47 protein-coding genes (1 of these 47 running past the window's edge) are annotated in these 57,671 nt (G+C 64.9%); 24 read left to right on the top strand and 23 right to left on the bottom strand.

What is annotated here, in order from left to right; genetic code table 11:
* A protein-coding gene (locus Q0071_RS04435; RefSeq protein WP_298165741.1) for a class I SAM-dependent methyltransferase crosses the window boundary here: on the top strand, positions 1 to 51 show its 3' portion. It extends 711 nt beyond the left edge of the window; 51 of the gene's 762 nt are visible here — the last part of the coding sequence; its start codon lies beyond the left edge, outside the window; the stop codon is at positions 49 to 51.
* A 131-nt stretch (positions 52 to 182) separates the two neighbouring features.
* Here the strand turns inward: Q0071_RS04435 and Q0071_RS04430 are convergent, their stop codons facing one another.
* The 5 genes from Q0071_RS04430 to Q0071_RS04410 form a co-directional block, all read right to left on the bottom strand.
* Positions 183 to 707 carry a DUF1254 domain-containing protein gene (locus Q0071_RS04430; protein WP_298166058.1) on the bottom strand — a complete coding sequence of 175 codons (525 nt, stop codon included), beginning with the start codon at positions 705 to 707 and terminating at the stop codon, positions 183 to 185.
* Positions 704 to 1,282, bottom strand: coding sequence for a DUF1214 domain-containing protein (locus tag Q0071_RS04425; protein WP_298165740.1), 579 nt, complete (start codon positions 1,280 to 1,282; stop codon positions 704 to 706). Before Q0071_RS04425 ends, Q0071_RS04430 begins: the two co-directional genes overlap by 4 nt.
* 14 nt (positions 1,283 to 1,296) lie before the next feature.
* Positions 1,297 to 2,607: an acetyl-CoA hydrolase/transferase C-terminal domain-containing protein gene (locus Q0071_RS04420; protein ID WP_298165738.1), complete on the bottom strand. Its 1,311-nt coding sequence runs from the start codon at positions 2,605 to 2,607 to the stop codon at positions 1,297 to 1,299.
* Position 2,608: 1 nt separating this feature from the next.
* The gene (locus Q0071_RS04415) at positions 2,609 to 3,991 is read right to left on the bottom strand and encodes an amino acid permease (RefSeq protein WP_298165736.1); all 1,383 of its coding nucleotides are present in this window, start codon (positions 3,989 to 3,991) and stop codon (positions 2,609 to 2,611) included.
* A 263-nt stretch (positions 3,992 to 4,254) separates the two neighbouring features.
* A complete protein-coding gene (locus Q0071_RS04410) occupies positions 4,255 to 4,728 on the bottom strand; it encodes an Lrp/AsnC ligand binding domain-containing protein (RefSeq protein WP_298165734.1) in 474 nt (157 codons plus the stop codon).
* Positions 4,729 to 4,871: 143 nt separating this feature from the next.
* On the opposite strand from Q0071_RS04410, the gene Q0071_RS04405 reads away from it, so the two are divergent.
* Positions 4,872 to 5,891, top strand: a complete 1,020-nt coding sequence (locus Q0071_RS04405; protein ID WP_298165732.1) for a 1-aminocyclopropane-1-carboxylate deaminase — start codon at positions 4,872 to 4,874, stop codon at positions 5,889 to 5,891.
* A 202-nt stretch (positions 5,892 to 6,093) separates the two neighbouring features.
* Here the strand turns inward: Q0071_RS04405 and Q0071_RS04400 are convergent, their stop codons facing one another.
* The 4 genes from Q0071_RS04400 to Q0071_RS04385 form a co-directional block, all read right to left on the bottom strand.
* The gene (locus tag Q0071_RS04400; protein ID WP_298165729.1) at positions 6,094 to 7,878 is read right to left on the bottom strand and encodes a hypothetical protein; all 1,785 of its coding nucleotides are present in this window, start codon (positions 7,876 to 7,878) and stop codon (positions 6,094 to 6,096) included.
* 79 nt (positions 7,879 to 7,957) lie between these two features.
* Positions 7,958 to 9,190 carry an aromatic ring-hydroxylating dioxygenase subunit alpha gene (locus Q0071_RS04395; RefSeq protein WP_298165727.1) on the bottom strand — a complete coding sequence of 411 codons (1,233 nt, stop codon included), beginning with the start codon at positions 9,188 to 9,190 and terminating at the stop codon, positions 7,958 to 7,960.
* A gap of 92 nt (positions 9,191 to 9,282) precedes the next feature.
* Complete coding sequence (locus Q0071_RS04390; protein WP_298165725.1) at positions 9,283 to 10,821, bottom strand: aromatic ring-hydroxylating dioxygenase subunit alpha; 1,539 nt, start codon at positions 10,819 to 10,821, stop codon at positions 9,283 to 9,285.
* A 21-nt stretch (positions 10,822 to 10,842) separates the two neighbouring features.
* Positions 10,843 to 12,111: a cytochrome P450 gene (locus Q0071_RS04385; RefSeq protein WP_298165723.1), complete on the bottom strand. Its 1,269-nt coding sequence runs from the start codon at positions 12,109 to 12,111 to the stop codon at positions 10,843 to 10,845.
* A 179-nt stretch (positions 12,112 to 12,290) separates the two neighbouring features.
* Here Q0071_RS04385 and Q0071_RS04380 point away from each other — a divergent pair, with 179 nt between their 5' ends.
* The 3 genes from Q0071_RS04380 (at position 12,291) to Q0071_RS04370 (ending at position 15,637) form a co-directional block, all read left to right on the top strand.
* Positions 12,291 to 13,901 (top strand): carboxylesterase family protein, encoded by a 1,611-nt coding sequence (locus tag Q0071_RS04380; protein WP_298165721.1) that lies wholly within the window; start codon positions 12,291 to 12,293, stop codon positions 13,899 to 13,901.
* Positions 13,898 to 14,656 (top strand): SDR family oxidoreductase, encoded by a 759-nt coding sequence (locus Q0071_RS04375; protein WP_298165719.1) that lies wholly within the window; start codon positions 13,898 to 13,900, stop codon positions 14,654 to 14,656. The genes Q0071_RS04380 and Q0071_RS04375 overlap by 4 nt, the downstream gene beginning before the upstream one ends.
* Positions 14,657 to 15,049: 393 nt before the next feature.
* The gene (locus tag Q0071_RS04370; RefSeq protein WP_298165717.1) at positions 15,050 to 15,637 is read left to right on the top strand and encodes a hypothetical protein; all 588 of its coding nucleotides are present in this window, start codon (positions 15,050 to 15,052) and stop codon (positions 15,635 to 15,637) included.
* Positions 15,638 to 15,669: 32 nt separating this feature from the next.
* Here Q0071_RS04370 and Q0071_RS04365 read toward each other — a convergent pair whose 3' ends face one another.
* Positions 15,670 to 16,251 carry a hypothetical protein gene (locus Q0071_RS04365; protein WP_298165715.1) on the bottom strand — a complete coding sequence of 194 codons (582 nt, stop codon included), beginning with the start codon at positions 16,249 to 16,251 and terminating at the stop codon, positions 15,670 to 15,672.
* Between the two features lie 608 nt (positions 16,252 to 16,859).
* Here Q0071_RS04365 and Q0071_RS04360 point away from each other — a divergent pair.
* The 12 genes from Q0071_RS04360 to speD all read left to right on the top strand — a co-directional run bounded on the left by Q0071_RS04360 (position 16,860) and on the right by speD (position 27,629).
* The gene (locus Q0071_RS04360; RefSeq protein WP_298165713.1) at positions 16,860 to 17,387 is read left to right on the top strand and encodes a carboxymuconolactone decarboxylase family protein; all 528 of its coding nucleotides are present in this window, start codon (positions 16,860 to 16,862) and stop codon (positions 17,385 to 17,387) included.
* Positions 17,387 to 17,905 carry a DUF3237 domain-containing protein gene (locus tag Q0071_RS04355; protein WP_298165712.1) on the top strand — a complete coding sequence of 173 codons (519 nt, stop codon included), beginning with the start codon at positions 17,387 to 17,389 and terminating at the stop codon, positions 17,903 to 17,905. Before Q0071_RS04360 ends, Q0071_RS04355 begins: the two co-directional genes overlap by 1 nt.
* Before the next feature lie 71 nt (positions 17,906 to 17,976).
* The gene (locus tag Q0071_RS04350) at positions 17,977 to 19,284 is read left to right on the top strand and encodes an aspartate aminotransferase family protein (protein WP_298165710.1); all 1,308 of its coding nucleotides are present in this window, start codon (positions 17,977 to 17,979) and stop codon (positions 19,282 to 19,284) included.
* Positions 19,281 to 20,627: a M24 family metallopeptidase gene (locus Q0071_RS04345; RefSeq protein ID WP_298165707.1), complete on the top strand. Its 1,347-nt coding sequence runs from the start codon at positions 19,281 to 19,283 to the stop codon at positions 20,625 to 20,627. Before Q0071_RS04350 ends, Q0071_RS04345 begins: the two co-directional genes overlap by 4 nt.
* 85 nt (positions 20,628 to 20,712) lie before the next feature.
* Positions 20,713 to 21,720 carry an SPFH domain-containing protein gene (locus Q0071_RS04340; protein ID WP_298165705.1) on the top strand — a complete coding sequence of 336 codons (1,008 nt, stop codon included), beginning with the start codon at positions 20,713 to 20,715 and terminating at the stop codon, positions 21,718 to 21,720.
* Between the two features lie 19 nt (positions 21,721 to 21,739).
* Positions 21,740 to 22,408 (top strand): DUF4178 domain-containing protein, encoded by a 669-nt coding sequence (locus Q0071_RS04335; RefSeq protein ID WP_298165703.1) that lies wholly within the window; start codon positions 21,740 to 21,742, stop codon positions 22,406 to 22,408.
* Complete coding sequence (locus Q0071_RS04330) at positions 22,405 to 23,673, top strand: DUF4178 domain-containing protein (RefSeq protein ID WP_298165701.1); 1,269 nt, start codon at positions 22,405 to 22,407, stop codon at positions 23,671 to 23,673. Before Q0071_RS04335 ends, Q0071_RS04330 begins: the two co-directional genes overlap by 4 nt.
* Before the next feature lies 1 nt (position 23,674).
* The gene (locus Q0071_RS04325) at positions 23,675 to 23,818 is read left to right on the top strand and encodes a hypothetical protein (protein ID WP_298165699.1); all 144 of its coding nucleotides are present in this window, start codon (positions 23,675 to 23,677) and stop codon (positions 23,816 to 23,818) included.
* 62 nt (positions 23,819 to 23,880) lie between these two features.
* Positions 23,881 to 24,090: a DUF350 domain-containing protein gene (locus Q0071_RS04320; protein ID WP_298165697.1), complete on the top strand. Its 210-nt coding sequence runs from the start codon at positions 23,881 to 23,883 to the stop codon at positions 24,088 to 24,090.
* Positions 24,083 to 25,642: a polyamine aminopropyltransferase gene (locus Q0071_RS04315; RefSeq protein WP_298165695.1), complete on the top strand. Its 1,560-nt coding sequence runs from the start codon at positions 24,083 to 24,085 to the stop codon at positions 25,640 to 25,642. Before Q0071_RS04320 ends, Q0071_RS04315 begins: the two co-directional genes overlap by 8 nt.
* Positions 25,635 to 27,251, top strand: a complete 1,617-nt coding sequence (locus Q0071_RS04310) for an NAD(P)-binding protein (protein ID WP_298165693.1) — start codon at positions 25,635 to 25,637, stop codon at positions 27,249 to 27,251. The genes Q0071_RS04315 and Q0071_RS04310 overlap by 8 nt, the downstream gene beginning before the upstream one ends.
* On the top strand, positions 27,252 to 27,629 hold the full coding sequence (gene speD, locus Q0071_RS04305) for an adenosylmethionine decarboxylase (RefSeq protein ID WP_298165691.1): 378 nt from the start codon (positions 27,252 to 27,254) through the stop codon (positions 27,627 to 27,629).
* A gap of 123 nt (positions 27,630 to 27,752) precedes the next feature.
* Here speD and Q0071_RS04300 read toward each other — a convergent pair whose 3' ends face one another.
* From Q0071_RS04300 to Q0071_RS04285, 4 genes are all read right to left on the bottom strand, one after another.
* On the bottom strand, positions 27,753 to 28,376 hold the full coding sequence (locus Q0071_RS04300) for a gluconate 2-dehydrogenase subunit 3 family protein (RefSeq protein WP_298165689.1): 624 nt from the start codon (positions 28,374 to 28,376) through the stop codon (positions 27,753 to 27,755).
* Positions 28,373 to 30,079, bottom strand: a complete 1,707-nt coding sequence (locus Q0071_RS04295) for a GMC family oxidoreductase (protein WP_298165687.1) — start codon at positions 30,077 to 30,079, stop codon at positions 28,373 to 28,375. The genes Q0071_RS04300 and Q0071_RS04295 overlap by 4 nt, the downstream gene beginning before the upstream one ends.
* Positions 30,076 to 30,927 carry a DUF1080 domain-containing protein gene (locus Q0071_RS04290; RefSeq protein WP_298165684.1) on the bottom strand — a complete coding sequence of 284 codons (852 nt, stop codon included), beginning with the start codon at positions 30,925 to 30,927 and terminating at the stop codon, positions 30,076 to 30,078. Before Q0071_RS04290 ends, Q0071_RS04295 begins: the two co-directional genes overlap by 4 nt.
* 82 nt (positions 30,928 to 31,009) lie before the next feature.
* The gene (locus Q0071_RS04285) at positions 31,010 to 33,022 is read right to left on the bottom strand and encodes a TonB-dependent receptor (protein WP_298165682.1); all 2,013 of its coding nucleotides are present in this window, start codon (positions 33,020 to 33,022) and stop codon (positions 31,010 to 31,012) included.
* Positions 33,023 to 33,425: 403 nt separating this feature from the next.
* Between Q0071_RS04285 and Q0071_RS04280 the strand changes: the two genes are divergently transcribed.
* Positions 33,426 to 33,770 (top strand): EthD domain-containing protein, encoded by a 345-nt coding sequence (locus tag Q0071_RS04280; RefSeq protein ID WP_298165680.1) that lies wholly within the window; start codon positions 33,426 to 33,428, stop codon positions 33,768 to 33,770.
* Between the two features lie 20 nt (positions 33,771 to 33,790).
* Here the strand turns inward: Q0071_RS04280 and Q0071_RS04275 are convergent, their stop codons facing one another.
* The gene (locus Q0071_RS04275) at positions 33,791 to 35,149 is read right to left on the bottom strand and encodes an MFS transporter (protein ID WP_298165678.1); all 1,359 of its coding nucleotides are present in this window, start codon (positions 35,147 to 35,149) and stop codon (positions 33,791 to 33,793) included.
* Positions 35,146 to 36,333 (bottom strand): amidohydrolase, encoded by a 1,188-nt coding sequence (locus Q0071_RS04270; protein ID WP_298165676.1) that lies wholly within the window; start codon positions 36,331 to 36,333, stop codon positions 35,146 to 35,148. Before Q0071_RS04270 ends, Q0071_RS04275 begins: the two co-directional genes overlap by 4 nt.
* A gap of 232 nt (positions 36,334 to 36,565) precedes the next feature.
* On the opposite strand from Q0071_RS04270, the gene Q0071_RS04265 reads away from it, so the two are divergent.
* Genes Q0071_RS04265 through Q0071_RS04255 form a run of 3 tightly spaced genes read left to right on the top strand, consistent with a single transcriptional unit; the run spans position 36,566 to position 42,100 of the window.
* Positions 36,566 to 38,686 (top strand): S9 family peptidase, encoded by a 2,121-nt coding sequence (locus tag Q0071_RS04265; RefSeq protein ID WP_298165674.1) that lies wholly within the window; start codon positions 36,566 to 36,568, stop codon positions 38,684 to 38,686.
* 41 nt (positions 38,687 to 38,727) lie between these two features.
* Positions 38,728 to 40,398 (top strand): gamma-glutamyltransferase, encoded by a 1,671-nt coding sequence (locus tag Q0071_RS04260; protein ID WP_298165671.1) that lies wholly within the window; start codon positions 38,728 to 38,730, stop codon positions 40,396 to 40,398.
* Positions 40,391 to 42,100 (top strand): DUF885 family protein, encoded by a 1,710-nt coding sequence (locus Q0071_RS04255; RefSeq protein ID WP_298165669.1) that lies wholly within the window; start codon positions 40,391 to 40,393, stop codon positions 42,098 to 42,100. Before Q0071_RS04260 ends, Q0071_RS04255 begins: the two co-directional genes overlap by 8 nt.
* 10 nt (positions 42,101 to 42,110) lie before the next feature.
* Here Q0071_RS04255 and Q0071_RS04250 read toward each other — a convergent pair whose 3' ends face one another.
* The 3 genes from Q0071_RS04250 to Q0071_RS04240 form a co-directional block, all read right to left on the bottom strand.
* Positions 42,111 to 43,829, bottom strand: a complete 1,719-nt coding sequence (locus tag Q0071_RS04250; RefSeq protein ID WP_298165667.1) for an FAD-dependent oxidoreductase — start codon at positions 43,827 to 43,829, stop codon at positions 42,111 to 42,113.
* Positions 43,830 to 44,007: 178 nt separating this feature from the next.
* The gene (locus tag Q0071_RS04245; RefSeq protein WP_298165665.1) at positions 44,008 to 44,766 is read right to left on the bottom strand and encodes a GntR family transcriptional regulator; all 759 of its coding nucleotides are present in this window, start codon (positions 44,764 to 44,766) and stop codon (positions 44,008 to 44,010) included.
* Positions 44,767 to 44,892: 126 nt separating this feature from the next.
* Positions 44,893 to 45,669, bottom strand: coding sequence for an SDR family NAD(P)-dependent oxidoreductase (locus Q0071_RS04240; RefSeq protein ID WP_298165663.1), 777 nt, complete (start codon positions 45,667 to 45,669; stop codon positions 44,893 to 44,895).
* Between the two features lie 1,195 nt (positions 45,670 to 46,864).
* Between Q0071_RS04240 and Q0071_RS04235 the strand changes: the two genes are divergently transcribed.
* On the top strand, positions 46,865 to 47,170 hold the full coding sequence (locus tag Q0071_RS04235) for a hypothetical protein (protein ID WP_298165661.1): 306 nt from the start codon (positions 46,865 to 46,867) through the stop codon (positions 47,168 to 47,170).
* Between the two features lie 220 nt (positions 47,171 to 47,390).
* Here the strand turns inward: Q0071_RS04235 and Q0071_RS04230 are convergent, their stop codons facing one another.
* Positions 47,391 to 49,772 carry a TonB-dependent receptor gene (locus tag Q0071_RS04230; RefSeq protein ID WP_298165660.1) on the bottom strand — a complete coding sequence of 794 codons (2,382 nt, stop codon included), beginning with the start codon at positions 49,770 to 49,772 and terminating at the stop codon, positions 47,391 to 47,393.
* A gap of 212 nt (positions 49,773 to 49,984) precedes the next feature.
* On the opposite strand from Q0071_RS04230, the gene Q0071_RS04225 reads away from it, so the two are divergent.
* Positions 49,985 to 51,208 carry a BtaA family protein gene (locus Q0071_RS04225; RefSeq protein ID WP_298165658.1) on the top strand — a complete coding sequence of 408 codons (1,224 nt, stop codon included), beginning with the start codon at positions 49,985 to 49,987 and terminating at the stop codon, positions 51,206 to 51,208.
* The gene (locus Q0071_RS04220; protein WP_298165656.1) at positions 51,205 to 51,918 is read left to right on the top strand and encodes a class I SAM-dependent methyltransferase; all 714 of its coding nucleotides are present in this window, start codon (positions 51,205 to 51,207) and stop codon (positions 51,916 to 51,918) included. Before Q0071_RS04225 ends, Q0071_RS04220 begins: the two co-directional genes overlap by 4 nt.
* A 433-nt stretch (positions 51,919 to 52,351) precedes the next feature.
* On the opposite strand, the gene Q0071_RS04215 is transcribed toward Q0071_RS04220, so the two are convergent.
* From Q0071_RS04215 to Q0071_RS04205, 3 genes are all read right to left on the bottom strand, one after another.
* Positions 52,352 to 53,713 carry an efflux transporter outer membrane subunit gene (locus tag Q0071_RS04215; RefSeq protein WP_298165653.1) on the bottom strand — a complete coding sequence of 454 codons (1,362 nt, stop codon included), beginning with the start codon at positions 53,711 to 53,713 and terminating at the stop codon, positions 52,352 to 52,354.
* Entirely contained in the window at positions 53,710 to 56,778 is a 3,069-nt protein-coding gene (locus tag Q0071_RS04210; protein ID WP_298165651.1) for an efflux RND transporter permease subunit, read from the bottom strand. Before Q0071_RS04210 ends, Q0071_RS04215 begins: the two co-directional genes overlap by 4 nt.
* Positions 56,778 to 57,671 (bottom strand): efflux RND transporter periplasmic adaptor subunit (locus Q0071_RS04205; protein WP_298165649.1); only part of this gene is annotated, 894 nt, incomplete at its 5' end. The genes Q0071_RS04205 and Q0071_RS04210, both read right to left, overlap by 1 nt.

The raw sequence follows: 57,671 nt of genomic DNA, 5'->3' as shown, positions 1-57,671 counted from the left end.
CGCTCTCCCTTCCGGACGGTGTTCTACAAGGCGCGCAAGCCCGCTTGCTGAACTGCGCAGGACTTTGCGGGTTCCCGCGCGCTCCGACGTGATGAAATCCCCGGCATCATGAGGATCTCCGCCGCGCCGCGATCACCGCCAAGGCCGCCGGCCCGGGTCGGGGCCAGCACCAGCGCGCGGTTCTACCCGGTCAGCGTCCGGCACCGCGCTTTGCTGCGGATCGGATCGATCGCGGCCGCCTCGGATGGATCGGCCAGCAGGACGCGCTGCAGCACGATCCCCGTCGCATAGCGTACCCGCACGGTGTCGATCCCTGCCGGCGTCTGCTGCCCCTCCAGCGCCAACACCACCCGCATCGGCTCACCGCCCATCTGCTCGTCGTTGCGAACGAAGGCGACATCGGTTCGCGCATCGAACACGCTGATCGAGCTGTAACGCCCGGGTACCGGCACTGCGGTCACTTCCAGCGGCCCCGCAGTCAGGTCGTAAGGACATACGGAATAGAGCAGGTCCGGGCTGGGGCGCACGACGAACTGCCGCTCGGCGCGTACGGGCGGCGTGTGGGTGAAGTGGTTGACGGGCCCGGATTTCGCCAGCTTCGCTTCGGCAAGCCACATCAGGCCGTAGGGCGCCGTCGCCAGCGTCCCGTAGTAGCTGCCGAGGGCTGCCGCGACGACCACGGCGAGGGAGGCGAGGCGGCGGATCATGGGCGGCACTCCCCTCTTGTGATTGTCGGCAGGCTGATTCGCGCGGGATCGCGCGCCAGTGTCCCATGCGGACGATAGGTGCGAAGCGTGAGCTCGAACGCACCGTCCGTGCCGGTCGGTATCCACAGACCGGGCTGCTCCTCCGGGCCGATCAGCACTGTCCAGCCGCCCGCCCTACCCACCGGAATGCGCCCGCTGCCGATCGAATGCCGGTTCCACCGATTGGGGATCAGCCAGCCGCCCGGATCATACAGGGTCACGCTCCACCAACGCGCCTCTATCATGCCGCCGGTCAAGGCATAGCGGCATTTGCCTGAAAGCGGCGCACCGGCGCTATCTGTCGCTGCGGTGAAATAGCGGGCCTCCTGCGCCGGCAGCGCCAGCAAGCCGCGCAGCGCGACAACCGCGCGCGTCTTCATGTCCGCATGGGCGGTGCCGATGTCGCGGCCGGTGGTCCATGGCCCCACGCGCACATCGTTGCCGAGGCCGCTGTTCCTGATCTGCCAGACGGCAAGCGCGATCCCCAGCACAAGGCCGAGCACCAACAGGCCGGTCCATTTGAACACCGCTTTCACGCGTAGCCTCACACTCAGAAATAATGCTTCGGAATCAGTCCGTTTGCATAGGCTTCGCGCTCCAGCTCCTCGCGGAAATCGGGGTGCGCGATGGAGATCATCGCTTTGGCCCGCTCTGCCACCGGCAGACCCTTGAGGCAGACCATCCCGTACTCGGTCGCCACATGCATCACGTCGGTGCGCGGCACCGTCACGGTTGTCCCCGGCGCCAGCCCCGCAACCACACGGCTCTTGCGCACCCCGTGCTTCTCATAGGTCGATGGCATGCACAGGAAGCCGCGCCCGCCTTCCGATTCATAGGCCGCCCGCACGAAACCCAGTTGGCCGCCTGTGCCGCTGAAATGCCGGTAGCCGTCGGCTTCGGATGCCGCCTGCCCCTGCAGGTCCATCTGCCCGGTGCTGTTGACCGAGAACACGTTGTCGTTGCGCGCCACGAATTTCGGCAGGTTGGTATAGTCCACCTGCCGTGCCTCGAACGCCGGATTGCGGTCGAGCGCCGCGTAGATATCCGCCGTGCCGATGGCGAAAGCATAGACCGCCTTGCCCGGATCGATCTGCTTGCGTGCGCCCGTTGCCGCGCCTGATTTCACCAGTTCGACGAGGCCCTCGACCATCATCTCGGTGTGGACGCCAAGGTCCTTCACCCCGGCACCGGCAATTGCGCGCCCCACTGCATTGGGCAGTCCGCCGATGCCCAGCTGCAGGCAGTCCCCGTCGCGGATTTCCGCCGCCACCAGCTGCGCGATGGCAAGGTCCACCTCGTTCGAAATCGCGCTCGGCAGTTCGGGAGCGGGGAGGGCAGGCACATCGATCACGAAGTCCACTTCGCTCTCGTGCACCGCGTTATCCGGCCCGAAGCAGTATGGCAGCGCCGGATTGACCTCGACGATCACCACATCCGCGCGTTCCACCAGTGAACGCAAATAGGAGGCAGAAATCGAGAAGTTGTAATTGCCGTCCGCATCCTTCGGGCAGACCTGGAACACCGCGATATCCACGCGTTCCACAAAGCGGCGATAGAGATCGGGCCACTCGCCCAGATTGAGCGGGATATAAGTGCAGCGCCCCGCATCGAACTGCCGCCGGTCGTATCCGCTGAAGTGCCAGCTCGCCGAAAGCATGTGCGCGCCTTCGGGATCGGCCTCCTGAAACGCGCGCGGCCGCGTCGTCAGGCAACTGCGCACTTTCACGCCCGATAGCTCGTGCACCCGCCCAGCCAGCGCCTTGTCGAACGCCTCGGTCTGCGTCGCGCCAAATCCGTAATCGAGCCACATGCCGGACTTGACCAGCCTGGCGGCTTCCTCTGCCGTAATCAGTTGCGGCATATCAGGCGCGCTTTCCCGTCCGCAGCAGCCAGAAGGCCACCGCAAACAAGCCCGCCACCAGCAGGCTCATCCACAGCTGCGAGGCAAGGTCCGGCTGCAGCGCCATGAACACCAGCACAGCCAGCATCGCCGCCAGCGCCACCAGCGTGCCATAGGGGTGGAACCACATCTTCAGCGTCAGCTTCTCCGGGGCCTCGCGCTCCGCCCGGTTGCGCTCCCTCAGCTGCGCGATGCCGACCAGCATGTAGAGCAGGATCATCGTCACGCCCGAGGAATTGACGAGGAAGCTGAACACCGTCCCCGGCGAAAGCCACTGCGCCGCCAGCGCGCCATAGGCGAAGAGGCTCGCGGCAATGATCGCCCGCGCCGGCACCCCGCGTCCGTTCACATGCACCAGCCAGTCCGGCGCATCGCCAAACCGCGCGAGGCCGAACAGCGCACGGCTCGTCACGTAGAGGCCGCTGTTGAGGCACGAGAGCACCGCCACCAGCACCACCGCGCTCATGATCGTCTCGCCGCCCGGAATATGCATGGCCGCCAGCGTCGTGGCGAAGGGCGAATGCCCCGGCACGATTTGCGTCCACGGCACCACCGCCACGATCAGCCCGATGGCGAGCACGTAGAAAATCACGATGCGCAGTGCGACCGAAACGGTCATCCGCGCGATCACTTTGGCCGGATCAGGCGATTCCGCCGCCGCAATCGTCGCGATTTCCGCCCCGCAGAGCGAGAAGATGGTCGAGGCGACGCCCGCCAGCACTGGCCCCCAGCCATGCGGCGCAAACCCGCCATGCGCGGTCAGGTTGCCGATGGAGAAACCCTGCGGCGCCGTGATGCCAAACACCCACAGCCCGCAGATCAGGCTGAACACGAGGATCGCGGCCACCTTGATCGAGGAAAACCAGAACTCGAATTCGCCGTAGCTGCGCGTCGATAGCAGGTTCACCCCGGTCATCAGCGCCGTCAGCGCCCCGCCGATGGCCCACTCCGGCACGCCCGGCAGCCAGCCGCCGATGATCTTGGCTCCGGCAATCGCCTCCACCGCAACCACCACGACCCAGAAATACCAGTAGAGCCAGCCCGAAAGGAATCCGGCCAGATGCCCCAGCCCTGCGCGCGCAAAGTCCGGAAAGCTTGAAACGCCTTCCAGCACGATGGCCATTTCGGCGATCATCCGCATGACGAGCAGGATCAGCAGCCCCGCAATAAGATAGGAAATCACCGCCGCCGGCCCGGTCAGCGAAATCGTCGTCGAAGAACCGACAAACAGCCCCGCGCCGATGATGCCCCCGATCGCGATCATCGAAACATGGCGCGGCAGCAGCGTCCGGCTCAGCTCCACGCCGCCCGCCTGTCCTGCTTCTGCGATCCCCACTGCGCCCACGCCATTCCCCTTTGCTTGACCCCGCGTAGGGATAAGCGGCAGCGCGGGCGTGTCAAATGCCGCGTTGGCAGCTCACTGCGCCCAACCGCCGCCAAACATCGTCATTGCGAGCGTAGCGAAGCAATCCAGAGCGCCTTGCACCAACGCTCTGGATTGCTTCGCTACGCTCGCAAGGACGAGCAGAGGACAGGTTACTCCTCGTTCCCGTTCCTACCTTCGTCATTCCCGCGAAGGCGGGAATCCCGAGCAGCTAGGCACCCCCTTCAAAACCCCAGCGGTGCGTTCTCCTTCACTTCCTTCATCACGAAGAACGTCCGCGTCTGCCGCACCCCCGGCAAAGTCAGCAGCCGCTGGCCGTGGAGCGCGTTGAAATCGGCAATGTCGCGCACGCGGATCTTCAGCAGGTAATCGAAGTCCCCCGCGACCAGATTGCAATCGAGCACTTCCTTCATCCCCACCACCGCGCCCTCGAACGCGGCGAAGCTTTCGGGCGTGGACCGATCCAGCACCACGCCCACCATCACTAGCGTGCCGAGCCCCACCACGCCCGGATCGACCGCCCCCCGAAACCCGGTGATCGCGCCCAGCTCCACCAGTCGCGCCACGCGCCTGTGGCAAGTCGCCGGGCTCACGTTCGCGGCCTCGGCCAGTTCCTGGTTGGACCGCCGCCCGTCCGCCTGCAGCAGACGCAGCAGATTGCGGTCGATGCGGTCAAGCTCGATGGAAGGTTCTTTCATAGAACATCGATCTACCGGATGATAAATGAAACTGAAAGGCATTCAGTACCGATCAAAGTCAGGCAGGCCCCCAAGATTGCAAACACCTTCCACACAGTTTGCATTAGCCTCCGCAGCGAATCACACCCGAAGCCGGAGCCCGCATGTCCCTCCTCACCCCGTTCGAACGCTACCCGCTCACCTATGGCCCCACCCCAATCGAGCATCTCCCCCGCCTCAGCGAGGCGCTGGGCGGCAAGGTCGAGATCTGGGCCAAGCGCGATGATTGCAACTCGGGCCTCGCGTTCGGCGGCAACAAGCTGCGCAAGCTCGAATACATCGTCCCCGATGCGATCGCCTCGGGCGCGGATACGCTGGTTTCCATCGGCGGGGTGCAGTCCAACCACACCCGCATGGTCGCCGCCACCGCCGCCAAGCTCGGCATGAAGTGCGTCGTCGTGCAGGAAAAGTGGGTGCCGCATTATGACGCCGTGTATGACCGCGTCGGCAACATCCTGCTCACCCGCCTGATGGGCGCAGACAGCCGCCTCGTGGAAGACGGCTTCGACATCGGCATCCGCCAGAGCTGGGAAGACGCGATCGAGAGCGTCAAGGCGGCGGGCGGCAAGCCCTATCCGATCCCCGCCGGCGCCTCGGTCCACAAGTTCGGCGCGCTGGGCTACGTCGGTTTCGCGGAAGAAGTCGCGCAGCAGGAAGAGCAACTCGGCTTCAAGTTCGATTACATCGTCGTCTGCGTCGTCACCGGCTCCACGCAGGGCGGCATGATCGTCGGCTTCGCCGCGCAGGACCGCGCCCACACCGTGATCGGCATCGATGCTTCCGGCACGCTCGATCAGACCCGCGATCAGGTGCGCATGATCGTCGACAACACCGCCGAACTCGTCGGCCTCGGCCGCAAGATCCGCGAGGACGAGATCGTCATCAACCCGGACTACGCCTACCCAGCCTATGGCGTGCCCTCCGAGGAAACCAACGAAGCCATCCGCCTCGCCGCCCGCACCGAGGCGATGATCACCGATCCGGTCTATGAGGGCAAATCGATGCAGGGCATGATCGATCTCACCCGCAAGGGCTTCTTCCCCGAAGGCGCCCGCGTCCTCTACGCCCACCTCGGCGGCGCGCCCGCGATCAACGGCTACAGCTACTACTACAAGGACGGTTAGGCCCAAGCGCCCCGGCAAAACCCCATAAACTTCGTCATTCCCGCGCAGGCGGGAATCCAGAGCGCCAAAAGGCGGCGCCCACGCCTGTCCGCTCTGGACCCCCGCCTTCGCGGGGGTGACGAAAATTTGGTGTGATCAGGCCCTCCCCATTTTGGCGAAGCCCAAATGGGGAGGTGGCCCGCCGCAGGCGGGTCGGAGGGGCTTACAACCGCTCCAGCGTCAACAACCGCCGATCCCCCAGCCAGGCCCGCCCAAGCGCCGCCTCTGCCGCGCGCGCTTCCAGCTTGTGTCCTAGCGCGGCCTCGCTCTGCGCCAGCCCCCACAGCGCCCAGCCATTGCCCGGCGCCACCAGCAGCGCCTGATGAAACGCATCGCGCGCCTCCGCCGCCTTGCCGCCTGCCAGCAGCGCCGCGCCCAGCGATTGGCCCACCGGGTAGTACCAATAGGGCGGCTCCTGATAAGGGATCGTCCCCTCGATCGCCTGCGCCTTGCGATAGGCCTCTGCCGCCGCCGTAAAGTCCCCACGCACAAAGGCCATCCGCCCGCGCATCACGTGCTGCGCGAGATGGATGAGGTCCGTCCCCGGCACGCCCGTGCCCTCCAGCACCTTGATCCCCGGATCGGCGGTCAGCTGGTCCATCGCCTTCAACTCAGCTTCCAATGCGGCGGGCCGGTTGATCCGCGCAAAGGCCACCCCGCGCGCATAGTGCCACATCGCCAGCACATAGGGCAGCCGCGCCGTCGGCTTCGGCAGGGCCAGGATCTGCGCCGGTGTTCCCCCTTGCGCAAAAGCGAACGAAGGCGCGGCGACCACGGCCTGAATCCAGCCCAGCTCCACCGCCTTGTCCTCGGGGATGATCCGCATCAGCTTGCGCGCCTGCGCCACTGCCAGCCCCAGATCGCCCGCCTGCTGCGCCGATGTCACGATGAAGTGGACGTTGTGCGGATAGTATCCGTAGCGATACATCCCGTCGTCCGGCACGCGCGCCAGATAGGCCTCGTCCGATTTCGCCGCGGCCACATTGGCCCGGATCGAATCCTTGTAGCGCCCGATGCGGTAATAGATGTGCCCCGGCATGTGGACGAGATGCCCCGCCTCGGGCAGCGCGCTCAGCGCCAGCGCATCCGCCGCCTTTTCCGCGCGCTCCGGGCTGACGTAGTTTTCCATCAGGTGGATATAGAGATGCGCTGCTTGCTGGTGACCGGGATGCCGCGCCAGCACGTCTTCGACCAGCGCCACCGCCTTGTCGATCCGCGCGCGCGGTTCGCTGCGGCCCGGTTGCCAGTAGTTCCACGGGCTCGTGTCCATCGCGGCCTCGGCGGCCAGCACGGCCAGCTCGTCATTGCCCGGATGCGCCGCCGCCAGCCCCAGCATCGCATCGGCATAAGCCGCATCCATCGCCGCCCTGTCCGCCGTGGGATCAGCCGAATAGCGCGCCGCCAGCGCCCCGATCAGCGCCCGGTCGAGCGGGGGCGCATTCCCCGCCAAAGCCTGCGCCTTCTCCAGCGCGGTCAAAGTCGGCGCCAGCGCCTTCGCTTCCATCGGCGCGTTGATATTGGGCCCCTGCACCAAGGCCTCACCCCAGAAGCATAGCGCACATCCCGGCGCAAGCGCCTGCGCCTTGCGGAACGAGGCGACCGCTGCCGCATGGTTGAAGTTGTAGGCCATCTCGATGCCCTGATCGAACCAGGGCCGCGCCTCTGCGGTCAGCCCGCCCGGCTCCAGCGCCGAACGCGGCACGCCGCCATAAAGCGGGAACTTGCCCGGCACCACCGGCCCCATCAGCGCCGCAGCCTGAGCCAAGCGCCGCAGCAGGATCGGCGTGCTGGTACGCGCCTTCTCCGCACAGGCCGCCGCCGCCAGCCGCGAGGGATCGAGCATGGCCAGCGCCGCCACATCGGATGAAGGCGCGCGGTGCAGCGTGGTCGCCGCCGTCGCGGCTCCGCCTGCCAGCAACGCCAGCCCCAGCACTCGATAGATGCGCATGATGTCCCCCCTCGTCCGCCGAGGAGGGGCAGCCTATGCCTGCATCGGCTGCGGCGCAATCACGCCGCAGCCGTCAGGATCATTCCGCTGCTTCGCGCTGCGCCTCGCGGGCGAACATCTCGACCAGTTCGTCGTCGGTGGCTTCGAGAAGCTTGGCCGCCCAGGTGTGGAAGACCTGTCCGCCGCGCTCGTTGCGGCCAAACAGCACGTCCTTCATCAGTCCGCTCTGCAGCGCCACGTGCTGGCGCTTGCCGGTCTTGTAGTCCTCGTCGCGCACCACGATCTCGAGGAAGTCGAACTGCTCGTGCGCGGCCTTGATCGCCACTTCGTCCGAGGGCTTCTTCTCCATCACGTAGAACTGGGTGGTATAGCTTTCGCCCACCTTGTCGCCGGGGAAAAGCTGGCTGATCATCGCCCCGCGCAGGCCGCCGCCGTAGAAGCTGGCGATCGAGATGTGCGGGAAGATCGTCCACACGCCCTGCACCAGCACGTCGTCGGAAATCTCGTCGTCGTTCAGCTGACTGAGGTCGATCTGGCGGTCATCGCCCGAGGAAACCTTGATCGCAAACTTCGAAGGCGTGGACAGGCGCTGGTGCGGCCCGAACTCGAAGTAGTTGGCGCGGTTGTAGAAATCCGAACCGAAGGTGTTCGCGTGGAGCACCGGCAGGTGGTAGAAATCGAGGTAGCCGTCATAGGCCGTCTTCCAGTTCGGCCCCGAAAGCGTGCGCTGGCTGAAGAGATACCAGTCCTTGAACCCGAAGGCCTCCAGCAGGCTGTCATAGCCGCACAGGTAATCCGCGATCGAAAGCTTGGAATTGGGGTCCAGCGTCGCCCAGATCAGCCCGGCGCTTTCATAGACCGGGAAGCGCGTCAGGCAGAGTGCGGCCTTGTCCACCGCGCCGAAATCCTGCGGGCTCGCCACGCCGATCAGGTCGCCGTCGTTCTTGAAGGTCCAGCCGTGATAGCCGCAAGTAAACCGGCTGGCATTGCCGCTGCCGGAGGCGACCGGGTTGCCGCGGTGCGTGCACATGTTGAGGAACGCGCCGACCGAGCCATCGCGCTGGCGGGTGAGCAGCAGCGGCACGCCGGCAATGTCCATCGCCTTGTAATCGCCCGGCTGCGGAATCTCGCACGAAGGCGCAACCATCAGCGGCAGGCGGCGGAAGATCTGCTTCTTCTCGCGCTCGAACAGCGCCTCGTCGGTATAGGTCGAGGCGGGAATGCGCACGACTTCGTCCGCGAGTTCCATCGTCCCGGCATCGCCATGGGCGATAAGCGAACGGGTCATTTCGATCAGCTGTTCACGTGACATGGTTGTATCCTCGGTTCCCGGTGCAGGGCTTTTCCGGCCAACAGTGATCCCCGGCAGCCCTGCCTGCAATTGTCATTTTTGCTTGGTGCGGCCTAACGCGACAATTGCGCGTTGAGCAGCATATGGAAATGCCGGATCTTCGTCTCGCCATAGTTGGCGAACACGATCTCCTTCGATTTGATCGATTTCATGCCCTTCTGCACGTGCGGCAGGTTCACCACGTCCTGGTTGAACACCTTGGCCAGCATGCCCAGCTCCTCGGCGTCGCAGTAGTCGTCGTCGAAATCGAGCCAGTGGACCTTGGCCGGGGCAGGGCGCTGCTCACCTTTCCGCACCGGCATCATGAACATCGTCTCGTGGATGCACTCCTCCGGATTGTCGCCCAGCGGGCGGAACCGGTAGAAGATCGGGTTGAGGCACCCCCACGGGCTGATGTTGGGGAAGAGGTTGTAGTAGATCGTGTCGACGAATTCGGCGTCGGACATGCCGTCTACCTCGTCGCCCAGCACCTTGCGCCAGCGCTCGCGCGCCTCGTTCGCCATGGCCTTGCGGCGGTCCTGCACCGGGCCGGTGGAGGTGTGGTCTTCCTCCAGCTCCCATCCTTCGGGTAGCCGCCCGCCAACCCAGTCGCACAGCTGCACATCGGCATGATCGAGCGCGCCCTCGATATGGTGCGCCTGGTGATCGAAGATCCCCGTCTGCCCATCGCGCGCGGTCACTTTCACGCGGTCCTCGCCCAGACGCTCATAGACATTGCCCGAAAGCGCGTGGCGCACTTTGGCATAAGTCTTCGCGCCTTCCAGCGGCTCGGCCACAAACGCCGGGTTCACATGCGGACTGAGCAGCCCATTTGGCGAAATCGCGCGCGACATGTTGCCGAACACGTCATACTTCGAATTGGCATCGCCCATCACATCGAGCAGCGTGGGGTGCGTCGCCACCACGTGATAGGCCTCCATGAAGGCTTCCTGCGCCACCTTCCAGTTGCAGCGCAGCTTCTTCGCCACATGCACCGCCTTGTAGCGCCGCTCGAACGGGATCGGCTGGAAGTGCCGGTCGATATCGCCGAGGAAGTCCTCGAAGGGTTCGGCGTTGTCATCCGGATTGATGAACACCCAGCCGCCCCAGCGCCCCGTGCGCACTGGTGGCAGGCTGTGCGTCTTTGCGCTGACAGAGGGGAAATCCCACTGGCACGGCACTTCCTTCAGCGCCCCGTCGATGCCCCAGTTCCAGCCGTGGAACGGGCAGCGGAACCCGTGAAGACCCTTGCTGTCCTCGGTCAGCAACGCGCGCCCGCGGTGGAGGCAGGCGTTGGGAAAGGCCTTGATCTCGTCCGGCGCAGTGCGCACGATGATGTAGGAAAGGTGCGCAATGTCATAGACATGGCTGTCCCCCACGTTCGGGATATCGTCCTCATGGCAGGCCATCTGCCACACCCGCTTCCACAGCCGCTCGACCTCCAGATCGAAGAAATCGCGCGAATGGTAGATGCTCGGATCGACGATCGTCGGCCCCGGCGGTAGCGGGCACTCCTCGCGCAGACGCGGCGGCACGCGGTGCGTATCCATGTCCAGCAGTGCGTCATAGGTAATGCCTTTGGACCGGTTGGTGCCGGTAAGTGTCTCGACCATGGGTCTTCTCCCTGTGTCTGCTCAGGCGGGATCAAAGCGCAGCGGCAGCGATTGCATCCCGCGCAGGATATTGCTGGCGGCGAACTGAAACGGATTGTCCGGATTGGCGAAGCGCAGGTTCTTCAACCGCCGCAGGATGATCGGCAGCGCCGTCACCATCTCCACCCGCGCCAGATGCATGCCAAGGCAGGTATGCACCCCCGCGCCGAAGCCGACATGCTTGCTCGCATTGGGCCGCGCCACGTCGAACCGGTCGGGGCTCTCGAACACTGCCGGATCGCGGTTGGCCGAGCCATAGCGCAGCAGCATCGGCTCGCCTGCCTTCAGCGCCACCCCGCCCAGCACCGTGTCTTCCTTCACCACCCGCCACATGTTGTGGGACGGTGAGAGGTGCCGCGCGGTCTCCTCCACCCAATTCGGCACGAGGCTTTCGTCCGCCATGATCGCGCGCATCTGCTCCGGATTGGCGAGGAGCTGCGCCAGCGCATAGGCCAGCGCATGGGCGGTCGCTTCCTGCCCGGCGGTGAAGATCTGCTGCACGATCGAATAGATTTCGGCATCGTCCAGGGGCCGTTCCGAGCCGTCATCCTCCGGCAGCCGAGCGGCGAGGAGGTCGGAAATCACATCCGTCCCCGGCTCCGCCCGCCTCTCCGCCATGATATTGCGGAAATAGCCCTGCATCGCGATCTCGCTGCGAGCGAGGTCCGCGCGCTGCTCAGGCTTCGCGTTGCCGTTCAGCCGCAGGATCGCCGCGCGCACCCAGTTTTGGAACATCGGAATATCATCGCGCGGCACGCCCAGCACGTCGGCGATCACGATACCCGGCAGCATCTCGGCAAACTGCGATTTGAACTCGACCGCTCCGTCCTTGATGAACCGGTCGATCAGGCCATTGGTCACTTCCGCCACATAGGGCGCCATTGCATTGACCCGGCTCAGCGGCAGCGCATGCATCGCGATCCGCTTGTAGCGCGTGTGTTGCGGCGGATCGGCGGTCAGCATCGTGTTCCGGCGCGGCATCCCCTGATTGAGGATCGCGGTCTCCTCTGCATCGAACGCGCCTGAACCGCCCGAACTCAGCAGCGTCGAAAAGTCGCTCGAGAAGACCTTGGGCTTCTTGTTGACCTCCAGCACCAGCTCGTAGGTCGATACCGAGACGATCCCCGTCTTGGGATCGCGAAACACCGGCGCCTCGCGCCGCAGCCGGTCGTAGTAGGGGTAGGGGTTCTGGAGAGTCTCCGGGCTCGTCGCGTCGATCCGTTCCAGCGCTTCCATTGCGGGGTCTCCCATCAGCCCATCTTCATCCGATATGGATGATGAAGCAGCACACCCCGCGCGGGCTTTGACCTGCCTCAATTTTGCGGCCCTCAAAAATGAGAGCACGTCTGCTGGCGAAACCGCCAAGGCTTGCAACTCCGGCCCCCTCGCGTACGAACAGGCCAGGCCGCGCCAAGGGGGAACTGCAGCACATGAACCGGACCATCTGGCGCGCCTTCCTCGCCGCCGCCGCACTCCTTTTCGGCGCTCCCCTCGCCGCCCAGTCCGCACCGCAGGGTGAGGTCGTCACCACCGCCTCGGGCAAGGTCGAAGGCTTTGTCCGCAATGGCGCGCTCGAATTTCGCGGCATCCCCTATGCCGCCCCCGTCGCTGGCGACGCGCGCTGGAGCATGCCGCAGCCCGCCGCCGTGTGGACTGGCGTCCTGCCCGCCATGCACTTCGGCGGCGCCTGCCCGCAGGCCGCGCGCTACGGCCTCACCGAACGCAGCGACGAGGAGAACTGCCTCACGCTCAACATCAGCCGCCCCACCGCCAAAACCGCCACCAAGCGCCCCGTCCTCGTCTGGCTCCACGGCGGCGCCTTCGTCGGCGGCGCGGCCTCGCTCTACCGGCTGGACCGCCTCGCGCAGGGTCTCGATGCCGTCATCGTCAGCGTGAACTACCGCCTCGGCGTGTTCGGCTTCATGGCCCCGCCGGCTGGCACCACCGGTGCAGGCCACGTCCTCGGCCTCGAAGACCAGCGCCTCGCCCTGCGCTGGGTCAAGGCCAACATCGCGGCCTTTGGCGGTGATCCGGAGAACATCACCCTCGCGGGCGAATCCGCCGGTGCCGCCTCGGTCTGCATGCACCTCCAGGCTCCCGAGCAAACCAAGGGCCTGTTCCACCGCGCGATCATCCAGAGCGCCTCCTGCAGCACCCCCCTGCGCACCCTCCCGCAGGCGGAGGCCTTCGCCGCCAAAGTCGCCAGGGAAGCCGGCTGTCCCGATCTCGCCTGCCTCAAAGCCATCGATCCGCAAGCCCTGATCGCCGCGGGAGCCAAAGCCGCTAGCGGCGAACTCGTGGCCTTCGCGCCCTTTACAGGAGGCCCGACGCAGCCGAGCGCCACCATGGCTGCGCTGCAATCCGGCCAGTTCCTCCGCGTCCCCGTGCTCAACGGCTTCACGCGCGATGAAATGCGCCTCTACGTCGGATATGATGTGCAGGGCGGCGCGAAGGTCACCCCCGAAACCTACCCCACCGCCGTCCGCGCCCTCTATGGCGACAAGGCCGACAAGGTGCTCGCCCGCTACCCCCTCAAACCCGGCGAACACCCCGCTGAAACGCTCGGTTCGCTGATGACGGACTTCATGCCCGGCCTCGGCATCACCCACTGCCTCGAAATCGAAAGCGGCCGCCTCCTCGCTGCCCACACGCCGGTCTTCCAGTGGGAATATGCGGACCGCACCGCGCCATCACGCGGTGTCTCGATCCCCATCAGCCCCGAACCCGGCTTCAATCTCGGCGCAGTCCATTCGGCAGAGCTCAACGCCCTGTTCCCCAATTTCTCCAACACCGCCGCGATGACCGCGCCCGATCTCGCCCCTGCCTCGCAGGCTCTGGCAGACGTCATCGTCACCACATGGGCCGCCTTCATGCGTAGTAATCCTACCGCGCAGGAATGGCCCGCCACCCGGCCCGGTTCCGTGATGCGTTTCGAACCCGCCGGCATCCGCCCTGTCGACGCCTGGGCCGAGTACCATTGCGATTTCTGGCGGGCAGAATATCCGGCCTTCTTCGGCCAATCCGCAAAGGACCCCAAATGAACACCGCAATCGTCACCGGCGCCGCGCAGGGCCTCGGCCTCGTCACCGCCCGCCGCCTCGCCGCCGCCGGCTACCGCGTCGTCCTCACCGATATGCAGGACGTGACCGAACAAGCCGCCGCCATCGGCGCGGGGGCCATCGGCATCAGCGGCGACGTATCCAGCGAAGCCTTCGTCGAAGACATGGCCACCCGGATCGCCAGCGACTTCGGCGGCGCGCAGGTTCTCGTCAACAACGCCGGCATCAGCCTGATCCAGCCCGCCGAAGATACCACGCTAGATCAGTGGCAGCGCATGATGGCCGTCAACCTGCAAGGGCCCTTCCTCCTCTGCCGCGCCTTCGGCCGCCAGATGCTAGGCGCGGGCAAGGGCTCCATTGTCAACGTCGCCTCGGTCGCGGGCCTCGGCGGGGTGATCCATCGCTCGGCCTACAACACCTCGAAGCACGGCCTCGTCGGCCTCACCCGCACGCTCGCGGGCGAATGGGGTGGCCGCGGCGTGCGCGTGAACGCCGTCTGTCCCGGCTGGATCAAGACCGAGATGGACGTGAAGGACATGGGCTCGGGCGCCTACGACGATACCGATATCGTGAACCGCGTGCCGATGGCCCGCTTCGCCCAGCCCGAAGACATCGCCGAAGCGATCACCTTCCTCGCCTCCGACGCCGCCTCCTTCATCAACGGCGTCAGCCTCCCCGTAGACGGCGGCTGGACCGGCGACATCAGCTGGGACAGCCTGCGCCTCAAGACGCGGTGACGGGCGGTCCGCACAAACAAAAGCCCTCTCCCCTTGAGGGGAGAGGGTTGGGAGAGGGGTTCGCATCCCGAGCCAACCCCTCGGAAAAAAGCGCGTCCAGCGGGCAGGGGCCACAGCCCTTGCATTGCCGGCCCCGCACCTCCCTCCACTCTTCGTCATTCCCGCGAAGGCGGGAAGCCAGAGCGGTTAACGCAGCCCATCTGCGTATCGCTTCGGCCTGCGCTCTGGCAGGGTAGAGACAAGTAAATATAAACGACTATGGTGCCTTTTCCGCAGCGCCCCATGATTATTTCGCTTGCGACCGTATCTCGGCGTCCAGTACTCTCGAACAGAAAAATACGAGTCTGTTCTGATGAACGGCTGACTGCATTGTTTTGAAGAGGGGATTTGACGATGCTCGACAATCCTGCTGCACCGCAAGGTGCCGCTCTCGTTCAGATCACCGGCGAATTGTTCAAGAAGTGGATGAAAGCGTGCGGCGCGAAGAGCATTGACTCGGCTAATCCGTTCCAGATCGTGGCCATTCTTGTCCAGGACGTCTGGAAGGATCACGAACATGCATCGGGCGGTGGCACGCCGCCAAACTGGCATCTGACCATGATGAGCCCGCAAGATGATCGCAATTCGACCCGATCCAAGAACTTTCACTTCAAGGCAGAGTTTGGCAAGGCCTGCTCGCACTACTGGCACTATACTCTGCATAGAAACCCAACCACCAGAACCTGGTACTGGGTCGGTGCGCCGAACGAACATATTCCGGAGACAAACCAGGGCGGCGGCGGTGCAGGTGCGAACCACGGCCTGCTCAAGTCGAATCTGACCTTGGTGGAAATGCACTTGCGCCAGCGGCCCACACTGGAATCGGGCATGTCGAACAAAAAGCGCAATGCGCTGCTCAAGGTTCTCAACAGATGGGATGAGAAGGGCAGCCTGACCGAAAACAACGGCGTGTTCGACGGCGGCATGTCAGTCCAGTCTTGATATCGATCTAGCTGATTCAGACCTTGTCTGCGTCACGGCGATATAATCGGAAACCAAGCCGGATCGCCCTTTAGGTGGCCGACGTATTTTAGCCGTTCGATGGCAATTTTCGAAACGTCGCCGGGCGTGACGCATTGGGAAGGCAATTCGGTCAAGTTTACGCCTGCCTGCTTGAAGGCTTCGATCACCAGTTGCGAGCAAAAGAAACCGCCGGGCTGGGGGCCGACCACTCTGCACAACAATTTGTCAGCCGATACAAGCGCACCTTTTTCGGAATAGCGCGTCCCGACTCTGGAGACTGCCCAGTTCACGACCTTGCTAGCTGTCCCGATATCAAGGTTCGGCACGCGATATGCGACAGCCAGTGAACCGTGTTCAACTGCCGCGTCGATGGACCGCCGCACGACACCTTCGCCAATTGCTTCAACAACTTCAGAACTGTTTATGCAGAGCAGCGCGTGGCTGACGACGGCCTTAGTGCCAATCCGTATGGCCCCAGAAACCCACGAACCGGTCGTTGAAACGATGAGATCGGCTGTCCTCAGTGCAGAGGGAACAAGGCAGTTTCCCCCCGCTGCCGGAGCCAGTGTAATCGGCTTCTCGAAATCAAACATCACCATCCTCCGCGTCTTTCCCGCGATCACCGGTATGCCACTAGATCGTTCATGCATGCAAACTCTAGCTGGATATACTGAAAGATTTACAGTTCTGCATAATCAGGAAATTAAAGAGGTATGAAGCAGGTACATCAAGATGACTGTTCGTGTAGCGCGAATACGGAGGCATTGTCGACTAAGTCCATGTAAAGGATTGCGAAAAAGCTTATGGTGGAATTTCGCAAGATCACAAACTCTTCCCTGTCAGGTAAACCTGCCACACCTGACCTACATCGCAGTCACGTCGCAAAACGCACCAGTCTCCCACCTTTAAATAACAGACGCGTCTGTTATTTATAAATCGCTGTCCTACAGCCACCTCCATGCAGCATGATGCAGCGCGTCCACTCCCCAGCCGGAATCGCCCGTTTTACCGCACTCCTTCGCCCAACCATGCCACCCATTGATCGCTGTAGTCGATCAAATCCGCTTCATTGATCGATTGCAATTATTCCCCAGGACACTGTCAACTGTGTCAACTTCACCCCGCGCCGACTGTCAGATTGAGGAGTGGGCAAGCCGCGCCCCCGCGCGTTTCATGAGCGGGATAAGATAGGGAGAATGCCATGCGTGTTGCTCTGCCAGAGGCCCATCACCAGAACCCGCTCGGCCATTTGTCCGAGCATTATGCGCCCGAGATCGTGAACGCCGCTTTCGGCTTTTCCGATGTGACCTACCGCATGTCGAAGCTGCCCACTCGCCTGTTCGAAGGCGCGCGGATGCGCACCGCGCTGATCAACGGATGCCAGCTCTGCCAGAACTTCCGCGTGCTGCGCGATCGGCCCGATATCGAGCACAACAATGGCCCCGCGCCGGACGAGGCGTTCTACGCCGCCGTCCACGAATGGCGCACCTCGTCCGTCCTCTCGGAGCGCGAGAAGCTGGCTATCGAATACGCCGAGAAGGTCGGCCTCGATCCGCAGGGCCTCGCGGCGGATGAGGACTTCTGGGCGCGCTACAAGGCCGCGCTCACGGATGAGGAGATCGTCGATCTCGCCTTCTGCGTCGCGGTGTGGATGGGGCTCGGGCGCGTTGCCCACGTCCTTGGCCTCGATGCGGTCTGCGCTTTGCCGGCGCTGCGCGAAGTGGCCTGATGGATCGGCGCGGTTTGCTTGGCACGCTGGCGGCAGGGGGAGCAGCGCTGGCGGCGAACGCTCCGGCCTCCGCTGCCGAACCGCCCGCCGGCCCGCGCTCGGTCCTTGTCTATTCCGCCGTTGCCTTGCTGGAAGAACGCGTCCCCCACGGCACCACGCCTTATGGCGAGCGGTTCCGCGTCCCGATCATCGGTGGCAGTTTCGATGGGCCGGACATCAAGGGCCGCATCCTTCCCGGCGGCGCGGACTGGCAGCTCCTGCGCGCTGATGGCTATCTCGAACTCGTCGCCGATTACTACATGGAAACCGACGACAAGGTGCTGATCAAGGTCAACAACCGCGGCCTTGTCCAGACCGTGCCGGGCGCAGACGGCAAGCGCTATGCAATGACCACGCCGCGCTTCGAGGCGCCGTTGGGCAAGTACGGCTGGCTCAACCAGCTGATCTTCGCCGGAACGGTGGCTCCGGGGGATGGCAAGACGCCTTCGGTCAGGCTCGGGATCTTCAAGCTGGTCTGAGGCTTTCCCCAGCGCGCCGAACGTGCCACGCTGCACACGTCCGTTTTACCGCGTCCGGAAAGCCTCGCCCGATGAATACGCCCGATCTTGCCGCCTGGTGGATGCCGTTCACCGCCAACCGCCAGTTCAAATCGCAGCCCCGCCTCCTCGCCGAAGCGCGCGGGATGTTCTACCGCTCGGCGGACGACCGCGAGATTCTGGACGGCACCGCGGGCCTGTGGTGCGTCAATGCCGGACACGGGCGCGAGGAGATTGCCGACGCCGTCTCGCACCAGATCCGCACGATGGACTTCGCGCCCGCCTTCCAGATGGGCCACCCCATCGGCTTCGATTTCGCGACCCGCCTTGCCGAGATCGCGCCCGCCGGGCTTGACCGGGTGTTCTTCACCGGCTCGGGTTCGGAATCGGTCGATACCGCGCTCAAGATCGCGCTCGCCTACCAGCGCGCCATCGGCCAGGGCACGCGCACTCGCTTCATCGGGCGCGAGCGGGGCTATCACGGCGTCGGCTTCGGCGGCGTTTCGGTGGGCGGCATCCTCAACAACCGGCGCGTGTTCACCAGCCTGCCCGGCACCGATCACATGCGCCACACCCACGATCCGGCACGCAACCGCTTCACCCGCGACATGCCGGAGCACGGCGCGGAGCTGGCCGACGATCTCGAACGGCTGGTCCAGCTCCACGGCGCGGAGACCATCGCGGCGGTGATCGTCGAGCCGGTTGCGGGCTCCACCGGCGTGCTGCCGCCGCCCAAGGGCTACCTCGAACGCCTGCGCGAAATCGCGACGCGGCATGGCATCCTGCTGATCTTCGACGAAGTGATCACCGGCTTTGGCCGCCTCGGCACACCGTTCGGCGCGGATTACTTCGGCGTCACCCCCGATCTCATCACCACCGCCAAGGGCATCACCAACGGCACCCTGCCGATGGGCGCAGTCTTCGCCAGCCGCGCGGTGCATGATGGTATCGTGCAGGGGCCGGAAAACCTCATCGAACTGTTCCACGGCTATACCTATTCCGGCCACCCCGTCGCCTGCGCGGCGGGCCTCGCCACGCTCGATATCTATGCCCGCGAGGGGCTGCTGACGCGCGGGGCCGACCTTGCGCCGCTCTGGGCCGATACGCTGCATGCCTTGCGCGATGCGCCGCATGTGATCGACGTGCGCACCATCGGCCTCGTCGGCGCGATCGAGCTCGCTTCGCGCGATGGCGCACCGGGCGCGCGGGCCTATGACGTGTTCACCGATTGCTTCCGGTCCGGCCTGCTGATCCGCGTGACGGGCGACATCATCGCGCTCTCTCCGCCGCTGATCATCGAGCCCGACCATATGGGCCGCATTGCCGAAACGATCCGCGCTGCGTTGGAACGGGCGGGATGAGGTATCTGCTTGCCGCTGCGGCGGCGCTATGTGCGGCACCGGCAGCAGCCGCGCCCATCGGCATGAGCGAGACCGAGCAGCAGGCGCCTGCCGTGCCGCCCATTCTCTCGGCGCGCGAGCGGGCGGAGGCCGAGAACCGCATTCTCGCCGAGCGGCTCGATACGGTGATCCCAGCAATCATGCGCGCGGAAGGCATCGACCTGTGGCTGCTGGTGGCGCGCGAGTATTTCGAGGAGCCGGTGGTCGCCTCGATGCTCGATGCCGAGAACATGCATGCGCGGCGGCGGACGATCCTGATCTTCCACGATCCGGGCGGCGGCAAGCCGGTCGAGCGGCTCACCGTCAGCCGCTACGGCCTCGGTGGACTGTTCGAGCCGGCCTGGGATCCGGCAAAGCAGCCCGATCAGTGGCAGGCGGCGGCGGATATCGTGGCGGCCCGCAATCCGGCAAAGATCGCGGTCAACGTGTCCGATCTCCACCAGTTCGCCGATGGCATGACGGTGAGCCAGTACGACAAGTTCACCGCCGCGCTGCCGGCTGCCCTGCGCCAGCGCGTGGTCAGCGGCGAAGGGCTCGCCATCCGCTGGCTGGAGACGCGCACCCCCACGGAGATGACGCTCTACCCGACGATCGAGCGCATCGCCCATGCCGTTATCGGCGAGGCGTTTTCGCGCAAGGTCATCAACCCCGGCGTCACCACCGCCGAGGAGGTGCAGTGGTGGTACCGCGACCGGCTGCTGCAGCTTGGCCTCGATGCGTGGTTCCACCCCTCAATCGCCATCCAGCGGCAGGGCGCGAAGGGCATGCTCGAAGGCGCCGAAGTGATCCGGCCCGGTGATCTGCTGTGGACCGATTTCGGGATCACCTACCTCAGGCTCAACACCGATACCCAGCATCTGGCCTATGTGCTGAAGCCGGGCGAGACGGAGGCACCGGCGGGCCTCAGGCAGGGCCTTGCGAACACCAACCGCGTGCAGGATTTCCTGACCCGCCAGTTCGTGGTCGGTCGCAGTGGCAACGAGGCACTGGCGCGCGCGCGCGCGGGGGCCAAGGCTGCGGGCCTCGATCCCTCGATCTACTCGCATCCCATCGGCCTGCATGGCCACGGCGCGGGGCCGTCGATTGGCTTCTGGGACAACCAGAACGCCGATCCGCGCGGCGATGCGGCGATCCATGCGAACACGGCGTGGTCGATCGAGCTGACGTCCTATGCCGCCGTGCCCGAATGGGGCGGCCAGCGCGTCGATTTCCGGGCGGAGGAGAATGCTTTCTTCGATGGCAAAACCGTGCGCTTCATCGATGGACGCCAGACCAGCCTGACCCTGATCCCCTCGGGCCCCTGACGCTTTCCGGCCACATCGGCCCCAAGGCGTTGTTGCCGGCGCTGATTGTAGTAGTGTGCATTCCTTCGCGGGGAGGCTTGCAGCCATGTTCGATTTTCTGAGGAAGCAGTTCGTCGATGTCATCGAATGGCTGGAGCAGCCGGGCGACATCGCGTGGCGGGTGCCCTTCGCCGATCACGAGATTCAGCACGGCGCGCAGCTGACGGTGCGCGAGGGGCAGATCGCGGCGTTCCTCAACGAAGGCACGCTGGCGGACTATTTCGGGCCGGGGCTGCACACGATCGAGACCGCGAACCTGCCGCTGCTGACCAACCTGATGAACTGGGACAAGGGTTTCCGGTCTCCCTTCAAGTCCGATGTCGTGTTCTTCTCGCTCAAGGAGCAGCCGGGGCTGAAGTGGGGCACCGCGCAGCCGGTCACTGTGCGCGATGCCGAATTCGGGGCGCTGCGGCTGAGGGCGTTCGGTTCGTGCTCGTATCGCTTGAACGAGGTGGCACCGTTCGCTTCACGCGTGCTGGGCACCATGCCGGGCGTGACGGCCGCCTCGCTCGAGCCGCAGCTGCGCGCCGCGATCCAGACCTCGCTGGCGGCAGCGCTGGGTAGCAGCGGGATCGCGTTTCTTGATCTGGCGGCGAACCAGCAGGCACTGTCTGACCGCATCAAGGCTGAGGTCGACAAGGCCTTTGCGCAGTGGGGCCTCACCTGCCTGTCATTCTACGTCGAGAGCATTTCGCTGCCGGATGAAGTGCAGGCGCACCTCGACAAGGCCAGCTCGATGCGCGTGCTGGGCGATCTTGGCACCTACACCCGCTTTCAGGCGGCCGAGGCGATCGAACAGGCGGCGGGCAACGATGGCGGCATGGCGGGCATTGGCGCGGGCATGGCCGCAGCGACTGCCCTGGGTGGCGCGATGGCGCAGGGATTGGGGACGCAGGGTTTGGGGGCACAGGGATTGGGAGCAGCCCCGGCAGCCACGCCCGCCGAGGATCCGGTGGCGATGATCGAGAAGCTGCACAAGCTGGTGACGATCGGCGCGCTCAGTCAGGAAGAGTTCGACGCCAAGAAAGCCGAATTGCTCGGCCGCATCCGCTGATCGCGCGCGGATCGGGGCCATGGAGAGTCTGACGTGTCCTTCGTGCGGGGCAGCGCTGCCTGTGCGCGATCCGGGCTTGCCCTATTCGACCTGCGCTTATTGCCAGACCCTGGTGCGGCGCGCGGCGGGCAGCGTGGAGGCCGTGGGAACGGTTGCGGCGCTGCCGGCCGACGTTTCGCCCATCCAGATCGGCACCACCTTGGACCGCGGCGGGATTGCGGCCACCGTGGTCGGGCGGGTGCGCTGGGGCTGGTCCGATGGATCGTGGAACGAATGGTTTTTGCGCGCGGCGGACGGGCGGGCGTTCTGGCTGGGCGAGGCGATGGGCATGTTCATGCTCACCAGCGCGTATCCGGCGGTGCTTGCCGTGCCAGCTGTCCGCAACTTTGCCGATGGCAACCCGATGGCGAGGGACTGCACCGTAAAGGCCGGGGGCAAATGGCTGACGGCGACCGACATCAAGGAGGCCGCATGCCTCGGCAGTGAAGGTGATCTGCCGTTCCCGACGCTGCCCAGCTGGACGATGACCAACGTCGATTTCCGCAACGCCGCCGGGGATGCCCTGTCCGTCCAGCGCGATGCCGATGGCACCACCGCGTGGCTCGGTGAGTGGAGCGATCTCGCCGGTCTCAAGCCCGGAAACCTGCGGCAGATCGAAGGCTGGACCAAGCCGGGTGCGCTCGCGTGACGCAGCCGCGCGCGGTCACTTGTCCCTCTTGCGGCGGATCGATCGAGATCCGCGCGGCGGGCTATACCGTCACACTGGCGTGTCGCTACTGCGGCTCGGTGCTCAATGTCGCGCACGAGGATGTGCGGCTGATCAAGGCCTATCGCCGCGTTGCGAAGGACTTCGCGATTGCGCTCGGCACGCGCGGGACATTGTTCGATGTCGAGTGGGAAGTTCTCGGGGCGATGCGGCGGCGCAGCGGCAGCGCCGTCTGGCAGGAGTTCCTGCTGTTCAATCCCTATGCCGGCTATCGCTGGCTGGTGGAGGCGGAGGGCGAGTGGCAGTTCGGCACGATGCTGCTCGACCGGCCGGAGGATGACGGTCTTTCGGTGACATGGCGCGGCCAGTCCTTTGCGCTGGATGAAGATGTCCAGATCGAGACGACGACGGTGCTCGGCGAATTCTACTGGCGCGCCGGGCGGGGGGACAAGGTACAGGGCGCCACGTTCATGCGCGGCCGGGAAGCGCTCTCGCGCGAGACGAGCGCTGATGAAGTGACCTGGACCCAGCTCATCGCGGTCAGCGCGGAGTGGATCAGCGACGCGTTCGTGGTCAAGCAGAAGCACCGGTCGCGACCGCCGCGCCTGCGCGGGCAGGGCCTGAAGCAAGGCTTCATCAAGGCTCCGACCATGGACGAGGGCGACTTGCCAGCCATGCTGCTCATGGCGCTCGCTGCGCTGCTGATGATCATGGCGGTGCAAACCTTTCTGAGCGGCCCTCAGGTCTGCGCCGACGGCAGGGCCACCGTGGAGGTGGGGGCACCGACCAGCACGCAGCCCATCGGCACGATCGAGGTGCGGCGCCCCTGGCAGTTCGTCACGATCGCGGTGGACAGCGACAGTTTTCACAACCGCTGGGTCGATCTCGACTACAGCCTCGTCAACCGCAAGACGCAGCAATCGATCGATGCCTACGGGATCGTCGAGTTCTACACTGGCACGGACAGCGACGGCCCGTGGAGCGAAGGCAGCCACCACACCGATACGCTGTTTTCTAGCGTGCCGCAGGGTACCTATGACGTCTTCGTCGACGTGGGAGCCCATGGCTGGCCCAGCGACCCCCAGCCGGGATCGATCGACCCCGCGAACCCCTGGGGCAATACCGATACGGTGGCGCTGTGGTTTCGCTCCTGCACCGGCGGCTTCTCATGGGGCATGTTCTGGCTGATGGCTGCGCTGCTGTTCAGTGTGCCGGTCATCATCGTCTGGTGGAGGCACGAGGGCTGACATGACCAAGCGCCTGATCCTGTTTGCAGCCTGGTGCATGCTGCTGGTGATGACCTCCGCCGTCTCGACGTGGTTTGCCTGGACGCCGTTCTCCGACGAGGAGCGTTCCTCATCCACGTCCTATCGCGGACCAACCCACAAATGACGTCCGCCAATGATTGCCTTTGCTGACCGAACGATCCCACCGCTTCCGCAGGAGTTCCGCCCATGATCACCCTCGATGTCTTCCTTGCCACCGTGCTCTATGCGGGCCTTGGCATTGTCATCTTCATCCTCAGCTTCGTGCTGGTCGACCGGCTGACTCCGGGCGAGCTGTGGCGCGAGATCATCGAGCGCAAGAACGTGGCGGTGGCGCTGCTGGCGGGCGCGGTCGCGATCGGCATTTCCAATATCATCGCCGCTGCCGTGCATGGTTGAACCCGAAGGCGTGCAGGGCGTCCCGGTCAGCGGCGGTGAGGACGGCGCGCCCGCATCGCTGGCGGTGATCCTGCTGGTCTCGGTGCTGGTCGTCGCCACCTGCGGGCTGGTCTATGAACTGCTGGCCGGAACTCTTGCCAGCTATCTCCTCGGTGACAGCGTCACCCAGTTCTCGACTGTCATCGGCACTTATCTCTTCGCGATGGGCGTGGGCAGCTACCTTTCGCGCCACGTGCGTTCGAACGAGATCGGCGTGTTCGTGCGGGTGGAAATCCTGATCGCGGCGCTGGGCGGCTGGTCGGCAGCCGGGCTGTTTCTGCTGTTCCCGCTGGTCGAGGATTTCCGCATCGCGCTCTATGGGCTGGTGGTGGCCATCGGCGTGCTGGTGGGGCTCGAGATCCCGCTGCTGATCCGCATCTTGCGCTACCGCTTCGCCTTCCGCGATCTCGTCTCCAATGTGCTGACTTATGATTACATCGGTGCGCTGATCGCTTCGCTGCTGTTTCCGCTCGTGCTGGTGCCGCGGCTGGGCATGATCCGCACCGGGTTCGCCTTTGGCCTCGCCAATGTGGCGGTGGCCATAGCGTTGCTGCTGGTGCTGCGCGGGCGGCAAAAGATTGGCGCCGATCTGGCGGCGGCGCTGGCGGTGATGCTCTCGCTCGTCGCGGGGCTGGCCGGGGCGGACCATATCCAGCGCTGGTCCGAGGTCGCCTTTTATGGCGAGCCGGTGATCTATGCGCGCTCCACGCCCTATCAGCGCATTGTCATCACCCGGCGCGGCGAGGATTTGCGGCTCTATCTCAACGGCAACCTCCAGTTCTCGACCCGCGACGAGTATCGCTATCACGAAGCGCTGGTGTGGCCGGTGCTGGGCCGGGTGGCGAACCCGCGCGAGGTGCTGATCCTGGGCGGGGGTGACGGGCTGGCCGCGCGCGAGGTGCTGAAAGACCCCCGCGTCGCGCATGTCACGCTGGTCGATCTCGATCCGGAGATGACCCACCTGTTCCGCGACGAGCCCTCGCTCGCCCGTCTCAATGGCGGCTCGCTCGGTTCGCGGCGGATGACGGTGGTGAACGGCGATGCCTTCCGCTGGGTGCGGCAGGCGCGGGGGCGCTATGATGCGATTCTGATCGACTTTCCCGATCCGACCGAGTTCTCGCTCGGCAAGCTCTATACCGAAAGCTTCTACCGCGAGGTGGCGCGGCTGCTGGGGCCGGCTGGCGTGCTGACGGTGCAGAGCACTTCGCCGCTGGTTGCGCCGCGCTCGTACTGGACGGTGGCGAGCACGCTGGAGGCCGCGGGGCTGAAGGCGCGCGGGTATCATGCCTATGTGCCGAGCTTTGGCGAATGGGGCTTTACCATGGCCGCGCATCAGCCGCCGGGCGATGCGGTGCGGCTGCCGGCGGGGCTGCGCTTCCTCAGCCAGGCGAGCGAGCGGGCGATGTTCGATTTCCCGCCCGACATGGCGCGGCGGCCGACGCCGGTGAACCGGCTCGACAACCAGGCGCTGGTGCGCAGCTTTGCCGAGGAGTGGGGCCGCTACGATGGCTGAGCCGACCCGGCGCGAGGTGCTGAAAGGCGCTGCTGCCGCCAGTGCAGGGGCGCTGGCGTTGCCGGGCTGCGCGGCGCAGAGCTTTCCCGGCACGCTCGGCGGTGCAGACTGGCAGCGCGGCCACCGCGTGCGCGACGGCGGGTTTCCGGCACCGCAGGGGAGGGCCGAGGAAGCGGCGATCGTGATTGCTGGCGGCGGCGCGGCGGGGCTCGCAGCGGCCTGGCGGCTGAAGGACGCGGGGTTCGAGGATTTCGTGCTGCTTGAGCTTGAGGACACGGTAGGCGGCAACGCACGATCAGGCCGCAACGCGGTGAGCGCCTATCCGCTCGGCGCGCACTATCTGCCCGTGCCAAACCGCGAAGCGCGGGCGCTGCGCCACATGCTGCAGGGCTTCGGCATGATCATGGGCGAGGAGGACGGCGTCCCGGTCTACGATCCCTACCAGCTCTGCGCCGATCTTGAGGAACGCCTGCTGTGGCGTGGCAGCTGGCAGGAAGGGCTCTATCCCTCGAGTGGTCTGGGCGCGGCGGACATCATGCAGCGCGACCGCTTCTTTCGCGAGATGGCTGAGTATCGCGGCGCGGTGGGTGCCGACGGCAAGCCTGCCTTTGCCATCCCGCGCGCCGGATCGAGCGCCGATCCCCGCTTTACCGCGCTCGATGGCCAGTCCTTCGCGCGCTGGCTCGATGGGCGCGGTTTTACCTCGCCGGTGCTGCGGGCCTACCTGCGCTATTGCTGCCGCGACGATTACGGCACCGAGCCGGAGCATATCTCGGCCTGGGCCGGGGTGCACTACTTCGCCGGCCGTCGCGGCTGGGCGGCGCACGGCGACGGCGACCGCGAACTGACCTGGCCCGAAGGCAATGGCCGCCTCGTCACGCTGATGGGCAAGGCGGTCGCGCCGCATGTCCGCTCTGGCCACACCGTGTTCGGCGTGGCGCGCGAGGGGGATGCGGGCGCGCTGGTGTCGGCCTTCGATCACGGCGCGGGAGCGAGCCGGCAGTGGCGTGCGCGCACCGTGATCATGGCCATGCCGCATTTCGTGGCGGCGCGCGTTGCGCCGGTGGAGACGATCAAGGGAGCGCTGCGCTATGCGCCGTGGGTCGTCGCCAACGTGACGGTCAATCGCCAGCCGCGCGGGCGCGGATCGGCGCTGGCGTGGGACAACGTTTCCACCGGAAGCGACAGCCTCGGCTATGTCGTGGCCACGCACCAAAGCGCAAGCGCGGGCGAAGGGCCTACGGTACTCACATGGTACATGGCCCTTTCGCGGGAGGAACCCGTGGCCGCGCGCAAGCTCATGGCGACGCGGCCGCTGGCAGAGTGGCAGCGCATCGTGGCGGATGATCTCCTCACGATGAACCCCGATCTTGCGGGCGCGATCGAGCGCATCGACGTGTGGCGCTGGGGCCATGCGATGGTGAGCCCGGTGCCCGGTTTCCTGAGCGATCCGGCGCGGCTGGCAGCGATTGCGGCGAAGCCCCCGGTGCTCTTCGCGCATTCCGATCTTTCGGGCCTGTCGCTGTTCGAGGAAGCGCATTATCGCGGCGTCGTGGCGGCAGAGGCGGCGCTCGCCCACCTTGGCCACCGTTTCGAAAGCCTTGTTTGAATGGCGCACCTTCCCGGCACCAGCATCCACCTCATCGCCGATCTCCAAGGCGGGATCGGACTCGACGATGTCGCGCGGGTCGAGGGGGCGCTGCGGCATGCGGCAGAAGCGGCGGGCGCGCGGCTGCTGAGCGTCAACGTCTACGGCTTTGGCGAGGGCATGGGCGTAACGGGCGTGGCGCTGCTCGCCGAATCGCATATCTCCATCCACACTTGGCCTGAAACCGCCGTGGCCGCAGTGGATCTGTTCGTGTGCGGACAGGATGTCGATGCCGAAGCCGGGCTCGCAGCGATCGTTGCCGCATTCGGCGCGGAAGTGACCCGGCTCCACCGGATCGCGCGGCTCGGGGCGGACCAGGCCCGCAAAAATGCCCGCTAGCCGCAGTTAAGATGTTGGTTCGATGCCTTTTCGGGGGACTCAGAACTCCTAAAGATCGCGCAGCGCGCCCAATGCGCCGCCCCAGGTGGCCCGCCCAGTAAACCGGGTGCCAGCATACCGGAGCTATGCGCTGGTCAGCTTGGCGAGTTCTGCGGCGAACCGGGCGAGTACCTCGTCGGGAGGCCCCGCGAAGCTTTCCAACGCCTCGTTGCCGCGATAGCCGATGGCGGCCATGCCCTCCGGTGTCGTGTAGACGGCACCGACCACCAGCTTGCGCAGATCGTTCAGTGCTTCGTTGGCTGGCTCGCGCTGCTCGATCCGCAGCAATGCCTGGGCCCTGACCACGGGATCGGCACCGAGCCAGCCGCTTTGGCCCACTTCGCTGCCGAGCGCCGCGAGCAGAGCGCGAAACCGGCGGGCATCATTCTGCTGTGCGGGATAGGGCGCGCTCATCCATTCATCGATGAAATCGGCAAATCCAAGGGCGGAGGGCGCAGCGAGGTTGGCTTGTGCTGGCAGCAGGAGGTCAGCCAGCAAGGCAAGGCCCTCGCGCTCCTGCGTGGTCAACGTCGGCGGCCAATAGCGGGCCGGCTTCAGCAAGTCCGGATCCTTGCCGTAGCCGCGAATCTCGGCCGCGTGCGCCGAGCCGATCGGACCCAGCCCGGTTGCACCGCCAACCGCTGTGATCGCCGCAAGGCGCATCGCGCCGCGCCGGTCCGTTTCTGTCAAGTCGGGCGTCCTGCTCATGCGTCACCGCGCTTCAGGCGGTTTGCCAGATGGTCCATCGCCCGCATGGCCAGCGCAAGGATCGTGAGGGTCGGGTTTTTGTCCGGGCTGGTCGCGAAGGCCGCGCCGTCGACAACGTAGAGATTGGGCACCTCCCAGGTCTGGCACCACGGATCGAGCACCGAAACGGCTGGCGACGACCCCATCCGTGCCGTGCCGACTTCATGGTTCGTCTCGCCGCCCTTGCCCATGGCATCCTCGATCGGGACCGATCGGTCGGTCAGGACGCGCCCGCCCATCGCCTCGAACACATCGTGGAACATGTCGCGCTGATGGGCCGCCTGCGCAATCTCCTCGGCGCCCCAGCGGAAGTGAAACTTGAGGACAGGTAGCCCCCAGCGATCCCTTACGTCCTTGTCCAGTTCGCAGAAGCTCTGCGCATTGGGCAACATCGCGCCGCGTCCGCCCATGTAGACGGTGGAGCCGAACTTGCGCCGCATGTCTTCATGCAGGTCGGCACCCCGCTTTTGCGAAAGCGAAACCAGCTCGCTCATGCTCCCGATGGAGGGCATGCCGCGTCCGCCGCCAAATTCGATGTGGTAGCCCCGCGCGAAAGGCAACTTCCCCGCCACTTGTTCGCGGTGCAGCCACCACGGCGCATAAACATGGGATATGGACACCCCGTCATCGTTGAACGGCGGCAGATCGTGAAGCTGCGGTACTTCCGCCCCGACAACGGCCGCCACAGTGTCCATCAGGTTGCGGCCCACTTGTCCGCTGCCATTTGCCAGCCCGCCATCGGCAGACTGCAAGAGGATGCGGGCCGTCTCGCCCGTGCTGGCGCCCAGCACGACCGCGCGGGCGCGGACTTGATGGATGGCACCCGTCTTGCGATCGACAAACTGAACGCCTGCCGCTTTGCCCCGGCTATCGCGCAGCACCTTGAACACCATGGCGTCAGTTCGCACGGTCAGCCGCCCGGTCGCGCGCGCGGGCGGGATCAGAACGGTGGTCGATTGGAAATTGGCCCGGATCGCGCAGCCGCGCCAGCAGTCGGTGGCATAGAAGCAGGCCGGTCTATCGCCCAAGGGCCTGGTCAGCACGGCGGCATGGGCGGGCACGACGGGAATGCCGCTCAGCTTGCCCATCGCCATCTGCATCCACGCTTCATAGGCGCGCGGCTTTGGTGGCGGCTGGAGAATGCCGGGCGGGCTGTCGGGCGAGTTCTCGATGCCCTCGGCCGCTCCGAACACGCCGATCAACCGCTCCACCCGGTCATACCACGGTGCCATGTCCTCGTAAGTGACCGGCCAATCGACCCCCCGACCGTCGGCGGAGTAGCCCTTGAAATCATGCGGCCCGAAGCGGAACGCGAGGCGGCCCCAATGGTTGGTCCGCCCCCCCAGCATGCGCGCGCGCCACCATTTGAATTTGGCATCGCTGGCCACGACATAGGGCTCGCCCGGGACCTCCCAGCCCCCGCCCACGGTTGCATCGTGGAAGCCGAACTCCTTGTCTGGCGTCGCCTCGCCGCGCAGCGGTGCATCGCTGGGAAGGTTGAACATCGGGGTTTCGGTCAGCGGATCGTAATCGCGCCCGGCCTCAAGCATGAGCACTCTGGCGCCGGCATGGGTCAGCGCATAGGCCGCCATGCCGCCAGCGGCCCCGGACCCCACGACGATCACGTCGTGCTCGCTCATCAGCAATCTGTCGTTGGCGGTCACTTGGGCTCCGGCTTCAATCGGCGAACCCACAGGCTGCTGAACGCCACTCGTCCAGTGGGATCGCCGTGATCCTGCAAGAGCAACGGCGCCTGCGCGGCATGCGGCTTGTAAGGCAGGATCGCGGCGGCTGCTGTCGGTCCAAAGATGGGCTGCGCATCCTGGACCAGCACGCCGTTCCAGAACACGGTGATACGGGCAGGGCTCCTGAGTTTGCCGCCAGAAAAGCGCGGTGCGCGGAACACGGCATCATAGCACTGCCATTGGCCCGGCGGGCGCGCGGCATTGGCGCGGGGCGGCGTCTGGCCATAGATCGCGGCGGCCATGCCGTCTGGATAAGTGGGGTTGTCGAAGGAATCGAGGATCTGCAGTTCGTAGAGCCCCATGAACAAGACGCCGCTGTTGCCGCGGTGCTGGCCATAGGGTTTGTCCGGGCCATCGGGCGTCCGGAAACGGATATGCAGCTGGATATCGCCGAACGCGGCGCGCGTGGCGATCATGTTGAGCGCCTTGCCGCCCGATTGCAGGATGCCGCCCGCAAACGTCCAGTCTGCGATGCGCTCGCCGGTCCAATCCTTGAGCCCGCCTGCCAGCAGATCGATGGCATCGGAGGGGGCGGCCAGCGGCTCGGCGCAGGCTGCAGCGGGGGGCGTCACGATCGGTGGTTGTGGCCGGGCGAAATCGTGGACCGTCCAGCGCGCATGCGGGCGGCGGGGCAGATTGGGGATCGCCTCGCGATAGGCGGGGCTGTCGATCTGGGCGGCAAGGCCCGGGTGCTGCGCTCTGACCGCGAGGATATCCGGCCGGATTGGCTTGTCGGCGGCTATGGCCGATTGCGCGCAGGCCAGCACGGCCGCGAACGCGACAGGCCGCAGGGGAAAACCCCGCGGCCTGCGATGCGTGGCCGTATGGCCGGTAAGGGAGCTGCCAACCTCAGAAGCTGGCACGGATGCCAACCTCAAAGGTCCGCCCCCGCGCGATGGTGCCGCCCAGCAGCCCGCCGTCACCCCGGTATTCGTAGTAGCGCTTGTCGAACAGGTTGCGGGCGTTGAGGAACAGCCCGAAGCCCTTCTTGTCGACCGGGGTGAAATCGAGGACAAAATTGGCCAGCGCCTGTGCCGCCAACTGGCCTTGCAGCATGTCAGCCGGCGCACCGACCGTGGTCAGCTGGCTGGTGCGATAGTTGAGTTCGGCCCGCGCAGAGCCCTCCCAGCGACTGCCCACCGCCCAGCGGTCATAGACGAGCTGCGTCGTCAGGCTCAGTTCCGGTGCGCGCGCCAGCCGGAAGCCCTTCAGATTGACATCTGCTCCGCCGAGCCCGCGGAAGTTGAAGTTCCGGTACTTGGCATCGAGGTAGGTCGCGGCAAAATTGAAACCGAAATTGTTGCCTGCGCGCAGGCGGACATTCAGGTCTGCACCCCGGATCCGGGCTTTGGCCGCGTTCACTACCTGGAAGTCGGCGATGTTGATGACCTGCAGAACCTGCAGCGCGTTGTAGTTGTAGTTGAACAAGGACAGCTCAAGGCTGCCGCCCTTGGGAAGGGCCTGCTTCGCGCCCACTTCATAGGACCACAAGGTTTCCGGCTCGAACGATCCGACTGTCCCGTCGCTCAGGCTTTGCAGGCCGCCGGACTTGAAGCCCTTGGAAACGGTGGCGAACAGGAATGTGTCCGCGCTGGCCTTGTAGGTGAGGCCAAAGCGCCCCGAAACCGCCGAGAAGTTCCGCTCGCCGAAATAGGGTGCGACCGGATCGATCAGCCCCGGCGGATCGCCAGCCCGTCCGGCCAGACCGCGCTTTTCGTGATTGTAGCGCAGGCCTGCGATCACCGACAGCCGGTCGGTCAGGCCGATCTGGGTTTCCCCGAACACGGCCACGGCTTTGTTGGTGTCGCGGTAAATCCCGTTCTGATAGACCGGAATGCCGAAGATATTGGCGCTCGTCGGGCGCTGGCTGCGGCTCTTGGCGTCAAGGTAATAGGCCCCGAGAACCGCGTTGTTCCCGCCGCTCTGCCACTGCAGCTGCATTTCCTGCGAGAACTGCTTGTAGTTGGTCATGTCGACCTGAACGAACCCGGCGTTCAGCGGATCGCGCGTTTCCGGGGGGCCGCCTTGCCCCGTCTCACCCTTCTGGCGGAAATAGCCGGTGATCGAGCGCAGCGAAAGCGTGTCGCTCAGGCGCGCGGTGATGCGCACATTGGCGTTGATGGTTTCGTCGTTGGAATAGAAAAATCCCTTCGGCGTGATCACCTTGCCATAGCCGAGGAAGAACTGGCTGTTGTCCATCGCTTCCCACACGAAGGGCGTGTTGTCCTTCATGTACTGGATGCCGGCGTCGATCGTCAGGTCGCTGCTGGGCTCGACCAGCAGGCGTGCGCGCAGGCCGTAGAAATCGTCGCCGTTGAGATACTGGCCCGTATCGACGTTTTTGACAAAGCCGCGGCTGTTGCCGAACGTGCCGGAAAGACGCAGCGCTGCCTTTTCGCCGACCGGCACATTGATCGCTCCGTTGGCGCGCACCGTTTCATAAGTGCCGTAGGAGAGATCGGCGTTACCGGTGAGCTTGCCCAGAACGGGCGCGTTCGTGACGACGCTGAGGGCGCCGGCGGTGACGTTGCGACCGTAAAGCGTGCCCTGCGGACCCTTCAGCACTTCGACCCGCGACACGTCGAACACGCGGCTGAAGGCAGAGCTGCCGACGCCCTGATAGATTTCGTCGAGATAGACGCCGACCGATTCGTCGGTGCCGCTGACGTTCTGGCCGGTGCCGACACCGCGCAGCGACGGATTCGCGCCGCCAAGGAATGAGACGACGCTGAGGCCGGGGACCAGGAACTGAATGTCCTCAGCGCGGGTGATGCGGTCCTGGTCCAGCTGGGCTCCGCCGACGACGCTGATCGCGATGGGAACCGCCAGAAGGCTTTCCTCACGCCGGCGCGCTGTCACCACGATAGCCGCGTCCTGGCCTTCTCCTGCCGCCGCAGACGTCGCGCTGGCCGTTGCAGGTCGATCTTGTGCGTAGGCCGGAACTCCGCCGAGCACTGCCACTGCCGCAGCGGTAGACCCGAAAAGACCTGCGAGCCGGCTGCGTTGTTGCCCCCTGATGTTCTGCATCATGCTTCTCCGTTCGAATCGCCGGCTTTTGCCGAAGCGACTTCCCTCATTGCCCCATAGTGCTGATTGTTCATCTTGGATGCAAGCTGTGTGCAAAATAAAACAAGCTACGACCTTATGTCCTGCCATTTTCCAGCTATATGGCTGTTCCTGGCGGTCAATCCTCGAGGGTATGGATGTCATTGCATTCAAATTGTCGACATCGTATTGCATCCGGGAAGCTGTACAGGGGTAGAAAATGGTCAAGATCGTCTGGCTCTTGCGGAAGGCGGAGCATCTGAGCGATGCAGAGTTCCAGCGCTGGTGGCTGGAAAGCCACGCGCCCATCGCAGCAGCGGCGCCCCGGCTGGTCCGCTATGTCGTCAACATCGCGCAGAAGCCCGATCTGCTCGCAGGCAAGCCTGCAGGCGACACGGAATGGGATGGTGTGGCCGAGCAGTGGTTTGCCAATGAGGACGATCTCAACGCGGCCTATAGCCGCCCCGTGGCAGGCAGTGTGCGGCAGGATACGCTGGCCCACGTTTCACGGCTGGAACGGCTGATCGTGCGGGAAATCGAAATCGCGGTCGTCAACCCGGCCTGACGAGGCGACCAACCGCCAAGTCATCCCCTCCGCGCGATGCGGCGCCGAATGATGTCCTGCCGCCGAGCGTTGAGGGGGAAGTTCCACATGATCAGCCCGGTAGCGAACAGACTGAGGGCAGGCAGGGCTACATAGGCAAGCTTGACGCCGATCACGGCTTCGGGCGAGTAGAGCTTCTGGCCGGGCGCGAAATGAAACCAACCCGCGATCGCGAGGCCTGCCGCAGCGCCAAGACCGAGGAAGGCCTTGCGCGCGGCCATGGCCAGCGCCGCGTATTGCCCTGCCCGGTTTGCACCGCGCCGCATCAGATTGTGATCGACCAGATCACCGATGATCGCCATCGGCACCGCCTCGCAGGCCATGACGAAGAACTGGAAGACCAGGCTGATAGCCAGGAACATGAGCGCCGTGCCCGGGGTCAGCAGCGCATTGAGCATATGCAGTCCGCCCGCCGCAAAGGCGGTGAGCGCCCAGATCCGGTGCTTCTCTCCTTTGCCGAGCGCGCGCCCCCACCAGGCCAGACCGGCCCATCCGCCGATGATCGTGATGGCATAGGCAGCCGATATGTAGATTCCGATCCCCAGGTAGGAATCGATATAGATGAAGGCCAGCGCGCCGAACGCGCCGACACCGAACTCCTGAATTGCGTAGGCAGCCAGATAGCGCTGGAAAGCGGGGCTTTCGCGCGCACTGAGCCACAGCTCCCGCAGAGTGTGGGAATGGTTGCGTTCCAGCGATTGCCCGCGCGGGACGAACCGGGCAGCCGCCAGAACCGACAGCGGCAGGATGATGGCGACGGTCCACGCGACCACATGCAGCGTCTCGAACGTGATCCTGCGGCTGGGCAGAAACGGCAGCAGCGGGATGACGATAAGCAGCACCGACCCGCCGACCGTGAACACCTGGCGGGCAACTGCAAGGCGAGACCGCTCGCGGTAATCGCGGGTCAGTTCGGTGCCCCAGGCGCTATAGGGCACCTCGATCAGTGTCCACGCGAGGTAAGCGAGGAAGAACCAGACCGAGAGGTACGTGAGCGTTGCGCCGGCGGGCGGCACATAGAGCATGAAGATCGAGGCAGCTGTCAGCAGCGTGCCGATCAGCATCCAGGCCTTGCGTCCGAAAAAGCCGTCCTGCGTGCGATCGGAGGCATAGCCTATCCCGATGTCGGTAACCCCGTCGATCAGTCGCAAAATCAGCAGGAGACCTGCAATCGAGGTGAGCGAGAGACCGAACTTTTCGGCATAGAGCGACGGCAGAATCCCAAATGCCGGGCCTCGCATCAGTTGCAGGGTCATCGAGGGCAGGGCGAAAAGGACAAGCGTGCCGATGGCCAGCCGCCCGGCTGCGCTGGTGGTCGTGTTAGTGGCGTGCTGGGTCATGGGGCGTGCGTTCCGCTCAGTTCCGCGTGAACGACGGCCACGAAGAAGGCTGCGCCAAGGGGGAGAATGGCGTCGTTGAAATCATAAGATGGATTGTGAATCATCGCGCTGCCACCCTGGCCCAGCACCGCATAAGCGCCCGGCATCTGCTGCAGGAAGTAGGAAAAGTCCTCCCCGCCCATGACCGGCCCGAACTGGGTGTCGACCTGGCCATGCCCCAGCACCCGTTCAAGCGCGGCGGCGGCGAGCGAGGCTTCGCGGGGGCTGTTGGTGGTTGCCGGGTGGCCTCGCACATAGCGGACTTCCGCCTCGCACCGATGCGCCAGCGCCACTGCGCCTGCGATGCGGCGCAGTTCAGTTTCCGCGTGATCGCGCACTTCCTCGCGCAGCGTCCGCACTGTCCCGCCGATCCGTACCATATCGGGCACGACATTGGGCGCATCGCCGCCTTGCAGCATGGTTGCGCTGAGCACGCAGGCGTCGGTCGCATCGATCGAGCGCGATACGATCCGTTGCAGCGCTAGCACGCATTCGCAGGCCGGAATGACTGGATCGATGCACAAATGCGGCATCCCGCCATGGCCGCCGCGCCCCCGGATCAGGATCTCGAAGTTGTCTACCGCCGCGGTGATCGGCCCTGTCCGGATGCCGGCAGTGCCGGGCGCGAGGCTGGGGAAATTGTGGACGGCATAGATGGCGTCACAAGGAAAGTGATCGAGCAAGCCATCGGCCAGCATGCGCCGCGCACCGCTTGCCAGCAGTTCTTCGGCTGGCTGGAAAATCACATGGACCGTGCCACTGAACCGGCGATCCGCCGCAAGGCAGCGGGCCGCGCCTAGCAGCATCGCGGCGTGGCCATCATGGCCGCAAGCGTGCATCACCCCGGGATGGATCGAGGCGTGCGTAAAGCCGTTGGCTTCCTCGAGCGGCAGGGCATCGAGCTCAGCCCTGATCCCGATTCGGCGCCCAAAGCCCTGCTCTCCGCGAATGACCCCGACAACCCCGGTCCCGCCAAGCCCACGATGCACTTCGATGCCCCATTGCTGCATCAGGTCCGCGACCCGGTCCGCCGTTCTGGATTCCTCGAAGCCAAGCTCCGGGTGGCGATGCAGATCGTGGCGCCAGGCTTGCATATCCTGCCGCAATTCGGTGTCCGAGAGGATCCGGTCAATCTGATCGGTCACGAAATCTCCTGCAAAGAGCCTGTTGCGCGCGGGTGGCAACACATTTCAGGCGCCATCTTTCGCAGGGATTGCGAAACTTGCCGACAAGTTGTATGCAAATATCGAGGCAAAGTTCAAGAAGGAAAATAAGGGTTTGGTGCAGCGGCTTCCCGACTCGCTCCGGACGGGGCGGACGCAGAAGCCGTCGCATTTCCTTCGCTGAATGACGCGCTGGCTGGATAGGGAGATCAAGATGAAGGCAGGATTGGTTTGGGGCCGCGGGATCGCCAGCGCCGGCCGCATCGGCGGAGCTACCCTCGTGGTGGCGGCCATGGTTTTCGCAGGACCACTGGCGGCGCGTGAAAACTTGCGCATTACCGACGTGTATCAAATCGCATTTGCATCCGACCCACAGATTTCCGCCGATGCATCGCGCGTGGTCTATGTGGCTGAGACGGCCGATGCGAAGACCGACACGCGCCATTCGAGCCTGAAGCTGATCGACCTGAAGCAAGGGCGCGAAAGCGAACTGACGACCGGTTCGCGCAACGATTCGTTGCCGCGGTGGTCGCCCGACGGCAAGCAGCTCGCTTATCAGGCCGCCGGGGCCGAGGGCTTTTCGCTGATCGTGCGCAATCTGGCTGACGGCACGGAGCGCACCTTGCGCACAAGCAGGATGCCGCTGATGGCACTATCTTGGGCGCCCGATGGTTCGCGCCTTGCGGCGGTGCGTCAGGTCTTCGAAAAGAAGACTGTCGTGCTGAAGGGTCCGGCCGGAGCCGAACGGCAACCGCCCGCCAGGATTTCTGACCGGCTGGACTTTCAGGGCCCCTCCGATGGCCAGAACCGGCCCGCCCATCTCGAGGCACTGGTTATCGATGCGGCGAAGCCCACGGTGGGCGATCCTGCCGGCATCGCCTTCAGCCAGGACGCGATTCCGCCGCGTGGTGCGGGCGTGCAGTGGTCGCGGGACGGGGCCTCGCTAATCGTTTCAGCCAACCGCGCGACCGAATTCTGGCGCAACATCTGGCAGTATACGCTCTACGAGATCCGCATCGACACCGGGGCCATCCGCGCGCTCACCGCGCCCAATGGCTCGGATTATGGTATGAGCATTTCGCCGGACGGGACCAAACTTGCCTATATTTCCGATCAGGTGCGCAAAGCGCAGTGGTATTTCCGGCAGGAACTGACCATCAGCGACCGCGAGGGCGGCAATGTCCGTGTGCTCGGCGCCGATCTGGACCGGCCATTCTCGCATGTAGCGTGGAGCGGCAACAAGGCGGTGGTGGCCTCCTATGTCGATCGCGGTGCCCACAAGCTTGGCCTGTTCGGCCTTGATGGCTCGCGCAGGATCCTGGCGGATACCATGGGCGGCAGGCTCACTGCCTATGCCGATGAGGGCGGCTTCTCGGTTGCCGCCAACGGCACGGTGGCCTTCACCCAGTCGAAAGGCGACCAGCCTAGCGAGATCGCGATTGCCGAACCCGGCAAGCCGGTGCGGGTCGTCTCGAACCTGAATACCGCCTTCCTCGCGCAGCGCCAATTGGGCAGCGTGCAGCCGATCAGCTTCAAGGCGGCCGATGGCATGGACATTGCGGGCTGGGTTGTCCGCCCGCCCAATTTCCAGAAGGGCAAGCGCTATCCGATGATCGTGGATGTGCATGGCGGCGTGAGCAGCGATTTCGGGCCGGGGTTCGATCTGGGCTACCAGACGCTCGCCGCCCACGGCTTCATCGTGACCTACATCAACTATCGCGGCAGCGGCAGCTATGGCGAGCCATTCTCCAATATCGTCAATCGCAAGTTCCCGATCGGGGTGGAGGCCGATCCCGTGGCCGCCATCGATGCGATGGTCGCGGCTGGCGAGGCCGATCCGGATCAGGTCTATCTGGCGGGCGGCAGCGCGGGCGGCACTCTGACCGCCTGGACCGTGGGGCACTCGGACCGGTTCAAGGCGGCGGCTGTGCTCTATCCGGTGATCGACTGGGGGACATACTATGTCACCAGCATCTCGTACATGCGCCCGTTCCTGTTTGACAAACCGGTGTGGGAAGATCGGGAGGATTATGCCCGACGCTCGCCGCTGACCTTCGCCGGAAACGTGCACACGCCAACGATCGTGATGGTGGGCGACAATGATCGCATCACTCCGCCGGATCAGGCTGTCGCCTTCTATTCGTCGCTCAAGATGAACGGCGTCGATGCAAGGCTGGTCACATTCCCCAACGAGCCGCACGGGCTGGAAGTGCATCCCAGCCATCAGGCACAGGTGACGGTCGCCATGATCGACTGGTTCAAGGCGCACGGTGCGCAAGTCGAAAGCCCGCGCTACGGTCCCGAAGATGTGGCGCCCGCCGCTCCCGCGAACTGATATCGCGCGGCGCAGCGGACAAGAGGCTGGGGAGCAGGCGTATGGTGCCGGGTGCGGAACAGATCATCAATCCCGGCCCGCGCCGGCCGGTCACCGGGCTGACAGCCGCGTGGAGCGTCGACCATAGCGCGGTCGGCGCTACAGTCCGGCGCATACTGGACATGGGCGGCAATGCATTTGATGCTGGCGTCGCCGGCGCGCTGACCGAATGCGCGGTGAGCCCGCACCTGACCTGTCTTGCCGGTGCGCTGACCGGGCTGCTCTACGTTGCCCGCACCGGTGAATACCACCAGCTGGAATCGACCGGCACCATGCCGGAAGGGTTGCCCGCGTTCAGCCCCTTGCCGTCGCAAGGGGCGCGCTCGGTCGCCTCGATTCCGGGTTCGATTGCCGGTCTGCAAGCGCTGCACGAGCGGTTCGGCACGCTGCCTTGGGCGGAACTGTGCGCCGATGCGATTGCCTGGAGCGAGGAGGGGCATCTCGTCTCCAGCTTCGAATATGGCGTCCTGGTCGAATATCAGAGCGTCATTACCGCATCGCCTGCGGGGCGCGCGCTGTTCCGTCCGGGTGGGCTGCCGGTCAATGTTGGCGAGCGGCTGCGCAATCCCGCCTTCGCTCAGACACTGTGCCAACTCGCCGAGATCGGCCCCGAGCACATGATCAGCGGCGATTGGGCGCGCGCATTTGTGGAGCAGGCCAACCGCATCGGCTGGCGCATCACGCTTGCCGATATGGCGGTGCCCGCGCGCTGGCTGCAACCGCTGCGTTTCAACCATCGCGGCCACGAGATCGTCGCGCCTGCGCCGCCGCAGATGAGCGGGGTCATGTCGGCTCTGGCGCTGGGGATCATGCGGCACCAGCAGGTCGAATCGGGCGGCTACCTCACCGCCGACCATCTCTTTCACCTGTCGCACGCTTTGCGGCATGCCTTTCAGCAATGCGTTTACATCGGCGATCCCGATGTGTGCGGCTACGATTGGGCGCCCCTTCTGGATGACGCGATGCAGGCCCAGTTCGCGCGCCTGCTGAACGGGCTGCGGCCAAAGATCGACCTCACCCGCCATACCGCGCTGCGCGGACCTGTCGGCGATCTGCCGCTGGGTTTCACCAACGCAATCGGTGAACCGACGCCCCATGATGCGGCGGCCTTCGGCCCCCGTTCCGGCAGCTGCGAGCTCTCGATCGTGGATGCGCAAGGTAACTGGCTTCAACTGATGACCACTTGCGCGGCGGGCGGCATTCCCGGGCAGGTTATCGGCGGCGTACCGATGCATGGCTCGGCTTATGGCTTCAGCGCGCTGCAGCCCGTTTTCCATGCCAAGTTCGTGAGCGGGGTGCGGGCGCGCGGGGTTGTCGGTCACACCTTCATCCTGGAGGATGGCAAACCCCGCATGGGACTCGGCACGCCGGGTGCGCCTTGCCTGGTGGTGCCGCAGATCCTCTCCAACATGCTCGATTTCGGGCTCGATCCGCAGGCCGCGATCGATGCTCCGCGCTGTTCGATGATGGACGATCAGGAGAGCTTCGTGGCCGAAGACCGGATCAGTAGCGATGCGGTTTCGGGGCTGGCAGCGATGGGCGTGCGGATGCGCGCCATGGCGGGGCTCGAATGGCACACCGGGTCGATTCAAGCCTGCTGGCGCGAAGGCGACAGGCTGGCCGCGACAACCGACCCGCGCCGGACCGGGGTCGCCGGAGGACATCTTGCCTGATTCCCAGCAAACCGACGCCGCGCAGGCGCTCGACAGCCTCTGCGCGCGCTACTGGGATTTCCAGTGCGAGGAACGCCCGCTCGCCGCTGTGATGGGCGGCGCGACGGTCGAAAGCGACATCGTCTTCCGCGAGGCTCCTGCCGATCATGTGCGCCGCGCCGCTACGGCGCGAGGGATGCTAGCCGAACTGGCCGCCATTCCGCAGGACGAGCTCGATCCGACCCAACTGGCCACGCGCGACATGCTGGCCCGCGATCTCAAAGCGCTGGACGATGCGCTCGCCGTTCATGCCGATCTCAGGCCCTCGCTCTATCCTCTCGGCATCGAATTTACGCTGGGGTCTGCGCTGGGCGCCACCTCGCTTTCGGACAGTGACAGCGCCGAGCGGTACGCGGACCGCCTGCTGGGCGTGGAAGCGGCGCTGGAGGGGATCAAGGAGTCGCTCCGGGCGGGACGGGACCTCGGCATTCGCTGGCCGCGCATCGTGATCGACCGGGCCATGGCCCAGATTGCGGGCACCATTTCCGCCGCGCCGGGTGACAGTAGCTACATGGCCCCGTTTCGCCGGATTGAACGCCGGCCAGACCCCTGCACGTCGCAAGCAGCGCAGGCGCTCGCGGCGGTTGAGGATGGCGTTCACCCGGCGCTGGCCAACCTCGCGCGGTTCATGGCGGACGAGCTTGGCGGCGATTCCGCGCGCGAGACGATCGCCTGCACCGACGCGCCTGCGGGTGAAGGCTGGTATCGCTATCTGATCGAGCATTTCGCTTCGACCGATGCCGAACCTGACGCGATCCATGCGATGGGGCTGGAGGAAGTCGCCCGCCTGACCGCACTTTGCACTGAGGCCGCCAGCGATGCAGGGTTTGCGGATGACCTCGCCGGGTTTCGACAGGCGCTTTCGGCAGACCCGGCCCAGATCGCGCCGAGCGCCGACGCGCTGAGGGAGCGGATCGAATGCCTCTCGAAGCAGATCGACGGCCGAATTCCGGACTTGTTCGGGCGAGTGCCCCGCTCCACTTACGGTGTGAAGAGCATTCCCGAGGCGCTCTCGGTGCGCCTCCCGCCTGCTTATGCGCAGCCCGCGCCCGCGGACCGGTCCGCACCGGGTATCCATTGGGTGACCTCGCTGCCGGAGCGCCTGCCGGCCTATATGCACATTCCGCTGGCGCTGCATGAGGCGTGGCCCGGCCATCTCATGCACGTGGCGCTGGCGCAGGAAATTCCGGGACTGCCCGCGTTCCGCCGCCACGGCGCATACCGCAATATGGCCTCGGTCGAGGGCTGGGCGGTCTATAGTGAGAGCCTTGGCCACGATATCGATCTCTATGACACACCCGCGCGGCGCTACGGCGTCTACGAGTCAGAGCTGTGGCGCGCCGTGCGGCTGGTCGTGGATACGGGCATTCATTGGAAAGGCTGGAGCCGCGAGGTGGCGGTCGCCTACATGATGGGTCATCTGAACTTGCCGGAGGAAACGCTCGCCACAGAAGTGGATCGCTATATCGGCTATCCGGGGCAGGCGCTGTCGTACCAGATCGGCAATATGTCGATCCGCCAGATGCGCGATGATGCCGCGCGGCGGCTGGGATCGCGGTTTCGCCTGCGTGATTTCCATGATTGCCTCATGGCAGTCGGGCCCGCCCCGCTTGCAGTCCTCGCCGCCAGTGTTGATCGCTGGGTTGCCGGTCAGACCGCCTGAAGGGCCCCGATCAGCCCCAATCGTCGTTCGCCGGCCAACCGGCCCCGAGCGCATGGCGTGCGGCGACATAGCCGAATGTCAGGGCTGGCCCCAGCGTGATCCCGGCGGCGGGATAATCACCGCCGAACAGCGTCGCCGCATCGTTGCCGACTGCGTAAAGGCCATCGACCGGTGCGCCCGAAGTGCCCAGAACGCGGGCATGTTCGTCGGTCGGCAAGCCCGCAAAGGTTCCGATATCGGCAGGCAAGACCCGCAGCGCGTAGAAGGGTGCCTTGTCCAGGGGGGCGAGGGACGGGTTCGGGGTCCACGCAGGATCACCGCTGCGACGATTGAACAGGCTTTCTCCGCGCCCGAACTGCGGATCGCGACCATCGGCGGCATGGCGATTGAAATCGGCAATCGTTCTCCCGAGCGCGGCGGCATCGATACCGATCCGCGACGCGAGCTCCGCGATCGTTCCGCCCTGCTGCAGATAGCCGGACCGGAGGTGAGGCTGAAGGCGCCAGGGGTAGGGCCTGACCGCGCCAAGCCCATAGGCGCGCAAGGCCCGGTGATCGGCGATCAGCCACGCGGCGGGGGCGTATGATGCGTTACTTGCAGCGAGCATGGCGGCGACAAAGGCGTGGTAGGAATCCGCTTCGTTGACGAAGCGCCGACCTTGCCAGTCTACCGCGATCACACCGGGTTTGCCCTTGTCGCCGAAGTGCGGCCATGGCGCGGTGCGGCCTTCGGCAGTGGGAACGCGGGAAACGGGGGCCCACGCCGCCGGTTGCTTCATGCTGGCAGGATCGCCCGCTCCGACACGCTTTGCGATCCTGATGGAATCGCCGGTGTTGGTCGCGGGGGGGAGGGACTCATGGTCCTGCCCCCGCGCAACATGGAGAAAGAGCTGCGTTTTCAGCACGTCGCTATGGGAAAAGCCACCGGCAGCGAGGATCACACCCCGCTTGGCGCGCAGCCTTGCCATGCGCCCGCCTGCGCTGACGTCCACGCCATCCACGCGGCCGTCCACCATGTGCAAGCCTGTCACTTCATGGCCGAGCCGGATTTCGACGCCGGTTTCCAGCAAGCTCAGCAGCAATCGGCCTACCAGCGCATTGCCATTGGTCATCCGGGTGCCGCGACTGTAGCCCGCCAATCGATCACGCCAGCTGCGTGCGACAAGCCCCGCCGCATAGACCGCATCGCGTGGCCGTTTGCCGGCCATGAGCAGGCGCGGAACATCGAGCCGCGTGCAGACGGATGTTCCGCCAGCGATCAAGGCGTTCTCGAGCGGCCTGCGTACCAGTTCGAACGATGCGCCCAGCCGCCGCCCATCGAACGGCTCCGCCGCGAGCGAGCGCCCGCCAGGACATGCGCCAGGGCGTTCGGAATGATAGTCGGGCGAGCCGGGCATCAGGGCATAGCGGAGATCGGCATGGCGCTCGAAGAAGGCCAAGGCATCGGGCGCGGCGTCGATGAAGCGGCGCGCGCGCGCGACATTGAAGTCGTCTCCCGCTACCGACCGGATATAGGTCTCCACGGCGTCCGCGCCGTCCGCGATGCCGGCTGCGATGGCCTGTCGGCTGCGGGGTATCCAGATTTCCCCACCGGATGTCGCTGATGTTCCCCCGATCCGGTCTCCCTTTTCGAGCACAAGCACGCGCGCACCCATCAGCGCGGCGGTGGCAGCGGCCGCCAGCCCGCCAGCGCCCGATCCCACCACAAGGACGTCGAACGCCTCATCCATGGCAGTTCACCCGGCCCCGGAGCGAGCGATCCGACGTGGCAGATTCACTGGTCTCTGAGCATTTGTCGACAACTTGCATCCAACATAAATACAATTCTGGATGCGTTATGGATAGGGCCAATTCGCAAAAAATTGCGACGCGGCCGCAGTCGGCCAAGCGGTTCCTTTGGAGGTGCGGCTAGCGCTTGCCGACGTCGAGTTCGGCCAATTGCTGGCGGAACATATGCGCCTTCAGCTGGCTTGAAAGGACGGCCGCATCCTGGCGCGCGGCGCCTTCCGCGCCATCGGCATCGCCGGCCGCGATTGCCGCAACGATAGCTCTGTGATCGTCCAGCAGGGCATCCGGGCGCTCAGGCCCGACATCGGTCGCGTACATTCCCATCAGGCGCTGCCCCTGGTCCAGCAGCGTTGCGATCCAGGTGACGAAGATGGAATTGCCGCCGGCTTCCGCGATTGCGACATGAAACTCCCGATTGTTTTGAACAAGCTGCAGGCCATCGGAGCTGCCAAAGCCGGTTGCATGCCGCTTGATCATCGCCTGCAAGGCTTCGAGTTGAGCCTGCGTGCGATTGAGTGCTGCAAGCCGCGCCGTAGCGCGATAGAGCAGGTCGATGGCGGTCAGGTGATGCTGCACGGTGGTGATATCGAACGGTGCCACAATCGAACTGCGATTGCGCAGGACCTTGACCAGACCTTCGGCCGAAAGCCGCACCAGCGCCTCGCGCACCGGTGAGCGCGACAAGCCGAAACGTTCCGCAAGCTCGGTCTCGTCAAGCAGGGTGCCTGGCTGGATGTTCAGCTCAAGGATATCCTTGCGCAAAGCCTCGTAGACCTTGACCGAACTAAAGCCGCGTGAAGGCCCGTCGCCAGGCGTCGTTGCGGATCGCGGGGCGGAGCGGGGCTTCGATCCTTTCGGTTCCCGCGTTACGTTGGCCAAGGCTGCTTCCCTTTCTTCATGGACGAATCCGCTCGCAACGGACTGTTACGCAGGATAACCACACCGGACTGTTTTCGGATAGGTCTGCCAATCATTGGCGGTCAGGGCATTGGCGGCATCATGCCCTCAATTTGCCAGCAACCCGCCGTCCACAGCGAGCACTGTGCCGGTCATGTAGCTGGATAGAGCGGAGGCCAAAAACAGCACCGGGCCTGCCAGCTCAGCCGGATCAGCAAACCGCTGCATGGGTATCCGCGCCAGAAATTTCGACATCGCTTCCGGATTTGACCGGGCGCCCGCGGTCATCCGGGTCTCAAAAAAGCCAGGCGCAATCGCATTGACCCGAATGCCTGATGGCGCGAGCTCGATCGCAAGTGATCGGGTATATTGCGCAATCGCACCCTTCGATACGGCATAGGCCGACGCATGCGCCTGCAAGGCCACAAACGCCTGCACTGAAACGATATTGATGATGCTCCCCCGCCGCTCGGCGAGCTGATCGCCAAGCGCCTCGGTTACCCGCATCGTGCCATTGAGGTTGACATCCAGCACCTTGGCCCAGACTTCCTGATAATCGCCTTCGCCCGAACTTCCGCGCGCTTCGATCCCGGCATTGTTCACCAGAATGGACACTGGCGATCCAGCCGCTCGGATTGACTTTGCCGCCTTGATTGATTGGTCAGGATCGCTGATGTCCCATGCAAGCGCGGCGCCATGTTGTCCGTCTTGCTGGATCAACGCTACCGTCTCCTGCGCCATCGCCAGATCAATATCCCCGACCCACACGAACGCACCGGATTTTGCGAGTCCCCTCGCAATTGCCCTTCCATTTCCTTGGCCCCCACCCGTTACAACGGCCACTTCTCCGCTGAGGAGACCGGGTACATTATCCGTCAGCGCCATCATACCTCTCCACCGAGCAAACGCATGGTCGGTAGAAGATTGTCGATTACAAGTATACGGGATTGCGCAAGAGGCTGGGGGTGTCGATCAGGTGCGCCCAGACAATCGACGAGAAGAGCCTAGGCTTGAGGTGCCGATTCCTGCGGACACGGCGATCCCACAGGAATGAAGGGACCGGACGCCGATTTTTCGGACACGATTGTTGAGCGAGATCAAGCGCTCTCGCGCGAACTCCCCTGGCTCTTCAGCCGCTTAAGGGGGTAGTGGTGCCAGAAGAGGACTCAATTTATTGATCTAAATATCTGATAATAATAGTAAAAATTCTTCAATAATTGCTTTGTGCCCCCATTTATGCCCCCAAAACATTTTTCTATGTTCCGTGCGGTCGGGAAGAAGTCCCCCTACTGCCGTCTTGCCCTGCACGAATCGCGCTGGTTGAATCTTGCGACACGCTCGTGTGCCGACGGCGCAATAGGAATGGCAAAGATTGGGACAATGCGGTCATTTCCTTGCCAGTCTGCCAATGACGGGTATCGGATAAACCGGTCGTCCGCGAGGCGGAAGATAGTAACCTAGGATCGGCGAGCGTGAGCCGATAGCGGACTTGCGGCTTGCGGGGAGTGAGGATACGACAACGGCGCTTTTCACAAGCGTAGCTCATTTCAGCAGTACCCTCACAATTAAGGGTCGATCAGACTGTGTAGCGCGCGCTCTAAATTTTAGTAACTTTACTAATACAATGACGAACGTTTTAAAGCCGCTGGAAAAATATTGAAAATACTTTTTACAAGAAATGCAATATATAATATTTAAATTTACTAAAGTATGCGGGCGATAGTAGCAGTTTTAGATTTTATCTGTCTATTTACGCTGCCTTAGAGACCCCATCGATGCTCTTCGCCGGGCAAGGCATACTCGTGAACCATGGGCTGAACTGCTGGGGACCTGCCGCAATTCTCTGTCCGGTTGAAGTGGACGGAATGCGCCCCGACCGCCAAGGTAGCCTGACGCGCTTCCGCCCCACGCCGCGTGCACTCAGTAGTAGGTCAGGCCGTTAAGCGAATAGATCTGTCGGTTATAGTCGTGATCGTATTCGGGCGTCGCGGATGCGCCGAAATGCGGCGCACTACCCAGCTGATCTCACGTTCCTCGCTCGGCTGGCGGCGCACCGCTACAATCCCGCTCGCCGGAAAACGTGCCGCAACTCGGATTGGCAGGCCGTGGCTGCGGCCGCGGCAAGGCGTTCGATGCGTTCGGCGCAGTCGAGGTAGCCCGCTGGTGCACTGCCGAAACAGAGCGTGCTGCCCCGGCGAAGGCGGACCAGGACCGGCTCAATGCCACGCTCTGCCTGCTTGTCGCCCTGCATTGGTGCCGGGCGCCGCGAGAGGCCTCGATGATGACCGGCTGTCTGGAGGATTGCTACATGATATTTCCGGCGTGCGTCGCTGTCCGCGCGAAAATTGCGGCTATTGCAGCCGACAGCGGCGCCCTGGCGCGCTGATGAGGTTGCGTCCGGAACGCGGCTAGGCAACAGGCGCAGGAGGCAATCGCCGAGCCAGCAGGCCGCTTCAAAACCGGCGCAACGATCGGACAATGATGGGCTGGCGGAGAGTGACCGCCGGTGGACGAACTCGCTCGCACCAGCGCACCCGTACGGCATGGCTACGGATCGGGCTGCGCCGTAGCCATGCCGCTCTGGGCCTTATCGGTCCGCCTTTCAGTCAGCGGAACGAGCCGGTCAGCATCACGCCGATGATGCGCGGATCGTTGTAGATGCCCGCCCGGTAGTTCGAGGTATCGATCACGCCGATCAGGTTCTTCCGGTTGGTGAGGTTGCGGGCAAAAGCGGCGATCTCGTAACGCCCAAACGCGTAGCCGACCTTGCCGCCCAGTTCATAGTTGCCGTCCGCCCGGTATTCCACCGTACGGTAAAGCACAAAGTTCGTCGGTCCCTGCAGATTGAAGTCGCTCGCGACAAACAGCTTGCTCCGGCCCCCGAGCGGGAAGTCGTACCGCGCGCTCAGGTTGACGTTGTAGGCAGGCGCGTTGGGGAACGGATTGCCGTCGATCAGCGCATAGAAGTTGTTCCCCACGCGGACGGTCGGATTAAGCACGGTCTGCGAGAGCACACCGCGCGCCGCGCCGACCTGCGCGTAGATGTTCGGCGCCTCGATTTCGGTGTGAAGGATGGAGAGCCCGGCATTGAGCTGCAGATTGGGTACGGGGCGCGCCGAGAACTCGGTCTCGATGCCGTAACCCTTCCCCTTGTCGCCGTTGAAGAGCACGCCGTTGCCGTTGCTGTCGTTGCCGTTCAGCTGGATGTCATCGACCGTGTAGTAAAACCCGGCGACGCTGAAGCTGAACCGGTCACCCAGCGGCGCGGCCTTGAAGCCGATTTCGTAGCTGGTGTTCCTTTCCGAATTGGCCGTCGAATAGGCCGAGGCAAACACCGCCGATCGACCCTGGATCGTCGGCCCGCGGAAACCCCTCGCATAGCGCGCGAAGACGCTGGCATCGGGCGAGATGCGGTAGAGCAGGCTGGCGTCCCAGCTCGGCTGCGTGTCGGAGAGGCGGCAGTCGGTCGCGGCGCCACAGGCATAGGATGAGGTCGGCGCGGTCGCCGGCACCGCCAGGCGCGTGAAGTTGGGGTTTTGCAGCAGCCGGGTGTTGCGGATATCGTTGGTGACCCGCACGCCGCCGGTCACGATCAGTTTGTCGGTCAGGTCATAGCTGGCCTGCCCGAACACCGCCCAGCTGGTGTTCGCATTGCGCAAGACCACGAAGTTATTGGGGTTCGGCGCGGTCCCCAGCACATTGCTTGTGAGGAAGAACGAGCGCTGCGCAAACTCCGTACGGTCGCGCGAATCGAAGTAGATCCCGCCAATCTGCCATTTGAATGGCCCTTCATTCGGGCTGGCGAGGCGCACTTCCTCGCTCCATTGGTCGAGCCCGCGCAGGCGGCCCTGCGACTGGCCGCACCCGGCCGCGCATATGTTGGGCGGTGTGCCGCCGAAATCCGCGGCCGCGCCGCCGTCGGTATCGCCGCGGCTATATCCGGACGCCTGCTCCCATGCCGTGATCGAGGTCAGCGTCGCAAATCCGAGATCAATGTCTGCCTTCAGGGATATGCCGTGCGTCTTGTAGGCCTGCGGGTTGTTGTTGGCTTCGTCGTAGGAGACGATCCGGCGGCTGAACGAGGCAGGAACGGCGCTTGTGCCCTGCTGGATCGAGCCACGGTAGAAGATTGAGGCGGTACCGTCGTAGTCGCGCACGTGCCCGGAAAGGCGAAGCGTGACCGTATCGCTCGGCTTGGCGAGGATCTGCAGCCGCGCATCGCGCTCGGTGAAGCCGCCCATCACGTTGCGCCCCGGCTTCGTGCCGTCGTCCGAAGGGCCGGTGTAGACATTGCTGATCCAGTCATCGCGGTGCTGGTAAAGCCCGGAGAGGCGGAAGCTGAGGCTGCCGCTGCTGTTGAGGGGACCACCGACCCCGGCATCTGCGTTGATGCTGTTGTACGTACCCCAGCTGAACGAACCCTGCCCGCGCCAGCTCTGGCTCGGCTGCTCTGTGTCGAACTTGACGATGCCGGCGGTCGTGTTGCGGCCGAACAGCGAGCCTTGCGGCCCTTTCAGGACCTCTACCTGCGCAATATCGTATGCCGGGTTGGATTTGAGCACAACGTGCTCACCGATCACATCATCCTGAATGATCGAAACAGGCTGCGATGCACCGAGGTAAAAATCGATGTTTCCCAGCCCGCGAATGTAAAAGCGCGGAAAGATGCGGCCGGTGGTCGATTCGACATAGAGCCCGGGCACGCGGCCAGACAGCGACAGCAATGTATCGGCACCGGCGGCCTGAAAGTCCGACAGCGCGTCCGACCGGAGCACCGACACCGACACCGGCACGGCAAGCGTGTTCTCTGAGCGGCGCTGCGCCGTCACAACGATCGGCCCCGACTGATCAATACCTGCTTCAGCCCCAGCTTCGACCGGAGCCGCTGCGTTAATGGCCGGAGTCCCGGCCTGCGCATTGGCGATAGGCGTCATTGCGATCGTCGCTGCGCCGGCCAGAAGCAGGGCAAGCATGTGATTGTACTTCATGGGCTTTATCGTTCCTCATGTCCACACGGCGAGCGATCCCTTTCGCTCGGCGGGCTTAGTGGCAGCCGATTAAGTCAGAGCGGCGACGGTAGAGCGGGCAAATGGCATCGCTGATAGTTAACGCAGTTCCGGTCCGGCTTGGGCCATGCGGCTGTCATGTCCCGGTCATCGATAGTTCATATCGAAAAAGCATGCTTCCAGAAGGAAATGTCATGCATTCACCAAAACGGCGCGCACATCCGCTTACCCGCTCTGTTGTGCGCAAGGGCGCAGGGGTGGCTAACAAGCTGCTCGATCATGCGTTTGCCGCAGCCTTTCGCGGCCTCGTCTATGCCCAGATCTGGGAGGATCCCGACGTCGACATGGAAGCGCTGCAGATCCGGCCGGACAGCCGCATGGTCGCGATCGCGAGCGGCGGCTGCAATGTCCTGTCCTATCTAGTCGCCGATCCTGCCGCGATCACCGCGGTCGATCTCAACACGGCGCATGTCGCACTGGGCAAGCTCAAGATCGCCTCGGCGCAGCACTTGCCCGGCTACGAAGCATTCCGGCGTTTCTTTGCCGATGCTGACGAGGCTTCCAACATCACGGCCTATCGCGACCATGTCGCGCCGCATCTCGATGAAACGACCCGGCGCTATTGGGAAGGCCGCGATCTCATGTTCCGGCGCCGGATCGGGGGCTTCCGCAAGGGGATCTACAAGCGCGGTCTGCTGGGCGGGTTCATCGGCATCGCGCATCTCATGGCCAAGATCTACCGAATCGACCTCAAGGCGATCCTCGCTGCCGAAGCGCTTGAAGAGCAACGGCAGATATTCGAGCGCGAGCTTGCGCCCGTGTTCGACAAGAAGTTCGTGCGCTGGCTGACGAACCAGCCTGCATCGCTGTTCGGGCTCGGCATTCCGCCTGCGCAGTTCGAGGCTCTGGCGGGAGACCAGCGCATGGCCGAAGTGCTGCGCCGTCGGCTGGAAAAGCTCGCCTGCGATTTCTCGGTCGACGACAACTATTTCGCCTGGCAGGCTTTCTCGCGCGGCTATGGCAAATCGGCTGCGAGCGCCTTGCCGCCCTACCTGCAGGAAGCCAACTGGGACGCTGTGCGAAGCCGCGCAGGCCGGATCGACGTGCGCCACGCCAATCTTACCGAACATCTGCGCACCCTGCCCGCGGCGTCGCTCGATCGCTACGCTCTGCTCGATGCGCAGGATTGGATGACCGATGCGCAGCTCGATGACTTGTGGCGCGAGATCGTCCGCACCGCGCGCCCGGGCTCGCGCGTATTGTTCCGCACTGCTGCCGAGCCGAGCCTGCTGCCGGGCCGCCTCGACGACGCGCTGCTCGCGCGGTGGACTTACCATGCGGAGCCCAGCCTCGATTTCACCCGGCGGGACCGCTCCGCGATCTATGGCGGCGTGCATCTCTACGAGCTGAAGGGATGACTGCGTCGCCCGCTACCGATCCGGCCCACGGCAAGCTGATGGACGGTGTCTATCGCCGCCAGAAGCATATCTACGATGCGACCCGGAAGTTCTTCCTGTTCGGGCGCGATACCATGATCGCGGGTCTGGGCTGCTCCGCTGGCATGAGCGTGCTTGAGATCGGCTGCGGAACCGGACGGAACCTCGACCTAATCGGGCGCCACTGGCCGGGCACGCAGCTTTACGGGATCGATATCTCGCGCGAAATGCTTGATCAGGCACGGCGGCGGCTGGGTTCGAATGCGCGGCTTGCGCGCGGCGATGCGGGTGGGTTCGATGCACAGGCGCTGCTTGGCCGCGGCACCTTCGACCGGGTGACGATTTCCTACGCCCTGTCGATGATCCCCTGCTGGGAAGCGGCGCTGGCCCATGCCGCTGGCCTGCTAGCCGAGGGCGGATCGCTACATATCGTTGATTTCGGTGATCTGGATGGCATGGCGCGCCCGCTGCGCAGGGCCTTGCAGGCCTGGCTCGGCGCCTTTCATGTGTCGGTTCGGGGGCAACTTCTTGATGTAGCGGCGCATGTCGCGGACGCGGGAGGTCTCAGTCTCTCGCTCGGTCGCGGACCGCTCGGTTACTACAGCATTGCCGTCCTGCGAAAACCTGGTGACCTCCCCCAAGATCGTCGCTCGGGAATGACGCCGAGTTTACGGGCTCACAAAAGGCATTAAGGCAGGAAGCGTCCCGGAGGAGGGATCTGGAAATTCACCTCAAATATCTGATATTATTTCTTATTTTTCGATCCAAACTCCGGATGCCTCCATCAATACCCCCGGCACTCTCGATGATACGACCACATGTTTCGGCGATAAGATGAGCTAAGTTTGCTCAGCTCAAATGACGTGCTGCCATGATTGGATCCCGCCAAAGGTGGAGAGCGGTCTGTGTCCACACCGAACAACACAATTCTGAGCGTTGGTTTCCTTTCGGCGGCGGCAGGCTGACTTTGGGACGAAGCCGCCCTTCCGTACCGCCATTTCGAATGTCTCCATTTGCCAAAAGCCAAAAGCCATCTTGCTTTCGACCGGCATGGATTCCCCGCAGCAGCCGGTCTCCACATGCCTTGTAGCTATTCCGCAGTCTCAAGCCTTCAAGGTCGCCCGCTCAACGAGGGGCTGCTGCGTCCTCCCAACCACCGCCGAGACTGCGAAACAGGAAGACTTGGCGTTGGGCAAGGCGGCGGCCCGCGAGTGTGCCGAGGAGTTCGGTCTCGTAAGCCGTGCGGCGGGCGTCAAGAGCAACAAGCGGATTTGCATCGCCGAGGCGGTCGCGCGCTTCGGCTCGGCGCGCGGCGGTCTGTGCGTCCACCAAGGCGGCCGCAAACGACTGGTTGGCGCGACGTTCGGCATCCGTTTCTGCCAGCGCTGTTTCCACTTCGCGCAGGGCCCTGAGCCATGCGGCGTCATATTGGGCGAGCGCGCCTTCCTGATTGGCCTCGGCCAGTGCGATCCGGGCCTTGATGCGGGCAGGATTGATGAACGACCAGCTGATCAGCGGCGTGATGAAAGCGTCCAGCGAGCCGCGGATGAGGCCACCCGATGCACCCAGCGTCACGCGGGGGTACATCTCGGCTTTCGCCACTTTCACCCGCGCGCCAGCGGCCGCGAGCCGTCGCTCTGCCTCGCGGATATCAGGGCGGCGGGCGAGCAGGCCTGCGCCATCGCCGACGGGCAAAACGGCCTCCAGTGAAGGGGGGTGCTCACACTGGAACTTTTCAGCTTCGGCAGGCGGCAGGCCCTCCAGATTGGCGAGGAGATAGCGGGCGCGCTGCGCGTCAGCCTCGAAGGTGGGCAGGCCAGCCTCCAGCCTGCCCAGCAGTTGGCGGGCCTGCGCCAGTTCGAGCGGGGACACTTCACCCACCTTCACCTGACGCGACACGGTCTCCGCCAGCGCGCGCTGCGTTGCAATCTGGCGCTTCGCCACACGGGTGAGTTCGCCAGCCCAGCAGAGATCGAGCCATGCCCCTACCACATCGGCAGCTACCGCCAGACGCACACCGTCGCGAGCTGCCGCTGCCGCCTCGGCATCGGCACTGGCGGCTGACGATTGATTGCGGAGGCGGCCGAAAAGATCGGCCTCCCAGACTGCTTCCGCGCCGAGTTCGTAGCTCGATTTGGGTACGCCGGTCGTGCTCGGCTGGTTGGCTCCGCGCGTCGTCGGGCTGGCTCCGCTTTCCAGCACCACGTCCGGCGAGCGAGTCGCGCCTGCCAGCCGGGAATTGGCGCGCGCTGCATCGAGGTTCGCGACCGCCAAGCGCACATCGCGGTTGACGGCAAGGGCGCGGGCAACGTGTTCATTCAGCGCAGCATCGCCGTATAGCTGCCACCATTCGCCCGGCAGCGGCGCAGCGTTTGCCGCACCCACAAACGGCGCGGTTGCGGCAGGCGGCGGTGACGGGGCGGCGGGCGGCGGCGATTTCGCCATGCATCCTGCCAGCATCAGCGTCATGACCAGCGCGCGCTTCATGCCTGCAGCCCCTTGCCGAAGCGCAGATAGAGTGCGGGCATCCAGATGAGGTTGAGCACGGTGGAGCTTACCAGCCCGCCCAGGATCACGAGCGCCATGGGGTATTCGATCTCGTGGCCGGGCACGTTGCCGCGCACCACCAGCGGGAGCAGCGCCAGCGCCGCCGTGCCTGCGGTCATCAGGATCGGCACCAGCCGTTCGGCGGCGCCCCGCTGCACCAGCGCAAGGCCGAAGGGCTGATCCTCCTCGCGCTCCAGATGGCGGAAATGGCTAAGCAGCATGATACCGTTGCGCGCAGAGATGCCGAGCACGGTAACGAAGCCGACCAATGCACCCATCGACAGCACCCCGCCTCCCAGCGCCGCCGCCGCGACGCCGCCGACCAGCGCAAACGGCAGGCTCAGCGCGACGAGCGCAACGATGCGCCCCGAACGGAACTCCAGCCAGACGAGGAACAGGATGCCGACAAGACAAACGAGCGAAAGCCAGCTCAGCTGCGCCTTCGATTCCTGCAGCGTCTTCCACTCGCCGAGGAACTGGGGATAGTATCCGGCGGGCATGGTCATGGCTTTCACCTTGCGCTCGACGGCCTGCGCTACGCTGGCGAGATCGGCGCCGTCCTTGATGTTGAGGGTAACATCGATGCGCCGCGAACCTGCCTCGCGCTTGATTTCGCCCGCCGCCGGAGCCACGCCGACGCGGGCCAGATCGCCGAGACGAAGTGCCGATCCCGTCTGGCTGGGAACGACTAGCCGTCGTAGCGCGCCGAGATCGCTGCGCGCCTCCGGCACTGCCCACACCGCAACATCGAAGCTCTTCTGGTCGCGGTAGATTTCGCCGACCCGCGTGCCGCCGATGAGTGTGGCCGCCGTGCGGCGCACATCGCCTGCGGTCACACCGGCCAGCGCCAGAACATCGGGCCTCGGCGCAATCTGGATCTGCGGGATAAGGCTCTGCTGCTCCACTTTCAGATCCTTGACGCCCTCGGTGCCATCGAGTGCGCCGCGCACCTTTTCGGCAAGGCTGCGCAGCTCGGCCAGATCGGGGCCGCAGAGCCGAACCACCACGGTTGCGCCGGCTCCGGTCAGCACCTCCTTGATGCGTTCGCGCAAGTAGGTCAGCACATCGCGCTGCAGGCCGGGATAACCGGCAATGGCAGTCTCGATCCGTTTCACCGCCGCGTCGTGATCGGCCGTTTCATCGAGGCTGATCCACAGTTCGGTGAAATTGGGCCCGTAGACTTCATCGCCCTGTTCGGCGCGGCCAATGTGCGAGCCGAAGTTGCGCACGCCGGGGATCGCGGTGAGTTCTTTCGACGCGCGGATGGTGATCCGGTCCATCGCCTCTAGCGAGGTGCCGGGCTTTTCCACAAAGTGCATGAGGAAATCGGTTTCGCGGAAATCGGGCAGGAACTGCTGGCGCAGCAGGCCCATTCCGCCAACCGAGAGCAAGATGCCACCCGCGACAACGGCGACTGCGATTCCGCTCCGAGGGGCCAACCGTTCTAGCAAGCGGGCATAGCGGGTGCGCAGGCCGATGACCCAGCGCGGTTCTGCTCGTTCCGCCGCGCCCGGTAGCAGCATGAGGCACATCGCCGGGGTGACCGTCAGCGCTACGAGCAGCGAGGCAGCGATGGCCGCAATGTAGGCCATCGCGAGCGGCCGGAAGAAGCTGCCGGACACGCCGCCGAGGAAGAAAACCGGCAGGAAGACCAGCATGACTATGGCGCTGGCGAAGACCACCGCGCTGCGCACTTCCAGGCTGGCGGCCAGCACCACAGCGAACGGCGAGCGCGGCTGTTCTCGCGCTGCTTTGAGCCGGAGCCGCCGCCCGATGTTCTCGACATCGATAATCGCATCATCGACGATCTCGCCCAGCGCGATCACCAGCCCGGCGATCACCATGGTGTTCATGCCGACCCCGAATGCAGTGAGCGCCAGCACGGCCCCCACCAGCGAAAGCGGGATCGCGGTCATGCTGATCAGCGCAGTGCGCCAATTGCGCGTGAACAGGATGAGCACCGCAGCCACCAGCAGAACGCCGATACCCATCGCCTCACCCAAATTGGCCAAAGCGCGTTCGATGAAGGTCGCAGGGCGGAAGATGGTGCCGTCGACGTTCATGCCCTTGAGGCCGGGCCGCAGTTCGGCCAGCGCCTTGTCGATGCCGCGCGTCACTTCCAGCGTGTTGGCGCCGAGCTGCTTCTCCACGATCAGCAGCAGGCCGGGGCGGCCATTGATAATCGCATCGCCGATGGGCTGCGCAAAGCCTTCGGTCACCTTGGCGACATCCCCGATGCGCACGGGCGCACCGCCAACCGTGCGGATGACGGCGCTCGCCAGATCGCTGCCGGTCTTGACGCCGACCACCTGCCGCACAGCCAGCCGCTGGTTGGGGCTATCGACGAAGCCGCCGCCCGCAATCACCACCGCATCGCCAGCCGCGCGCTGCACATCGGCCACGGTCACCCCGGCAGCAGCGAGCCGCACCGGATCGACCAGCACCTGCAACTGCCGGTCCCGCGCGCCCCACATCGCGACATTGGCGACACCGGGCACCGCCATGAGGCGCGGGCGGATCGTCCAGCGCGCCATCTCGGTCATCGTCATCTGGTCGAGCTTGTCGGACCACAGGCCGATCTTCATCGCGCGGCTGGTGGCAGAAAGGGGCGCGAGCATGACCGGTGGGCGCACCGCTGCGGGCAGGCGCGGGATAACCGTTGCCAACCGTTCCTGCACCATCTGGCGCGTGCGGACCGGATCGGCGGTGCGGTCCATCACCAGCACCACCGATGACAGGCCCAGCACCGACTTGGAGCGCAGCGTGGCAAGGCCCGGCACGCCGTTTACCGCCGTCTCGATGGGCACCGTGACCAGCGCCTCCACGTCCTCGGTGGCGAGACCCGGCGCTTCGGTCTGCACCTCAACGATGGGCGGCGCGAACTCGGGGAAGACATCGAACTTGGCGCTCATGGCGGAGCGCAGGCCCAGCACAGTCAGTACCGCCGCAATTGCCAGTACAAGTGCCCGCTGGCGCAGCGACGATCCGATCAGCGCGGCCAGCATCACTTGGTGCCGAACTCGGTGCCGAACAGCTCCGCAGCCCCAGCCGTCACGACCCGAACGCCAGAAGCGAGGCCGCGCGCCAGCATGGCCCGCCCGCCCACGATGCGGGCAACTTCCACCCGCCGCCGCTCATACTGGCGCGGCGCGGTCTCGACATAGACCCATTCGCCGCCGTTGATGTCGATAAGAATCGCAGAGGCGGGCACATCCAGCGCAGCCGCTCCAGAACCAGTCTGCTCGGGCAGATCGACGAGCACCCGTTCGCCCACCCTGAGGTCGGCCCGCATTGCCGGAGCATAGTAGAGATCAACGGTGGCCGCGCCGGGCGTGGCCGTGGCTGGCCCACGCACGGGCCTTGCCATGATGCCGCCAGTGCCGCCCACCGGCCTGACGGAAACGGAGGCCCCGCGATCAAGCCGCCCTAGATCAGCAGCGGGCACTTGCGCGCGCACCCATAGTGCCCCGCCATCGGCCATGGCTGCAACGGCTGGCCCCAGCGCCCGCCTCTGCCCGGCCGCGCCGGCGAGCGCGGCCTTGGCAGCGGCGACCTGCTGGGTCGCCTCATCGCGTGCCCGGATGCTGCCTGCTTCCGCTTCCACAAGGCCGCTGGCGCGCCGCAAATTGGCCTCGGCCAGCTTCAGATCGGCCATCGCGCGCTGCGCATCGGCATCGGCGCGCGCCTGCAATCCCGCCAGCGCTGCCAGATCGGTTCCTGCTGCCACGGGCAGACCACCGCCACGCGGCGCGGCAACGATCTCGCCGGGCACGGTGCGAGAGAGAGTGGCCTGCTGGCCGGTGCCGATGGCCTCAGTCGCCAAACCAAGCCGCTGCACAGCCTCTGCCGTCAGTGTCACGCGCATGAGTTCGGTTTCGTGGCCGATCGCTTCCACTTT

It is taken from the genome of Novosphingobium sp., assembly GCF_027486195.1.
GTDB lineage: Bacteria > Pseudomonadota > Alphaproteobacteria > Sphingomonadales > Sphingomonadaceae > Novosphingobium.
The sequence above is the reverse complement of the archived record's forward strand: the minus strand, read 5'-3'. Positions and strand labels throughout refer to the sequence as shown.

Excerpts from the sequence above, each read along its gene's own strand:
- Q0071_RS04430 (WP_298166058.1), bottom strand. The coding sequence starts at position 707 with ATGATCCGCCGCCTCGCCTCCCTCGCCGTGGTCGTCGCGGCAGCCCTC.
- Q0071_RS04420 (WP_298165738.1), bottom strand. The coding sequence starts at position 2,607 with ATGCCGCAACTGATTACGGCAGAGGAAGCCGCCAGGCTGGTCAAGTCC.
- Q0071_RS04410 (WP_298165734.1), bottom strand. The coding sequence starts at position 4,728 with ATGAAAGAACCTTCCATCGAGCTTGACCGCATCGACCGCAATCTGCTG.
- Q0071_RS04405 (WP_298165732.1), top strand. The coding sequence starts at position 4,872 with ATGTCCCTCCTCACCCCGTTCGAACGCTACCCGCTCACCTATGGCCCC.
- Q0071_RS04400 (WP_298165729.1), bottom strand. The coding sequence starts at position 7,878 with ATGCGCATCTATCGAGTGCTGGGGCTGGCGTTGCTGGCAGGCGGAGCC.
- Q0071_RS04395 (WP_298165727.1), bottom strand. The coding sequence starts at position 9,190 with ATGTCACGTGAACAGCTGATCGAAATGACCCGTTCGCTTATCGCCCAT.
- Q0071_RS04390 (WP_298165725.1), bottom strand. The coding sequence starts at position 10,821 with ATGGTCGAGACACTTACCGGCACCAACCGGTCCAAAGGCATTACCTAT.
- Q0071_RS04385 (WP_298165723.1), bottom strand. The coding sequence starts at position 12,111 with ATGGGAGACCCCGCAATGGAAGCGCTGGAACGGATCGACGCGACGAGC.
- Q0071_RS04380 (WP_298165721.1), top strand. The coding sequence starts at position 12,291 with ATGAACCGGACCATCTGGCGCGCCTTCCTCGCCGCCGCCGCACTCCTT.
- Q0071_RS04375 (WP_298165719.1), top strand. The coding sequence starts at position 13,898 with ATGAACACCGCAATCGTCACCGGCGCCGCGCAGGGCCTCGGCCTCGTC.
- Q0071_RS04370 (WP_298165717.1), top strand. The coding sequence starts at position 15,050 with ATGCTCGACAATCCTGCTGCACCGCAAGGTGCCGCTCTCGTTCAGATC.
- Q0071_RS04365 (WP_298165715.1), bottom strand. The coding sequence starts at position 16,251 with ATGTTTGATTTCGAGAAGCCGATTACACTGGCTCCGGCAGCGGGGGGA.
- Q0071_RS04360 (WP_298165713.1), top strand. The coding sequence starts at position 16,860 with ATGCGTGTTGCTCTGCCAGAGGCCCATCACCAGAACCCGCTCGGCCAT.
- Q0071_RS04355 (WP_298165712.1), top strand. The coding sequence starts at position 17,387 with ATGGATCGGCGCGGTTTGCTTGGCACGCTGGCGGCAGGGGGAGCAGCG.
- Q0071_RS04350 (WP_298165710.1), top strand. The coding sequence starts at position 17,977 with ATGAATACGCCCGATCTTGCCGCCTGGTGGATGCCGTTCACCGCCAAC.
- Q0071_RS04345 (WP_298165707.1), top strand. The coding sequence starts at position 19,281 with ATGAGGTATCTGCTTGCCGCTGCGGCGGCGCTATGTGCGGCACCGGCA.
- Q0071_RS04340 (WP_298165705.1), top strand. The coding sequence starts at position 20,713 with ATGTTCGATTTTCTGAGGAAGCAGTTCGTCGATGTCATCGAATGGCTG.
- Q0071_RS04335 (WP_298165703.1), top strand. The coding sequence starts at position 21,740 with ATGGAGAGTCTGACGTGTCCTTCGTGCGGGGCAGCGCTGCCTGTGCGC.
- Q0071_RS04325 (WP_298165699.1), top strand. The coding sequence starts at position 23,675 with ATGACCAAGCGCCTGATCCTGTTTGCAGCCTGGTGCATGCTGCTGGTG.
- Q0071_RS04320 (WP_298165697.1), top strand. The coding sequence starts at position 23,881 with ATGATCACCCTCGATGTCTTCCTTGCCACCGTGCTCTATGCGGGCCTT.
- Q0071_RS04315 (WP_298165695.1), top strand. The coding sequence starts at position 24,083 with ATGGTTGAACCCGAAGGCGTGCAGGGCGTCCCGGTCAGCGGCGGTGAG.
- Q0071_RS04310 (WP_298165693.1), top strand. The coding sequence starts at position 25,635 with ATGGCTGAGCCGACCCGGCGCGAGGTGCTGAAAGGCGCTGCTGCCGCC.
- speD (WP_298165691.1), top strand. The coding sequence starts at position 27,252 with ATGGCGCACCTTCCCGGCACCAGCATCCACCTCATCGCCGATCTCCAA.
- Q0071_RS04300 (WP_298165689.1), bottom strand. The coding sequence starts at position 28,376 with ATGAGCAGGACGCCCGACTTGACAGAAACGGACCGGCGCGGCGCGATG.
- Q0071_RS04280 (WP_298165680.1), top strand. The coding sequence starts at position 33,426 with ATGGTCAAGATCGTCTGGCTCTTGCGGAAGGCGGAGCATCTGAGCGAT.
- Q0071_RS04275 (WP_298165678.1), bottom strand. The coding sequence starts at position 35,149 with ATGACCCAGCACGCCACTAACACGACCACCAGCGCAGCCGGGCGGCTG.
- Q0071_RS04265 (WP_298165674.1), top strand. The coding sequence starts at position 36,566 with ATGAAGGCAGGATTGGTTTGGGGCCGCGGGATCGCCAGCGCCGGCCGC.
- Q0071_RS04260 (WP_298165671.1), top strand. The coding sequence starts at position 38,728 with ATGGTGCCGGGTGCGGAACAGATCATCAATCCCGGCCCGCGCCGGCCG.
- Q0071_RS04250 (WP_298165667.1), bottom strand. The coding sequence starts at position 43,829 with ATGGATGAGGCGTTCGACGTCCTTGTGGTGGGATCGGGCGCTGGCGGG.
- Q0071_RS04240 (WP_298165663.1), bottom strand. The coding sequence starts at position 45,669 with ATGGCGCTGACGGATAATGTACCCGGTCTCCTCAGCGGAGAAGTGGCC.
- Q0071_RS04230 (WP_298165660.1), bottom strand. The coding sequence starts at position 49,772 with ATGAAGTACAATCACATGCTTGCCCTGCTTCTGGCCGGCGCAGCGACG.
- Q0071_RS04225 (WP_298165658.1), top strand. The coding sequence starts at position 49,985 with ATGCATTCACCAAAACGGCGCGCACATCCGCTTACCCGCTCTGTTGTG.
- Q0071_RS04220 (WP_298165656.1), top strand. The coding sequence starts at position 51,205 with ATGACTGCGTCGCCCGCTACCGATCCGGCCCACGGCAAGCTGATGGAC.
- Q0071_RS04215 (WP_298165653.1), bottom strand. The coding sequence starts at position 53,713 with ATGAAGCGCGCGCTGGTCATGACGCTGATGCTGGCAGGATGCATGGCG.
- Q0071_RS04210 (WP_298165651.1), bottom strand. The coding sequence starts at position 56,778 with ATGCTGGCCGCGCTGATCGGATCGTCGCTGCGCCAGCGGGCACTTGTA.